At 68.8% G+C, this 55,326-nt stretch carries 56 protein-coding genes (2 of these 56 running past the window's edge); 36 read left to right on the top strand and 20 right to left on the bottom strand.

Annotated elements, in window-relative coordinates; genetic code table 11:
- From gspG to gspF, 12 genes are all read left to right on the top strand, one after another.
- Nucleotides 1–330: the 3' portion of a type II secretion system major pseudopilin GspG gene (gene gspG / locus ACVCL3_RS04405; protein ID WP_447100538.1), read on the top strand. It extends 105 nt beyond the left edge of the window; 330 of the gene's 435 nt are visible here — the last part of the coding sequence; its start codon lies beyond the left edge, outside the window; the stop codon is at nt 328–330.
- Nucleotides 331–344: 14 nt separating this feature from the next.
- Nucleotides 345–866, top strand: a complete 522-nt coding sequence (locus ACVCL3_RS04400; protein ID WP_447100537.1) for a GspH/FimT family pseudopilin — start codon at nt 345–347, stop codon at nt 864–866.
- A complete protein-coding gene (gene gspI / locus ACVCL3_RS04395; RefSeq protein WP_447100536.1) occupies nt 844–1,239 on the top strand; it encodes a type II secretion system minor pseudopilin GspI in 396 nt (131 codons plus the stop codon). The genes ACVCL3_RS04400 and gspI overlap by 23 nt, the downstream gene beginning before the upstream one ends.
- 35 nt (nt 1,240–1,274) lie before the next feature.
- Nucleotides 1,275–1,835: a type II secretion system protein GspJ gene (locus ACVCL3_RS04390; RefSeq protein WP_447099546.1), complete on the top strand. Its 561-nt coding sequence runs from the start codon at nt 1,275–1,277 to the stop codon at nt 1,833–1,835.
- Nucleotides 1,832–2,752, top strand: a complete 921-nt coding sequence (gene gspK, locus ACVCL3_RS04385; RefSeq protein WP_447100535.1) for a type II secretion system minor pseudopilin GspK — start codon at nt 1,832–1,834, stop codon at nt 2,750–2,752. Before ACVCL3_RS04390 ends, gspK begins: the two co-directional genes overlap by 4 nt.
- Nucleotides 2,749–3,960, top strand: a complete 1,212-nt coding sequence (gene gspL, locus ACVCL3_RS04380) for a type II secretion system protein GspL (protein WP_447100534.1) — start codon at nt 2,749–2,751, stop codon at nt 3,958–3,960. Before gspK ends, gspL begins: the two co-directional genes overlap by 4 nt.
- A gap of 62 nt (nt 3,961–4,022) precedes the next feature.
- The gene (gene gspM, locus ACVCL3_RS04375) at nt 4,023–4,445 is read left to right on the top strand and encodes a type II secretion system protein GspM (protein WP_447107245.1); all 423 of its coding nucleotides are present in this window, start codon (nt 4,023–4,025) and stop codon (nt 4,443–4,445) included.
- A 47-nt stretch (nt 4,446–4,492) separates the two neighbouring features.
- Nucleotides 4,493–5,242 carry a type II secretion system protein N gene (gene gspN, locus ACVCL3_RS04370; protein WP_447101564.1) on the top strand — a complete coding sequence of 250 codons (750 nt, stop codon included), beginning with the start codon at nt 4,493–4,495 and terminating at the stop codon, nt 5,240–5,242.
- Nucleotides 5,243–5,320: 78 nt separating this feature from the next.
- The gene (locus ACVCL3_RS04365; protein ID WP_395117919.1) at nt 5,321–5,788 is read left to right on the top strand and encodes a type II secretion system protein N; all 468 of its coding nucleotides are present in this window, start codon (nt 5,321–5,323) and stop codon (nt 5,786–5,788) included.
- A 34-nt stretch (nt 5,789–5,822) separates the two neighbouring features.
- Nucleotides 5,823–7,922 carry a type II secretion system secretin GspD gene (gspD, locus tag ACVCL3_RS04360; protein WP_447100532.1) on the top strand — a complete coding sequence of 700 codons (2,100 nt, stop codon included), beginning with the start codon at nt 5,823–5,825 and terminating at the stop codon, nt 7,920–7,922.
- A 7-nt stretch (nt 7,923–7,929) separates the two neighbouring features.
- Nucleotides 7,930–9,405 (top strand): type II secretion system ATPase GspE, encoded by a 1,476-nt coding sequence (gspE, locus tag ACVCL3_RS04355; RefSeq protein ID WP_447100531.1) that lies wholly within the window; start codon nt 7,930–7,932, stop codon nt 9,403–9,405.
- Between the two features lie 4 nt (nt 9,406–9,409).
- Nucleotides 9,410–10,615, top strand: a complete 1,206-nt coding sequence (gene gspF, locus ACVCL3_RS04350) for a type II secretion system inner membrane protein GspF (RefSeq protein WP_447100530.1) — start codon at nt 9,410–9,412, stop codon at nt 10,613–10,615.
- A 66-nt stretch (nt 10,616–10,681) separates the two neighbouring features.
- On the opposite strand, the gene ACVCL3_RS04345 is transcribed toward gspF, so the two are convergent.
- The 3 genes from ACVCL3_RS04345 to ACVCL3_RS04335 all read right to left on the bottom strand — a co-directional run bounded on the left by ACVCL3_RS04345 (nt 10,682) and on the right by ACVCL3_RS04335 (nt 14,204).
- Entirely contained in the window at nt 10,682–11,089 is a 408-nt protein-coding gene (locus ACVCL3_RS04345) for a DUF3293 domain-containing protein (protein WP_447099127.1), read from the bottom strand.
- Nucleotides 11,082–12,485, bottom strand: a complete 1,404-nt coding sequence (locus ACVCL3_RS04340; protein WP_447100529.1) for an FAD-dependent oxidoreductase — start codon at nt 12,483–12,485, stop codon at nt 11,082–11,084. The genes ACVCL3_RS04345 and ACVCL3_RS04340 overlap by 8 nt, the downstream gene beginning before the upstream one ends.
- A gap of 165 nt (nt 12,486–12,650) precedes the next feature.
- Nucleotides 12,651–14,204 (bottom strand): M4 family metallopeptidase, encoded by a 1,554-nt coding sequence (locus ACVCL3_RS04335; RefSeq protein ID WP_447100528.1) that lies wholly within the window; start codon nt 14,202–14,204, stop codon nt 12,651–12,653.
- A gap of 343 nt (nt 14,205–14,547) precedes the next feature.
- Here ACVCL3_RS04335 and ACVCL3_RS04330 point away from each other — a divergent pair, with 343 nt between their 5' ends.
- Entirely contained in the window at nt 14,548–16,515 is a 1,968-nt protein-coding gene (locus tag ACVCL3_RS04330; RefSeq protein WP_447100527.1) for a cytochrome c/FTR1 family iron permease, read from the top strand.
- 10 nt (nt 16,516–16,525) lie between these two features.
- Here ACVCL3_RS04330 and phbB read toward each other — a convergent pair whose 3' ends face one another.
- From phbB to ACVCL3_RS04295, 7 genes are all read right to left on the bottom strand, one after another.
- On the bottom strand, nt 16,526–17,287 hold the full coding sequence (phbB, locus tag ACVCL3_RS04325; protein ID WP_447099123.1) for an acetoacetyl-CoA reductase: 762 nt from the start codon (nt 17,285–17,287) through the stop codon (nt 16,526–16,528).
- Between the two features lie 112 nt (nt 17,288–17,399).
- The gene (gene phaR / locus ACVCL3_RS04320) at nt 17,400–17,900 is read right to left on the bottom strand and encodes a polyhydroxyalkanoate synthesis repressor PhaR (protein ID WP_395117937.1); all 501 of its coding nucleotides are present in this window, start codon (nt 17,898–17,900) and stop codon (nt 17,400–17,402) included.
- A gap of 89 nt (nt 17,901–17,989) precedes the next feature.
- Nucleotides 17,990–19,543 carry a DHA2 family efflux MFS transporter permease subunit gene (locus ACVCL3_RS04315; protein WP_447099122.1) on the bottom strand — a complete coding sequence of 518 codons (1,554 nt, stop codon included), beginning with the start codon at nt 19,541–19,543 and terminating at the stop codon, nt 17,990–17,992.
- A gap of 9 nt (nt 19,544–19,552) precedes the next feature.
- Nucleotides 19,553–20,755: an HlyD family secretion protein gene (locus tag ACVCL3_RS04310; protein WP_447100526.1), complete on the bottom strand. Its 1,203-nt coding sequence runs from the start codon at nt 20,753–20,755 to the stop codon at nt 19,553–19,555.
- Nucleotides 20,752–22,224 (bottom strand): efflux transporter outer membrane subunit, encoded by a 1,473-nt coding sequence (locus ACVCL3_RS04305; protein ID WP_447100525.1) that lies wholly within the window; start codon nt 22,222–22,224, stop codon nt 20,752–20,754. Before ACVCL3_RS04305 ends, ACVCL3_RS04310 begins: the two co-directional genes overlap by 4 nt.
- Before the next feature lie 11 nt (nt 22,225–22,235).
- Nucleotides 22,236–22,760, bottom strand: coding sequence for a MarR family winged helix-turn-helix transcriptional regulator (locus tag ACVCL3_RS04300; RefSeq protein ID WP_447099119.1), 525 nt, complete (start codon nt 22,758–22,760; stop codon nt 22,236–22,238).
- 69 nt (nt 22,761–22,829) lie between these two features.
- Entirely contained in the window at nt 22,830–23,606 is a 777-nt protein-coding gene (locus ACVCL3_RS04295) for a TatD family hydrolase (RefSeq protein ID WP_447099118.1), read from the bottom strand.
- A gap of 172 nt (nt 23,607–23,778) precedes the next feature.
- Between ACVCL3_RS04295 and ACVCL3_RS04290 the strand changes: the two genes are divergently transcribed.
- Both ACVCL3_RS04290 and ACVCL3_RS04285 read left to right on the top strand, forming a co-directional pair.
- On the top strand, nt 23,779–24,357 hold the full coding sequence (locus ACVCL3_RS04290; RefSeq protein WP_395117948.1) for a glycine zipper 2TM domain-containing protein: 579 nt from the start codon (nt 23,779–23,781) through the stop codon (nt 24,355–24,357).
- A gap of 26 nt (nt 24,358–24,383) precedes the next feature.
- The gene (locus tag ACVCL3_RS04285) at nt 24,384–24,872 is read left to right on the top strand and encodes a glycine zipper 2TM domain-containing protein (protein ID WP_447100524.1); all 489 of its coding nucleotides are present in this window, start codon (nt 24,384–24,386) and stop codon (nt 24,870–24,872) included.
- An 84-nt stretch (nt 24,873–24,956) separates the two neighbouring features.
- On the opposite strand, the gene ACVCL3_RS04280 is transcribed toward ACVCL3_RS04285, so the two are convergent.
- Entirely contained in the window at nt 24,957–25,391 is a 435-nt protein-coding gene (locus ACVCL3_RS04280) for a cell wall hydrolase (RefSeq protein WP_395117952.1), read from the bottom strand.
- A gap of 475 nt (nt 25,392–25,866) precedes the next feature.
- Nucleotides 25,867–26,670: a CAF17-like 4Fe-4S cluster assembly/insertion protein YgfZ gene (gene ygfZ, locus ACVCL3_RS04275; protein ID WP_447100523.1), complete on the bottom strand. Its 804-nt coding sequence runs from the start codon at nt 26,668–26,670 to the stop codon at nt 25,867–25,869.
- A gap of 131 nt (nt 26,671–26,801) precedes the next feature.
- Between ygfZ and ACVCL3_RS04270 the strand changes: the two genes are divergently transcribed.
- From ACVCL3_RS04270 to lpxK, 14 genes are all read left to right on the top strand, one after another.
- Entirely contained in the window at nt 26,802–26,969 is a 168-nt protein-coding gene (locus tag ACVCL3_RS04270) for a DUF1674 domain-containing protein (protein WP_395117956.1), read from the top strand.
- Between the two features lie 79 nt (nt 26,970–27,048).
- Nucleotides 27,049–27,444, top strand: a complete 396-nt coding sequence (sdhC, locus tag ACVCL3_RS04265) for a succinate dehydrogenase, cytochrome b556 subunit (RefSeq protein WP_447100522.1) — start codon at nt 27,049–27,051, stop codon at nt 27,442–27,444.
- The gene (gene sdhD / locus ACVCL3_RS04260) at nt 27,441–27,854 is read left to right on the top strand and encodes a succinate dehydrogenase, hydrophobic membrane anchor protein (RefSeq protein WP_395117960.1); all 414 of its coding nucleotides are present in this window, start codon (nt 27,441–27,443) and stop codon (nt 27,852–27,854) included. The genes sdhC and sdhD overlap by 4 nt, the downstream gene beginning before the upstream one ends.
- Before the next feature lie 25 nt (nt 27,855–27,879).
- Nucleotides 27,880–29,667: a succinate dehydrogenase flavoprotein subunit gene (gene sdhA / locus ACVCL3_RS04255; protein WP_395117962.1), complete on the top strand. Its 1,788-nt coding sequence runs from the start codon at nt 27,880–27,882 to the stop codon at nt 29,665–29,667.
- Between the two features lie 53 nt (nt 29,668–29,720).
- The gene (locus ACVCL3_RS04250) at nt 29,721–30,503 is read left to right on the top strand and encodes a succinate dehydrogenase iron-sulfur subunit (RefSeq protein ID WP_395117964.1); all 783 of its coding nucleotides are present in this window, start codon (nt 29,721–29,723) and stop codon (nt 30,501–30,503) included.
- 63 nt (nt 30,504–30,566) lie between these two features.
- On the top strand, nt 30,567–30,749 hold the full coding sequence (locus ACVCL3_RS04245; RefSeq protein ID WP_395121375.1) for an FAD assembly factor SdhE: 183 nt from the start codon (nt 30,567–30,569) through the stop codon (nt 30,747–30,749).
- Nucleotides 30,721–31,158: a protein YgfX gene (locus tag ACVCL3_RS04240; RefSeq protein WP_447100521.1), complete on the top strand. Its 438-nt coding sequence runs from the start codon at nt 30,721–30,723 to the stop codon at nt 31,156–31,158. Before ACVCL3_RS04245 ends, ACVCL3_RS04240 begins: the two co-directional genes overlap by 29 nt.
- Nucleotides 31,159–31,251: 93 nt before the next feature.
- The gene (locus ACVCL3_RS04235) at nt 31,252–32,493 is read left to right on the top strand and encodes a lipoprotein-releasing ABC transporter permease subunit (RefSeq protein ID WP_395117968.1); all 1,242 of its coding nucleotides are present in this window, start codon (nt 31,252–31,254) and stop codon (nt 32,491–32,493) included.
- A 7-nt stretch (nt 32,494–32,500) separates the two neighbouring features.
- A complete protein-coding gene (gene lolD / locus ACVCL3_RS04230; protein ID WP_395117970.1) occupies nt 32,501–33,199 on the top strand; it encodes a lipoprotein-releasing ABC transporter ATP-binding protein LolD in 699 nt (232 codons plus the stop codon).
- 109 nt (nt 33,200–33,308) lie between these two features.
- A complete protein-coding gene (locus ACVCL3_RS04225; protein ID WP_447100520.1) occupies nt 33,309–35,609 on the top strand; it encodes a DNA internalization-related competence protein ComEC/Rec2 in 2,301 nt (766 codons plus the stop codon).
- A gap of 114 nt (nt 35,610–35,723) precedes the next feature.
- Nucleotides 35,724–36,368: a MotA/TolQ/ExbB proton channel family protein gene (locus ACVCL3_RS04220; RefSeq protein WP_447099465.1), complete on the top strand. Its 645-nt coding sequence runs from the start codon at nt 35,724–35,726 to the stop codon at nt 36,366–36,368.
- A 10-nt stretch (nt 36,369–36,378) separates the two neighbouring features.
- Nucleotides 36,379–36,810: an ExbD/TolR family protein gene (locus tag ACVCL3_RS04215; RefSeq protein ID WP_395117974.1), complete on the top strand. Its 432-nt coding sequence runs from the start codon at nt 36,379–36,381 to the stop codon at nt 36,808–36,810.
- Complete coding sequence (gene msbA, locus ACVCL3_RS04210; RefSeq protein ID WP_447099114.1) at nt 36,807–38,591, top strand: lipid A export permease/ATP-binding protein MsbA; 1,785 nt, start codon at nt 36,807–36,809, stop codon at nt 38,589–38,591. The genes ACVCL3_RS04215 and msbA overlap by 4 nt, the downstream gene beginning before the upstream one ends.
- Nucleotides 38,592–38,601: 10 nt before the next feature.
- Complete coding sequence (lpxK, locus tag ACVCL3_RS04205; protein WP_447100519.1) at nt 38,602–39,576, top strand: tetraacyldisaccharide 4'-kinase; 975 nt, start codon at nt 38,602–38,604, stop codon at nt 39,574–39,576.
- 27 nt (nt 39,577–39,603) lie between these two features.
- Here the strand turns inward: lpxK and hutI are convergent, their stop codons facing one another.
- From hutI to ACVCL3_RS04190, 3 genes are all read right to left on the bottom strand, one after another.
- Nucleotides 39,604–40,869: an imidazolonepropionase gene (gene hutI, locus ACVCL3_RS04200; RefSeq protein ID WP_447100518.1), complete on the bottom strand. Its 1,266-nt coding sequence runs from the start codon at nt 40,867–40,869 to the stop codon at nt 39,604–39,606.
- A 13-nt stretch (nt 40,870–40,882) separates the two neighbouring features.
- Nucleotides 40,883–42,340, bottom strand: a complete 1,458-nt coding sequence (locus ACVCL3_RS04195) for a chloride channel protein (RefSeq protein ID WP_395117982.1) — start codon at nt 42,338–42,340, stop codon at nt 40,883–40,885.
- Nucleotides 42,341–42,433: 93 nt separating this feature from the next.
- On the bottom strand, nt 42,434–43,993 hold the full coding sequence (locus ACVCL3_RS04190) for a carbon-nitrogen hydrolase family protein (protein WP_395117984.1): 1,560 nt from the start codon (nt 43,991–43,993) through the stop codon (nt 42,434–42,436).
- A 90-nt stretch (nt 43,994–44,083) separates the two neighbouring features.
- Here ACVCL3_RS04190 and ACVCL3_RS04185 point away from each other — a divergent pair, with 90 nt between their 5' ends.
- From ACVCL3_RS04185 to ACVCL3_RS04170, 4 genes are all read left to right on the top strand, one after another.
- Nucleotides 44,084–45,451, top strand: a complete 1,368-nt coding sequence (locus ACVCL3_RS04185) for a formimidoylglutamate deiminase (RefSeq protein WP_447100517.1) — start codon at nt 44,084–44,086, stop codon at nt 45,449–45,451.
- A gap of 104 nt (nt 45,452–45,555) precedes the next feature.
- On the top strand, nt 45,556–45,717 hold the full coding sequence (locus ACVCL3_RS04180; RefSeq protein WP_447099109.1) for a hypothetical protein: 162 nt from the start codon (nt 45,556–45,558) through the stop codon (nt 45,715–45,717).
- 101 nt (nt 45,718–45,818) lie between these two features.
- Nucleotides 45,819–46,265: a hypothetical protein gene (locus ACVCL3_RS04175; RefSeq protein ID WP_447100516.1), complete on the top strand. Its 447-nt coding sequence runs from the start codon at nt 45,819–45,821 to the stop codon at nt 46,263–46,265.
- A gap of 58 nt (nt 46,266–46,323) precedes the next feature.
- On the top strand, nt 46,324–47,592 hold the full coding sequence (locus ACVCL3_RS04170; protein ID WP_447101563.1) for an MFS transporter: 1,269 nt from the start codon (nt 46,324–46,326) through the stop codon (nt 47,590–47,592).
- Between the two features lie 106 nt (nt 47,593–47,698).
- Here the strand turns inward: ACVCL3_RS04170 and ACVCL3_RS04165 are convergent, their stop codons facing one another.
- Nucleotides 47,699–48,982 (bottom strand): alkaline phosphatase family protein, encoded by a 1,284-nt coding sequence (locus ACVCL3_RS04165; RefSeq protein ID WP_447100515.1) that lies wholly within the window; start codon nt 48,980–48,982, stop codon nt 47,699–47,701.
- Nucleotides 48,983–49,066: 84 nt separating this feature from the next.
- On the opposite strand from ACVCL3_RS04165, the gene ACVCL3_RS04160 reads away from it, so the two are divergent.
- Nucleotides 49,067–49,450 carry a hypothetical protein gene (locus ACVCL3_RS04160; protein ID WP_447100514.1) on the top strand — a complete coding sequence of 128 codons (384 nt, stop codon included), beginning with the start codon at nt 49,067–49,069 and terminating at the stop codon, nt 49,448–49,450.
- Here ACVCL3_RS04160 and ACVCL3_RS04155 read toward each other — a convergent pair whose 3' ends face one another.
- The 4 genes from ACVCL3_RS04155 to ACVCL3_RS04140 all read right to left on the bottom strand — a co-directional run bounded on the left by ACVCL3_RS04155 (nt 49,451) and on the right by ACVCL3_RS04140 (nt 52,725).
- The gene (locus ACVCL3_RS04155) at nt 49,451–49,984 is read right to left on the bottom strand and encodes a methylated-DNA--[protein]-cysteine S-methyltransferase (protein ID WP_395117998.1); all 534 of its coding nucleotides are present in this window, start codon (nt 49,982–49,984) and stop codon (nt 49,451–49,453) included.
- On the bottom strand, nt 49,981–51,477 hold the full coding sequence (locus ACVCL3_RS04150; RefSeq protein ID WP_447100513.1) for an AlkA N-terminal domain-containing protein: 1,497 nt from the start codon (nt 51,475–51,477) through the stop codon (nt 49,981–49,983). The genes ACVCL3_RS04155 and ACVCL3_RS04150 overlap by 4 nt, the downstream gene beginning before the upstream one ends.
- Nucleotides 51,478–51,526: 49 nt before the next feature.
- Complete coding sequence (locus ACVCL3_RS04145; RefSeq protein WP_447100512.1) at nt 51,527–52,084, bottom strand: YybH family protein; 558 nt, start codon at nt 52,082–52,084, stop codon at nt 51,527–51,529.
- 263 nt (nt 52,085–52,347) lie between these two features.
- Nucleotides 52,348–52,725, bottom strand: a complete 378-nt coding sequence (locus ACVCL3_RS04140) for a response regulator (RefSeq protein ID WP_395118004.1) — start codon at nt 52,723–52,725, stop codon at nt 52,348–52,350.
- 101 nt (nt 52,726–52,826) lie between these two features.
- Between ACVCL3_RS04140 and ACVCL3_RS04135 the strand changes: the two genes are divergently transcribed.
- Together ACVCL3_RS04135 and hutU are read left to right on the top strand one after the other, a co-directional pair.
- On the top strand, nt 52,827–54,134 hold the full coding sequence (locus ACVCL3_RS04135) for a two-component system sensor histidine kinase NtrB (RefSeq protein WP_447100511.1): 1,308 nt from the start codon (nt 52,827–52,829) through the stop codon (nt 54,132–54,134).
- 76 nt (nt 54,135–54,210) lie between these two features.
- Nucleotides 54,211–55,326, top strand: partial view of a urocanate hydratase gene (gene hutU / locus ACVCL3_RS04130; RefSeq protein WP_447100510.1) — the 5' portion only. 558 nt of this gene lie beyond the right edge of the window; only the first 1,116 of its 1,674 coding nucleotides appear in the window; its start codon is at nt 54,211–54,213; the stop codon falls past the right edge of the window.

Below are 55,326 nucleotides of genomic sequence, written 5' to 3'. Positions count from 1 at the left end.
AGCCGGCCGGACGAGGCGCGCGTGACCGCATCGCGGCAGGACATCGCCAGCCTGATGCAGGCCCTGCAGCTCTACCGTCTGGACAACCGGCGCTACCCGACCACCGAACAGGGACTGCAGGCGCTGGTGTCCCGGCCGGACTCCGGCCCGATCCCGTCGAACTGGAAGCCCGAGGGGTACGTCGGGCGTCTGCCGAAGGACCCCTGGGGCCATCCCTACCAGTACCTGAACCCGGGCCTGCACGGGGAGGTGGATGTCTACGGTTTGGGGGCCGACGGTGCACCCGGCGGCGAGGGCAACGATGCCGACATCGGTTCGTGGACGCTGTGACGGAAACCCGTGCCGTGCATGAAGCGATCGTCCGCCAGGGCAAACGCGGCTTCACGCTGCTGGAGATGCTGGTCGTGGTGCTGATCATGGGCATCCTGGCGGGAACCATCGGGGCACGGATGCAACCGGGCGATCGCGACCTGTTGCGGGTCGAGGCCGAGCGACTCGCGCAGCTGCTGGAGCTTGCCGCCCAGGAAGCGCGCATCTCCGGCGCCGCCATCGTGTGGACGTCCGACGGCAGCCACTACCGCTTCTGGCGCCAGGGTGGCGATGACGGGTGGTCCGAGATCCGTGACGACGATGTGTTGCGTGCGCGCAGCCTGCCGCACGGCATGCTGATATCGCAGCTGCGCAACGAAGCCGCCGCGGCGCAGGCGACCATGCGTCTGCAGTTTCCGTCCGACGGCTCGATGTCGGCGTTTTCGATGGACCTGGCGCTCGGTACCGACCATTACGGCATCGCGGCCTCTCCGGTCGGCGACTTGCGCATCGCACCCGGGCAGGGGAAGACCTATGGCGACATGGCAGCGCAATGACGCGCCGGGATTCACGCTGGTCGAAGTGCTGGTCGCCATGACGATCGTCGCGGTGTCGCTGCTTGCCGCGCTGCGCGTGGCCACGCAGGGCGTCAGCCATGCCGACGAACTGCGTGGGCGACTGCTGGCCGAGTGGGTCGCGGCCGATCGCCTCGCCGAGCATCGTGCACGCGGCGACTGGTTGCCGGTCGGCGTGCGAACCGGTGTGCGGCGCCAGGGCAATCTTGAACTCGGCTGGCGCGAGGAAGTATCCGCTACGCCGAATGCGGCATTCCATCGCGTCGACGTCTTCGTCTTCGTGCCGGCGCAGCCAGCGCACTTCCTTGCGCATTCCACGGGTTTTGTCGTGGATCCCTCGGAGAGCGGCCGATGAACGCCCACCGGTTTCGCGCTGCCCCCGGATTCACCTTGATCGAGCTGCTGTCGGCGCTGCTCGTTCTGTCGCTGCTCACGCTGATGGCCTATCGCGGACTTGGCGTGGTCATGGCGTCGCGCGACCGCATTCAGGCGGAATCCGCGCAATGGCGGCAGGCGGAGTCGTTCTTCGTCCGCTTTGCGCGCGATGTACGGCTGGCCGCGCCGCGCCCGGTGCGCAGCGATGCCGGCACCTCGCCAGCGTGGCTTGGTCGGCCCGATGCAGCACAGGCGCCACTGCTGGAGTTCACTCGGTTCGCCGGGACGGACGGCGTCGACGTACCGCGGCGCATCGGCTACGGAGTGAACGGCGCGCACCAGATCGAATTGTGGATCTGGCCGGGGCTCGACCTTGCCGCAACCACGCCGCCGACCCGCTACGTGGTACTCGATGACGTGACCCGCCTGAGCCTGCAATATCTCGGCCCCGCGTTGACCTGGAACAATACGTGGCCGACGACGCCGGCCGACCCCCCGCTGCCGCTGGCCGTACGCATGCAAGTGGTGCTCGGTTCGGGCGAAACCGTGGTGCGCGTGTTCGCGCTGCGCTCATGAACGCCGGGCAGCGCGGTGCGGCCTTGCTGATGGCGATGGCGATCATGGCCGTGGCTGCAGTGGCGGCAACGGCCATGCTGGTCGCGCTGAGCACGTGGTCGCGCCAGGCCGGGTTGGCCGCCGACCATGTCCAGGCCGAGGAACTGGTCACGGCGGGAGGCGACTGGGCTCGCGCAATGCTGTTCGACGACCGTCGAGCCAGCGGCGACGTCGACCACGCCGGAGAACCGTGGGCGCTGCGCCTGCCGCCGATCCCGTTCGAGAACGGCGAACTGGCCGGCCACATCGAGGACCAGCAAGGCCGGTTCAATCTCAACAACCTGGTCCGGAACGGCAAACTCGATGTCACGCAGTACGCGCGTTTCCAGCGCCTGCTGGCCATCCTCGGCTTGCCGGCGGAGCTGGCCGATGCACTCGCCGACTGGGTCGATGCCGACAGCGTGGCGCAGCCCGCCGGCGGGGCGGAGGATGCGTACTACCGCGGGCTCGGCCACCCTCGTCTCGCCGCCAACCGGCCGCTCGTCGATCTGGACGAACTGGGTTTTGTACGTGGCTTCGACGCCAGTGTCAGTGCGCGCCTCGCACCTTTCGTGACGGCGCTGCCGGCGGCGACCGCACTCAACGTGAACACGGCGTCCGCCGAGGTTCTCGCTGCCGTGGTCGACGGACTGGATCTGGATTCGGCACGGGCACTGGTCGCCCGCCGTAGCGGAACTTTCTATCGCAACAACGCCGATTTCCTTGGCCAGCTCGGCAAGGACGCCACGGTACCCGGGCAGGACATCCGCGTCGGCAGCGATTATTTCCTGGTCACGCTGCGGGTGACTTACGGCAAGACGCAGGCCCGCAGCCAGCTGCTGTTGGCGCGGACGGACGCGGCGCGCTGGCCCGGCGTCGTATGGCGGAAGCTCCGATGAGCCTGCTGCGCATATTCTGTCCGCTGTCGACGGCGCCCACGTCATGCCGATGGGTGCTGCTGGACGAGCACGCCGGTGTGCATTCCGGAAGTGGGGCACTGGCACAGTTGCCGAACACGGCATCGCGGGTCGAACTGGTGCTTGCCGCCAGCCAGGTCTTGATCACCCGAACGCGATTGCCTCGAGTGGGCAGGCGCAGGTCCGCGGCGTTGCTGGCCTATGCAGCCGAGGAACAACTGGCATCCGACCCGGACGCCAACCAGGTGAGCAGGCTGGGGCGGGTCGGGGACGACGACGTGCTCGCAGTGGTCGACCGGCAGCGGCTGCAAGGCTGGCGCGACGCGCTTGGCGCGGTGGGTGTCCACGTCGACGCCGTGTATTGCGAGACGCTGATGTTGCCGGTGCAGCAAGGGGAGTGGAGTCTTGCATGGAGCGGGCAGGAAGGCTATGTGCGCATCGGCGAACTCGAGGGCGCCGCCACCGATTGCGGCGATCGGCAGACGCCGCCACTGGTGCTGCAGTTGCTGCTTGAGCAGGCGCGGGCGCGCGATGCCGTACCCGCGTCGATCGCGCTGCATGTGACGACGCCGGCGGCGCGGCCCGATCCGGAGGCATGGCAGCAGGGCCTGGGCGTCAGCGTCCGGTTCGCATCGGAACCGGATTGGCGCATGGCGCCGGCGTTGGCCGGCATCCGGATCGATCAGGAACGCGGGCACTGGCGCCCGTCCGTCGCCATGCTCGCACGCTGGCGACACATCGGCTGGATTCTGCTCGCGGCGCTGCTGCTGCATTCGGCAGCCTTGCTGGTCGATCGCGTGCGGTTGGCGAGCGAACAGCATGAGCTTCGCCAGCAGATGGAGGCGCGCTTCCGCGCGCTGTTCCCCGACGCCGTCGCGGTGGCCGACCCGGCATTGCAGATGCGGCGGCAACTGGCCCAGGCACGGCGCGCCGCGAACCAGCCGGATGCCGGCGATTTCCCGGCCATGCTCGGCAAGGTGGCAGCAGCGTTGGCGGAGGTGCCGGCCGCGGAGCTGCGCGCGCTGTCGTATGAGGACGGACGCATGGTGCTGGAGTTCGCCGCTGCGGACGGCGCGCTCATGCGTCGCGTCGAGGCTCGCCTGGCGCAGGCCGGGTTGGATGTCGACGCGCCGCAGGGGGCGCGTCGTGCCGGGCGCGGCACCGTCACCTTGACCCTGAGGTCGCCATGAAGCATGCCTTGAACCGACTGTGGGCGGCCCGATCCCCGCGGGAACGTGGGCTGGTTGCCGTCGTGGCGATCTGCCTTGGGCTGGTGGCGTATGCGTGGCTGCTGCACGCGACGACACAGGCGCGCCTGCGGCTGCTGCCGGCGGTCGCCCAGCTGCGTGCAGACGCGATGCGTCAGAGCGGGCAGGCGGACGAGATCGTGCGCCTGCGCGCGATGCCACCGCTGCCTGCGTCGACGACGGACCTGCGCCAGCTGGTGCAACGCCAGGTCGACGCCAGCGGACTGACCCATTCGCTGGCGAGCATCGAGCTGCCGGATGCGCGCCACGTGAAGCTGGTATTCGCCAATGTGGCGTTCGCCGACTGGCTGGGCTGGGCGGACACCATGCGCGCGCAGCAGCTGCGCCCTGTCGCAGTGCGGATCGAATCCGGTTCCGCGCCCGGCCAGGTGGGCGTGACCGTCACCCTGGAGCGCCCCGGTCGATGACGCGCCGACCGACATGGCGAGACCCGATCGCCAGCGCCTGCGTGGCGATGTTGGCCTATGCGGCGTTTCTGGTCGTGCTGGCGCCAGCCACGCTGCTCGATGCGGGCCTGCGGCGCGCCAGCGCCGGGAAGCTGCGTCTTGCGCAGGCGCACGGCAGCCTGTGGTCCGGCAGCGGGCGGCTGGAGATCCGCGATGGTGCCGGGTCGGGCGGCGTCGGCAAGGATCTTTCCTGGACGCTGCAACCGCGGGCCCTGTGGCGCGGGCGCCTCGACTTCGAGGTCGCCATCGACCACGCCGACCGAGGCTTCCCCTTGCGCATCTCGGCGCACGGTATCGAGGTATCAAGCGTCGACTTCGCCTTGCCGGCCAGTGCGCTTGGCCTCGCCGTGCCTCGCATGGCACCGCTCGGCCCGCGCGGCGATCTCGCCCTCCATGTCACGCAGTTCTCGCGTTCGGGCGACACCGTCTCGGCCGATGCTGTCATTACGTGGAAGGATGCCGGTTCCGCCCTGACCCGGGTCGCACCGCTCGGCACCTACGAACTTCGTGTCCACGGCAACGCGGGATTGTTGAAGGCGACATTGCGTACCGGCAGCGGACCGCTCCATCTCGACGGCGGCGGGTCGTGGCGCGGCGGCGGCCCCGCGACGTTTTCCGCCACCGCGCGGGTCGATGCGCAGCAGCGCCCGCAACTGGCGCCGCTGTTGCGGCTGATTGCCGTCGAGCGCGACAACGGCGATTTCGACCTGCAACTCGGCCCGCCGCTCGGCGGCGCACCCGCCGGCGCGCGGCCATGAGTTTCCGGCGGGCCATCGACATGGGAACCCTGTTGTCCCCGCGACCATCCAACCCGTGCAGGCAGAGGGAACAAAGGCATGTTGTCCGGACGATCGAATCTTGCGCGAACGGCGCTCGGCGCTGCATCGAAAGCCGGCGCGCTGTCGTTGCTCGGTCTCGTGCTGGCGTACTGGACCTGGGCGTGGTGCGCGCCGGCACCGCTGCCGCGGGCCATGGAGATTTCCGGGCCGGCCGATCGCCTCGCTGCTGCCGGCAACCTGTTTGGCCGGCTGCCCGCCGATGCGCAGGCCGAGGTGCCGTCCGGGCTGGCGATCAGGCTGCTGGGCGTCATGGCTGCCGAGCCGCAGGGCGCCGGCTACGCGCTGCTGCAACTCGATGCGAAGAAAACCCGACTGGCCCGTGCCGGCGAGTATCTCGCGCCGGGCATCCGGCTCGAGAAGGTACTTCCCCAGCAGGTGATCCTGCAGCGCAACGGATCGCGCGAAACGCTGGCCTGGCCACACCCCTCCCAAGCCCCTGCCACCACCACGAGCACTTCCCGATGAAACGCCATGGGTCAACTTCCCCCTGCGGGCAGCCATGAACCAGCACACGCTGCAAGCGGCCATCGTGGCCGTGGCCTTGTCCTGCGCGTACGTTCCGGCGTCGCGCGCGATGGCACAGGCGGCGGAAAGTCCGGCGCCGGTCAAGACCGTCACGCTCAATTTCGTCGATGCGGACATCGAGGGTGTGGTGAAGGCGATGGCGGAAGTCACCGGCAAGAATTTCGTGCTTGATCCGCGCGTCAAGGGCACCGTCAACATCATCTCGGCGCGGCCGGTGGCACGGGATACCGTGTACGAGGTATTCCTGTCGGCCTTGCGCCTGCAAGGTTTCGCGGCGGTGGAGGACCACGGCCTGGTCAAGATCCTGCCGGAGGCGGACGCCAAGCAGCACAGCAACGTCCAGTCGAGCCGACACCCCGGCAGCGACGGACTGCAGACGCGGGTGTTTGCCCTGGCGCATCAGTCGGCGGTGCAACTGGTGCCTACGCTGCGTCCCCTGGTGGCGCCGAACAACACCATCACCGCGCTGCAGGACAGCAACTCGCTGGTCATCACCGACTACGCCGGCAACCTCGAACGGCTGGCGGGCATCATTGCCGCCGTCGACCAGCCGGACGAGGCCGGCGCGACGATGATTGTCCTGCAGCATGCTTCCGCGCTGGACGCAGCGCGGACCATCAACAATCTGTTTGCGGCAGCGCCGCAGGCGTTGCAGACGCTGCAGGGAACGGACCCGACCCAGCGCGTGGCAGTCATCGCCGATGCCCGCTCCAACAGCCTGCTGGTGCGCGCGGCCGATCCGGCGCGACTTGCCCAGGTCCGGAAATTCGCCGCACTGCTCGACTCGCCGACCAGCGCCGCCGGCAACGTTCACGTCGTCTACCTGAAGAACGCCGAGGCCGTGCAGCTCGCGGAGACCTTGCGCGGCATCTACTCCGGCAGCGCATCACCGCCGGGACAGGTATCCGGCGCGGCGGCGCCAGCCGAGGCGGCGCAGCCGAATGCGACTGCCGGTGTTGCCATCGGCGGCGGCGCGCAGGCGGCATCGGGCGGCGGCGGCATGCCGGCGACGGGAGACGCCATGCCGCAAGCTGCAACCGTGCCAGGCATCATCCAGGCGGACGCCGCCACCAACTCGATCATCATCACGGCGCCCGATGCGGTCTACAACAACCTGCGCGCGGTGGTGGAAAAACTCGATGCGCGGCGGCTGCAGGTCTATGTCGAGGCGCTCGTGGTCGAGCTTACGGCGAACAAGGCCGGCGAGTTCGGCATCCAGTGGCAGGACCTCGGCGGCATCGGCGAGTCGGGTACGCAAGTGTTTGGCGGCACCAACTTCGGCGGGGCGGGGCGGAACATCATCGGCATCGCGCAGAACCCGGCCAGCGCCGGCCCCGGGCTGAACATCGGCACGGTGCACGGCAGCGTGACGGTGGGTGGCGTTCAGGTCCTCAACCTCGGCCTGCTCGCGCGTGCACTGGAAACGGACAGCAACGCCAACATCCTGTCGACGCCGACCCTGCTCACCCTCGACAACGAGGAGGCGAAGATCGTGGTTGGCCAGAACGTCCCGTTCATCACCGGCCAGTACGCAGTTTCGGGTGCGGCAACCACGCCGTCGCCGTTCCAGACCATCGAGCGCAAGGATGTCGGGCTGACCCTGAGGATTCGCCCGCAGATATCCGAAGGCGGAGTCGTGCGCCTGCAGATCTACCAGGAGGTTTCGAGCATTGCCGACACCGCCAATCCCGCCGGGGTCATCACCAACACGCGCTCGATCGAGTCGACTGTTCTGGTCGACGACGGACAGATCATCGTGCTCGGCGGGCTGATGCAGGATTCCGTCAACGGCGGCGTAGCCAAGGTTCCGCTGCTGGGCAGTCTGCCGTTGCTCGGCGGCCTGTTCCGCTACAACAACCACTCGCGTACCAAGACCAATCTGATGGTATTCCTGCGCCCGACCGTCCTGCGTGATGCGCAGGGGGCGGGTGCCTTGACCGGCGAACGCTACGACTACATCCGTGGTCAGCAGATCCACGCCGAGCCGACTCGCGGCGCGGTGCGCGGCAACGATCCTTCGCCGCTGTTGCCACCCCTGCCGCCGGCATCGGCCGGCCAGGACGATCGGCGGTGATCGCGGGATGCTGACGAAGCCGCCCGTGCCGTATGCCTTCGCCAAGGCCAATGGCATCGCCGTCACCGGACTTGGCGACGGTGTCGCCGAAGTCGTCGTGCGCCATGGCGCGTCGGCTGGCGCGCTGGCCGAGCTGCGACGCGCACTCGGCGTGCCCATTCGCGCGCAGCGCGTCGGCACAGGCGAGTTCGACGAGCGCATCGCCACCTTGTACAACGGCGCCGACGAAGGCGCGGCTGCGCTGGCGGACGACCTCGCACAAGACATGGATCTGTCCCGGTTGCTGCAGGAAATACCGCGCGTCGAGGACCTGCTGGACAGCCAGAACGACGCGCCGCTGATCCGCCTGATCAACGCCTTGCTGACCCAGGCGTTGCGCGAAGGCGCTTCGGACATCCACATCGAACCGTTCGAGTCGCGCTCGGTGGTTCGGCTGCGCATCGACGGTACGTTGCGCGATCTGATCGAGCCCGCACGCGCGCTGCATACGGCCATCGTGTCGCGCGTGAAGATCATGGCGCAGCTGGATATCGCCGAGAAACGCCTGCCGCAGGACGGCCGCATCGCGCTGCGCGCCGCCGGCAAGCCGATCGACGTGCGGGTGTCGACGATCCCGACCGGCCACGGCGAGCGTGTCGTGCTGCGCCTGCTGGACAAGCAGGCCGGCCGGCTCGAACTGTCCCGGCTGGGCATGGACCCGCCCACCCTCGCGCAAGTGGACGCGCTGATCCGCGAGCCGCACGGCATCATCCTGGTGACCGGCCCCACGGGTTCCGGCAAGACCACCACGCTGTATGCCGCGCTGTCGCGGCTGGATCCCAAGGCGCTCAACATCATGACCGTCGAGGATCCGATCGAGTACGACCTCGACGGCATCAACCAGACGCAGACCAACAGCCGCGTCGACATGAGCTTCGCGCGTGCCCTGCGCACCATCCTTCGCCAGGACCCGGACGTGATCATGATCGGCGAAATCCGCGACCTGGAGAGTGCGCAGATCGCGATCCAGGCCAGCCTCACCGGGCATCTGGTGCTCACCACGCTGCATACGAACGACGCGGTGAGCGCCGTCACCAGGCTGGTCGACATGGGCGTCGAGCCCTTTCTGCTTGCGTCCAGCCTGATCGGCATCGGCGCCCAGCGCCTGGTGCGCAAGCTCTGCGTGGAATGTCGTGTGCCACTGGCAGCCGATGCCATGCAGTTGCGCAGCCTCGGTCTGGCGTCTGCACCGGGCAATTTCCATGCGGCGGTCGGTTGCCCTGCGTGCAACCGCTCCGGCTACAAGGGCCGTACCGGCATCTACGAATGGCTCACGGTCGATGACGAGCTCCGCAGGCTCATCCACGACCGGGTGGACGAGCAGACGCTGCGCGAACACGCCGGCGCGCATGGCATGGGTTCGCTGCGCGACGACGGCATGCGACTGGCCGCCGAAGGCACGGTGAGCCTGGAGGAAGTGCTGCGCGTCACCCGCGAGCGGTAGCGCCATGGAGGCATTCCGTTACCGGGCACTCGACGCCGCCGGTCATCCCAGGTCCGGCCTGGTGCAGGCGGATTCACCGCGTCAGGCCCGCACTCAGTTGCGCACCCGGGGCTTGTATCCGGAGCGCGTCGAGCGTGTTCGCAACCGGGAGCGCGCGGCGCCGCCGTGGTCACGCGGCATCCCTGCGGCCGAACTGAGCCTGCTCACCCGCCAACTGGCCACGCTGCTCGCTTCCGGCCTCACGATGGAGCATGCATTGGCTGCGCTGATCGAGGAGGTTCCGGCGCCGAAGACGCGGGAAGTACTTGGTGGCGTCAAGGCCGAGGTCACCGCTGGCCTGTCGCTCGCCGGCGCCATGGGCAGCTACGGGCGGGATTTCCCCGGTTATTACCGCGCGCTGGTGCGCGGTGGCGAGGAATCGGGCGCGTTGCCGGACGTGCTGCAACACCTTGCCGACTACCTGGAGGCGCGTCAGGCGCTGCGCCAGAAGACCAGTCTCGCCCTGCTGTATCCGGCGCTGGTCACCTTCGTGGCGATCTGCGTGGTTGCCGGATTGCTGGTCTACGTCGTGCCGCAGATCGTGCAGGTTTTCCAGCAGTCCCGACAAAGCCTGCCGTTGCTCACCCGGGGGCTGATTGCGGTCTCGGATTTCCTGCGCGGAGCGGGGCCTTGCCTCCTCGTCATCGGCCTCTGCGCCGCGGTCGGCGTGCGGGCCGTTCTCCAGCGCGAGCGCCACCGGCGCCGCTGGCATGCTCTGGCGTTGCGCTTGCCCTGGCTCGGATCGGTCATTCGGAGTCTGAATGCCTCGCGCTTCGCCAGTACGCTGGCCATCCTCGTCGGCGGTGGCGTGCCCTTGCTCGCGGCACTCGACTACGGTGCGCGCGCCATGTCCAACCTGGTCATGCAAGGCGGCATCAAGGCTGCAATTGAGCGCGTGCGCGAAGGCGATACGCTGACACGCGCGCTGGATGCCGCGCATGTCTTTCCGCCGCTGATGATCCACCTGGTCGGCAGCGGCGAAGCCAGCGGCAAACTGGAACACATGCTCGAACGCGCCGCACAGCTCGAAATGCAGGCTCTTGAACGACGTCTGGCGGTTCTGCTCACGTTGCTCGAACCGATGATGATCCTGGTCATGGGCGGCATCGTGCTGATGATCGTGCTGGCTATCCTGCTGCCGATCATGGAAATCAACCAGCTGGTGCGTTGAAATGCATGTGGTCCCTGATCCCGCCCACCTCTCCTGGTGTCGGGTCGACGGGCGCGTGCGGACGCGTCATTCCATTACGCGCAAGCGGGCCGTACCGTCGGCGCGGCCGTGAAGGTAGGCCAGTTGCTCGTGGCGACGGGCCAGCGCGTCCAGCGTCGCCCGGTCGGGTCCGGTCACGAACAGGCTGGGCTCATGCCAGCCGCTGGTGCCGATGCCGATCCCCGGACGGATCGCCGCCCCCGGCCATTCGCGCAATGCGGCGAACAGCTGCCCCTGCGCAGCGAGGTTGTCCGCCAGGTCGCGCGGTTCGCCGCGCGGGTTCCACGCCGTGATGAACCCCCAGGCCTGGGCACCGACCAGCGCGTGCAGCGCAACCGGCAACGGCTGGTCGATGCGGATATCGGCCCATTCCACAGGGTCGAGGCAGACCAGGTAACGAGTGGCGCGGAAGGCGGCAAGCAGCGATTCATCCATGGCGCAGTGGCGGCAGCGGCGGCAGGCGGGAGCGCAACAGACTCGCCGCGGCGTCCAGGTCGATGTCCGCAACCCGGGGCGTGTCGCGCAGCAATTGTTCCAGCAGTTCATCCTGTGCGCGGCCGCGTGCAAGCGCGTAGGCGTAGGGCACGTGGGTGAACGTCACCAGGCGATAGCGCGCCATGTAGTGGCCGGGAATGCGCTCGGCCAGCTTCGCGCCGAGTTCGCGCTTGGCCAGGTAGTGCGGATCGGCCACCGAGTCGCGCATCTCGATGTAGTTCTCCACCGCCATCGCGGCGATCGCGTCGGCGTTCGGCTGGCGCACGCGCTGGAATTCGGCGAACACGTCGGCGCTGTCGTCCGGCGCCCCGGCCAGCAGGTCCGCGAGCACCACGGTGTCCTCGAAGCCGCAGTTCATGCCCTGGCCGTGGAACGGCACGATCGCGTGCGCCGCGTCGCCGAGCAGCAGCGCGCGGCCGTCCAGGTGCCAGCGCTCGAGGTACAGCGTGGACAGCGTGCCGACCGGGTGGCTGTCGAAATCCTCTCCGAAGCGCGGGATCAGCGGCAGCAGGCCCGGGAACTGCTCGCGGAAGAATGCGCCCGCGGCCGTGGCGTCGGGCAGGGTGGCGAAGCTCGGCGCGGCGCCCTGCGCTGGCAGGAACAGGGTGACGGTGAAGCTGCCCTCGGTATTCGGCAGCGCGATGCACATGTAGCCGCCGCGCGGCCAGATGTGCAGCGCGTGCGGCTCCAGCGCGAACTGGTCGCGGCCGCCGCTGTGCTGCAGCATCGCGGCCGGCAACTCGCCGGCTGGCGGGATCTCCAGTTCCTTGTAGCCGTGGCCGAGCGATTCGATCCGCTCGCCCAGCGGCGCATGCGCGATCATCGCCGCGCGCACCGCGGAGCCGGCGCCGTCGGCGCCGACCAGCAGCCCGGCATCCAGTTCACGCTGCACGCCCGCCTCGTCGGCGAGCCGGATGCGCTGACGCCCGAAGTCGGCGCCGACCAGCGACTGGCCGAAATGAAAGCGCACGCCGGCCGCCTCGGCCGCATCCAGCAGCAGCATGTTCAGCGCGCCGCGCGAGACCGACCAGATCACCTCGCTGTCGTCCACGCCGTAGCGCTGCAGGCCGCTGTTGCCGTCGCGGTCGTGCACCATGCGCCCGCGCATCATCACTGCGCGCTGCAGCACGTCGTCGGCCAGGCCGGCCGTGCGCAGCGCCTGCAGGCCGCGCTCGGCCAGCGCCAGGTTGATCGAGCGACCACCCAGGAAACCGCTCAGTCGCGGATCGGGGCGCTTTTCGAAGACGTCGACGGCGAAACCGCGCCGGGCCAGCTGCTGCGCCAGCAAGGCGCCGACCAGGCCGCCGCCGATGAGGGTGATGGGTTGCTGCGCCATGCTGCGGTCCGGAGAAGGAATCCGCACACTGTTCCGCAAGCGCCGCGCGACTGCAATCCCGGATCGTCCGTTTCGTGCCGGCATGCCTCCGGCAGGCTGTCGCGGCAACGAGAAGGGCCGGCCCTTGCGGACCGGCCCTCGTTCAACGGCAGGCTTGCCGGTTGCCTACTGGCAGGTCACGCCGACGGCATTGAACGCCGCCACCACGTCGCTGCGCGAGTAGCCGTAGTCGTCCGCCGCGTTCTCCACGCCGCAGGCACCGGCGTTGAACGTGGAGGTGGCCGACCAGTACATCGCGTTGGCGTGCGCGAAGACTTCGAAGGCCTTCCTGGTGTTCCAGTTGGACGACTTGGCCAGCGTGCAGAACGCCTTGTTGTAGACACCGCTGGAATAGTGCACGTCCAGCGAGCTGGTGTAGTTCGCCGCGTTGTCGATCGAGGCGCCGTCCAGCTTCGGCGTGCACATCCAGCGCAGCGCGGTGCCGTTCTTGATGATCTCCGCGCCCACCAGCCAGTCGTTGTGGCCGCGGTCGAAGTACTCGGCCGCTTCGCCGGCCATGTCCGAGAACGCCTCGTTCATGCCGCCGGACTGGCCGGAATACTGCAGGCCGGAGTTCTGTTCGGTGAAGCCGTGGCTGATTTCGTGGCTGGTGACGTCCAGCGAGGTCAGCGGATAGAAGTAGCTGGCGCCGTCGCCGAAGTTCATCGACGAGCCGTTCCAGAACGCGTTCTCGTAGTTGCGGCCGTAGTGCACGTTCATCACCAGCGAGAAGCTCAGCGGCGGCGCGCCGAGCCAGTTGTTGTACATGTCGTGCACGACGCTGCCGAAATGGTGTGCGTCGTTGATCGGCGAATAGGCCCCGTTCACGGCATCGCCGCTGCTGTTCGGGCAGATGAAGCTCCACAGCGTGCCCGTGCGCGTGCTTTTCGCCATGTTGTTGGTCTTCACGTCCGGGTTCTGCATGTAGCAGGTGGAGCCGGACTGGGTGACGGCAAGCGCTGCATAGTCGGTGCCGTAGAAATACTGGCCGGTCTTCTGGTTGCCGCCGGCGCCGGTGGCCAGTGCCGGCGTGCCGGTGCTGCCGCCACCGCCGCCGCCCGGCTTGCCCTTGGTGGTGAGGCCGTCCCAGGACTCGATCACTTCCCCGGTGTTGGCGTCGATGATCGCCATCGGGCGCGTCGGCTGACCGCTGCGATCGACGAAGAACGAGGTGAGATAGGCGAGACGGGCGCGGTTGCCCTCGGCGTAGACGTACAGATCGATCTTCGCGTCCTGGATGTCGCTGTCGCGAATGCCGTTGACGCCGATGCCGAGCGGCAACAGGCCGGCGTGCGCGCGCAGCAGGCCGATGGCGCGATTGCCGTTGATGGCGGGGGCGACCGAGGCGATGTCGTGGCCGATGCCGCGGGAAATCTCGCCGCTGACGCCGAGCACGTTGCCGCTGCCGTCACGTTCCACCACGACCTGGCGACCGTATACCGGTATGCCGCGGAACGTCTGCTGTTCGCGGGTTTTCACGGTGCCGTGGGTGGTGCGTGCCTGCAGTCGCGGCGACAGCGCGGCGTCGGCATCCAGGCCGATGCGGTTGGCCAGGGCGGCGGGCGCGAGCTTGCCCATGGATGGCGCCTGCACGCGTGCGTGCGTTGCTGCGCCGGCATCGGACATGACGGCCAGGCCGATGGCGCCCAGCAGCGCCGCGGCAAGTGGTTTTTGCATCATCAGTGGTTCCCCTCCTCGTGATTCGAAAAGACGCCCGGCAGGTTTCCCTGCCGGGCGTCTTGCAGTCCGGTGCGCGAGGAGTCCCCCCCAGGACAGACGGCGACCGGATCGCAGGAAACTACGACTTCTTGCCATTTCCGGTCAATGACCGGGTTCCAGGGCCGCACGGACGCGGCGCCGCGACGCAGGAAGTTTCGGCCGGGTCAGCGCGGCCGCCGAGGTGCAAGGGATACGGCATCTGCGTGAATCATTCTCATTTGCAGTTGATGCGCTCATTCGCGACAATGGCGCCTTCCGTTTTTCCGTCGCCCCTGGTCGGGCGCTGCCTGGAATCCGCTTCGCCATGCATACGCATTGTCGTCGTCCATCTTCGTTCTGCCTTGCCTGGTTGCTGGGCCTGGGCATGCTCGTCGTCGCGGCCACGGCGACGGCAGCCGCACCCGCGCCTGCCGCGGACAAGGCGCAGACGATCGTGCACATGCTCGATTACATCAGCGTGGACTACCCCCAGTTCGTGCGCGACGGCAAGGTGCTCGACCAGAGCGAGTACGCCGAGCAGCTCGAATTCGCCACGCAGTCGCTGGCGTTGCTGCAGCAGTTGCCGGCACAGACGGGACAGGCGGAACTGGTGGGCAAGGCGCAGGCCCTGCGCGCGGCGATCGCGACGAAGACCGATGGCAAGGCGGTGGCCGCGGCGGCCAATGCGTTGCGTTGGGACATCATCCGCGTCTGGCAGCTGAGTGTGGCGCCGCGGCAGGCGCCGGACCTTGCCGCGGGTGCGCGCCTGTATGCCGCCGATTGCGCCGCCTGCCACGGCGTCAGCGGCCATGGCGACGGCGTGCTGGCAGCCGGGCTCGATCCGGTGCCCAGCAATTTCCACGATGCGGCAAGGATGGATGCGCGCAGCATCTACGGGCTGTACAACACCATCACGCTGGGCGTGGCCGGCACGCCGATGCGGCCGTTCCCGGAACTGTCCGAGACCGAGCGCTGGTCACTCGCGTTCTACGTCGCCGGCCTGCGCGCCACGCCCGCGCAGTTGCAGGCCGGGGCCACGGCTTGGCAGCAAGGCATCGGCAAGGCGCAGTTCAAGGACTTCGGCGACCTGGTGACGCGGGCGCCGAATGACGTGGCGCAGCGCGAAGGCGCGCAACTGGTGGCAGTGCAGGCTTACCTGGCCGCCCATCCGGCGTCGATCCAGGCCGCGGCACCCACGCCGATGGCAACCACCCGCGACAAGCTCGACGCCAGCCTCGACGCCTATCGCCGCGGCGATCGCGACATGGCGCGGCAACTGGCCATCGGTGCCTACCTGGAAGGTTTCGAACTGGTCGAGGCCAGCCTGGACAACGTCGACGCCCCGCTGCGGCGCGAGGTGGAGACCCGGATGATGGCCTTGCGCACGACCATCGCCCAGGGGCCGCCGGTGGCTGAGGTCGCCGCGCAGGTCAAGCGCATCGACGGCCTGCTCGACCGTGCCGAACAGGAGCTTGCGGCGGGCGAGCTGTCGCCGCTGACGGCCTTCCTCAGCGCGCTGCTGATCCTGCTGCGCGAGGGTCTGGAGGCCATCCTGGTGCTGGCGGCGATCATCGCGTTCGTGCACAAGACCGGGCGCCGCGATGCGATGCCGTACATCCACTTCGGCTGGATCGCGGCGGTGCTGCTGGGCACGGCGACGTGGGTGGTATCGAGCTATCTGCTGGCGATCTCCGGTGCCAATCGCGAGGTCACCGAGGGCGTCACCGCGCTGATCGCCGCGGCGATGCTGCTGTACGTCGGCTACTGGCTGCACAGCAAATCGTACGCGCAGGCATGGAGCGCGTTCATCCGCACGCGGGTGAATGCCGCGCTGGGCAAGGGCACCTTGTGGGCGATGGCCGGCGTGGCGTTCCTGGCCGTGTACCGCGAGCTGTTCGAGATCGTGCTGTTCTACCAGACCCTGTGGGTGCAGGTGGGCAGCGAGGGGCAGCACTACGTGATCGCCGGCATGCTCACGGCGGCGCTGCTGCTGGCGCTGGTGGCCTGGGCGATCCTGAAGTACAGCGTGCGCCTGCCGATCGGGCCGTTCTTCACCGCGACCTCGGCCTTGCTGGCGCTGCTGGCGGTGGTGTTTGCCGGCAACGGCATTGCCGCGCTGCAGGAGGCTGGCGTGGTCGGCGCCGACGCCGTGTCGTTCGTCTCGATCCCGTTGCTGGGCATTCACCCGACGCTGCAGGGCCTGCTGGCCCAGGCGTTGGCGCTGGCGCTGACCGCCGGCGGCGTGTGGCTGGCGCGGCGCCAGGCACTTGCTGCCGCCCGCAACGCGGGTTGAGCCGGGACGCTCAGAAGCTCATGAAGTAACCGCCGTTCACCGGCAGGTTGGCGCCGGTGATGTAGCCGGCGTCGTCGGCGGCGAGGAAAGCCACGGCGCGGGCGATGTCCGCCGGCGAGCCGAGCCGGCCGACCGGAATGCCGGCGATGATCTGGGCGCGAATGTCGTCGGGCACGGCCGCCACCATCGGCGTGTCGCAGTAGCCGGGCGAGACGGTGTTGACGGTGATGCCCTTGCGCGCGGTCTCGCGCGCCAGCGCCATGCTGAAGCCATGCACGCCGGCCTTGGCTGCCGAGTAGTTGGTCTGGCCGAACTGGCCGGTCTGTCCGTTGACCGAGCTGATGTTGACGATGCGACCGAAGCCGCGCGCGCTCATGCCGTCGACCACGTGGCGGCAGATGTTGAACACGCCGTCCAGGTTCACCTGCATCAGCTCGTGCCATTGCTGCGGGCTCATCTTGCGCAGGCTGGCGTCGCGGGTGATGCCGGCGGCGTTGACCACGATGTCGACGCTGCCGTGGCGGTTTTCGACCTGCGCGAGCGCCTGCCGGCAACTTTCGAAATCGCTGACGTCGAGCGGTGCGAAGTCGACCGCGCCGCCGAATTCGGAGAGTTCGTGGTGGAAGGCGGCGACCCGTTCGGTGCGCGCAGCCAGATCGAGCGCCACCACCTGGCGCCCGGCGCGGGCAAGGTGGCGGCAGATTTCGGTGCCCAATCCGCCGATGCCGCCGGTGACGATGGCAACGCGTCGTGGAGTGTCGGTCTGATTCATCGGGATCGCTTCGCTGGCCGGCTCACGCTGCGTGGCAGCACATGTTGTGCTGCAGCGTCCGGGAAAGGTTGGGGCGCCGGCGACGGAGCGGGGCCGTCGCGGCGCGGGGGATTCAGCCGGGCTTCTTGCCGCTGCGCGTGCCGGCCGGCGGCGGGGTCGGCATCACCTTGGCGGCGGTGTCCATCAGCCCGCGCTGCATTGCCTGGAACGCCGCCATGTTGCGCTCGGTCAGGTCGTTCAGCGTGTTCCAGGGGGTTTGCCCCATGAGGTTGTTGAGCTGGCTGCGGAACTGGGTCTGCTGGTCGAGGAACACCTGCAGGCTGCGCTCCAGATAGGGGCCCATGAAGCCCTGCAGCGAGTCGCCGTAGAAGCGGATGATCTGGCTGAGCAACTGCGGCGACAGCATCGGCTGCCCCTTGTCCTCGTGCTCGGAGATGATCTGCAGCAGCACCGAACGGGTCAGATCCTCGCCGCTCTTGGCGTCGCGGACCTCGAAATCCTCGTTGTCCAGCACCAGCTGGCGGACTTCCTCCAGCGTGATGTAGCTGGAGATCTCGGTGTCGTAGAGACGCCGGTTCGGGTACTTCTTGATGATGCGTTTGTTTTGTGCCATGCGCCACAAGCTAGCAGAAGATATTGCGGCGCACCAGTCGGCGCCGCCGTTTCATGCTGCGGCATCCGGGCGCAGCAAATCCGCCTGTTTCAGTGCCCCGGGGCACCGCCGGCATTGCCGAACGGCGGGCGCGCCAGCCACAGCAGCGGGATCATGGCGAGGAACAGCACGGCGCAAACGAGGTAGACGTCATTGACCGACAAGGTCAGCGCCTCGCGGGTGATCAATTGGTCGACCACATCCAGCCCCTGCCGCATGGAAAAGCCGCCGTGCTCCAGGCGCTGCAGGAAACTGGTCGCGGCGGGCGCCGCCGGCGTGATGTGTTCGGTCAGCACGGCATGGTGGTATTCGCCGCGATGCTGCCACAGCGTCACCGTGGCCGCGGTCGAGACGCTCGACGCCAGCGTGCGGCAGAAGTTGGCCAGGCCCGAGGCGCTGGCGACCTGGTCCGGGTTCAGGCCGGACAGGTACATCTGGTTGAGCGGGATGAAGAAGCAGGCGATGCCGATGCCCATCACGAAGCGCGGCAGCACCAGGGTGCCGAACGAGGCGGAGCTGTCGAAGCTGGCGAACCAGAACGAGGTCACCGCGAACACGATGAAGGCGAACGTCACCACCGCGCGCAGCTCCAGCCGCTGGATGTTGGCGCCGATCACCGGTGCCATCAGGAACGCCAGCACGCCCACCGGCGCGCTGGCCAGGCCGGCCCAGGTGGCGGTGTAGCCGAGGTCGATCTGCAGCCACAGCGGAAACACCACATTGATGCCGAAGAACGCCATCATGCCCAGCGACAGCGCCACCACGGCCACGGTGAAGTTGCGCCGCTTGAACAGCGCCAGTTCGACCACCGGATGTCTGGCGTGCAGCTCCCACACGATCAGGAAGGTGAGGCAGACCAGCGCGATGATGCCCAGGGTCAGGATCATCGGCGAGGCGAACCAGTCGTGGTCGTTGCCGTTGTCCAGCATGAACTGCAGCGCGCCCACGCCGACCACCAGCAGCACCAGCCCGATCACGTCGATCGGCATCTTGAAGGTTTTCGTCTCGCGTTTGTGCAGCAGCGCCCAGGTAATCAACGCGGCCAGCGCACCCACCGGCACGTTGATGTAGAAGATCCACGGCCACGAGAAATTGTCGGTCAGCCAGCCGCCGAGGATCGGGCCGAAGATCGGCGCCACCACTACCGTCATTGCCCACAGCGCCAGCGCCATGCCCTGTTTCGCCTTCGGGTAGCTCGACAGCAGCAGGGCCAGCGACAGCGCCACCATCGGGCCGGAGCCCGCGCCCTGCAGCAGGCGGCAGATCACCAGCATCGGCATGCTGGTAGCCATGCCGCAGAGCATCGAGAACAGCACGAACAGCGTCACCGAGCTGATGAAGGTGCGCACCTCGCCGAAGCGTCGCGCCAGCCACCCGGTCAGCGGTTGCATGATCGCGCTGGCCAGCGCGTAGGAGCTGATCGTCCAGGTGCCCTCGCTGGGACTCACGCCGAGGCTGCCGGCGATGTGCGGCACCGAGACGTTGACGATGGTCATGTCCAGCACTTCCATGAAGGTGCTGAAGGCGACCGCGATGGTCAGCAGGACCAGGGCGCCGCCTTGCAGCGGCTTCAGGGACGTGGTGTCGTCGGGCGTGGCGGCCATCGGCTCGACTCAGCGGGCGTTGCGCGGCAGGTTGGCGCGGATGACCTGCTCGGCCTCGGCGTCGGCCTTGGCGGCCATCTGGGTATAGACGTCGGTCTGCGCCACCGGCTGCTGCGCCGGGGTGGCGGCCAGCACGCTGCCCTTGTCGTCGGTGATGTCGATGGTGACCTCGCTGGACAGGCCCACCCGCAGCGGATGCTTGTCCAGCTCGGCGTTGTCCAGCGAGATGCGCACCGGCACGCGCTGCACCACCTTGATCCAGTTGCCGGTGGCGTTCTGCGCCGGCAGCAGCGAGAACACGCTGCCGGTGCCGGCGCCCAGGCCGATCACCTTGCCGTGGAACACCGCATCGTCGCCGTAGAGATCGGAGACGACCGTCGCCGGCTGGCCGATGCGGATGTGGCGCAACTGGCTTTCCTTGAAGTTGGCCTCCACCCACAGATCGTGCAGTGGCACCACCGTCATCAATTGCTGCCCGGGCTGCACGCTGTTGCCCAACTGCACGCTGCGCTGGGCCACGTAGCCGGAGACCGGTGCGTAGATCGCGTTGCGCTGGGCGGCGATCCACGCGGCGCTGAAATTCGCGCGGGCCTGCATGACGCCCGGGTTGCGCGCCACGTCGGTGCCTTCGATTGCCGCATGCGCCGCGGCTGCCTGGGCCTGCGCGCCGGCCAGCGCGGCGCGCGCCTGCGCCACGCCGTCGCGCAGGTGCTGCACGATTTCCGGCGATTCGGCGTGCGCTGCCAGCAGCGGCAGGTGGCGTTTGAGGTCGGCGTCGGCCTTCTGCAGCGCGAGCCTGGCTGCGTCGACCTGGGCGTCGGCACTGCTGGCCGAACTGGTTTGCTGGCGCACGCCGCGCACGGCCTGGGCCAGTGCGCTGCGTGCCTGTTCCAGGCGCACCTTGGCGTCGGTGGGGTCCAGCCGTACCAGCACCTGGCCGGCTTCGACGCGCTGGGTGTCGTCGGCGAGGATCGCCACCACCGTGCCGGGCACCTGGGCCGAAATGGCCACCTGGTTGCCGCCGACGTAGGCGTTGTCGGTCTTGACCCGGGTGGAGAACACGAAGAACCACAGCGCGAACCAGGCGAGCCCGGCGAGGATGAACGCGGCGGCCACGATCAGCAGCGCGCGCCGACGCTTGGCCGGGTCCTTCGCGGCCATGCCGCTGTCGTTGGCGTCGACAGACGACCGGTCGGTTTCAGTGGTGCTCATGGGCGGGCTCCAGCGGTAACGGAAGAGGTGGCATCGGCGTTGCGGTCGGCGGCGGAGGCGTCGCGATAGCCGCCACCCAGCGCCTTGACCAGCGCGAGGTCGGTCGCCACGGCTTGCGCCTGCAACTGCACGGCCGCGTCGCGCTGCTGCAGCCATTGCGCCTTGGCCACCAGGCTCTCGCGGGCGTCGCGCACGCCCTGGGCGGCGCGCGCCTGCGCGTTGGCCAGCAGTTGCCGCTGCGCATCCACGCGGGTGCGCTGGACCACGCGCCGCGCGGCGATCTGTTGTGCGCCGAGCGCCTGCGTGGCGACTTCACGGGCGGCACCCAGCACCGTGCTGTCGTACTGCGCGATTGCCGCGTCGAGCTGGGCCTTGCTCACACCGTAGTTCGCCTTCAGCGCGCCGCCATTGAAGATCGGCAAGTGCAGCGCCGGGGCCAGCGAGAACGTGCGGCTGCCGGCGGTGAACAGCTTGCCCAGGTCGATGCTCGACAACCCGGCCATCGCGCTGATGCTGAAATCCGGGAAGAACTCGGCGCGGGCGGCGTCGGTCTGGCGCAGCGCGGCTTCGACCTGCCAGCGGCTGGCGGCGATGTCCGGGCGGCGCGCGATCAGGTCCAGCGCGGCGTTGGCGGGAATTCCCTCGTCGACGCGCGGCAGCGGTCGCGGCTGCAGCTCGGGCAGCTGTTCCGGTGCCACGCCGAGCAGCGAGGCGAGCGACACGCGGCGGATCTTCGCCGAGCCTTCCAGCGCCACGCGCATTTCCTGCACGGCGGCCAGTTGCGCGCGCGCCTTCTGCGCTTCGTCCGGCAAGTCCACGCCCTGCTTGACGCGCAGATCGGCGATGCGGCTGAACTGCTGCTGCGTGGCGAGCGCTTGATCGGCCAACTGCAGGCGCGCCTGGTCGGCCTGCCAGCCGAAGTAGGTATCGGCCACGGCGTATTGCAGTGCCAGCGCCGCAGCGCTGCGCTGCGCTTCGGCCGCGTGCGCCTGGTCGAGCGCTGCTTCCAGCGTGGCGCGCTGCTTGCCCCACCAGTCGAAGTCGTATTTGAGCTGCGCACCGAGGTCGGCCTGGTTGTACCAGCTGAAGCCGAGGAACTGGCTCGGGATCAGCCCGTGGTCGCTCAGCCGTTGCCGCGCCACCTGCGCGCTGCCGTTCACCGACAGCCCCAACTGCGCCGCTGCCAGCCTCGCCGACTGCTCCGCCTGGGCTACCCGGCTCTGCGCCATGGCGAGGTCCGGCGACTGGCGGGTGGCGCTATCCATCAGATTGTCCAGCTGCGGATCGTGGTATTGCCGCCACCACTGCGCCGCGGGCCAGCCGGCGCGCTCGGGCGCCTGCAGCCCGGCCAGCGGCACGTCGCCGCGCAGGTCCGGTGCCAGCAGCCTGGCCGGTGCAGCGCAGGCGGCCAGGGTCAGGGCAATCAGGGCGGCGAGCATCGCGCGTCCGCCCGGCAAGGCGTGCTTCATGCGGGAATCCTTCATGGCAGGCGCTGTTCGCCCAACTGGTCGAGATTGGCGGCGAGCTTGCGCAGCAGCCGGTCGAACTGACGCATGTCGCCGGCGCTGAAGCCGCCGAACATGGCGCCCACCTGCGGGAACATCGGCGGCAGCATCTTCTGCACGAAGCGCCGGCCGGCAGGGGTGATGCGGATCAGCACGCGGCGGCGATCCTCCTTGCTGCTGCCGCGGGTTATCAGGGCGCGCTTGACCAGCGCATTGGCGATGCGCGTCATGTTGGTGGCGCCCTGGGTGGTGAACTCGCACAGCTCGCCCGGCGTGGAACTGCCGTCCGGCCGGCTGTACAGGATCATCAGGGTCAGGAACTCGCTGTGGTTGAGCTTGTTCGGCTTGAGCTTCGCCTCCAGCTCGCGGTCGATGGTGGCGCCGAGCATCAGCATGAGCCGGCACATCCGCGCTTCCGCCACGGGCATCTGCGGGACGAGCTGGCCGACCCGGTCGATGCCTTCGTCCATCATCGCGATGCAGTTTGCGAGAGTCGCCATTTCACTGATTTATAATTCACCAGTGAAGTAAATTAGCAGGCGCCGATGGCCCGGGGCAAGTGACAATTGTCACGGGTTCCGGTCGAGGCCGAACAGGCGGCGGGCATTGGCGGAGGTGGCTTGCGCCACGTGCTGCTCGCTCTCGCCGCGCAGCTCGGCCACGCAGCGCAGGATCTCGACCAGTCGCGCCGGTTCGTTGCGTTGGCCGCGGTGGCCGGCGTCGGGCTGGTCCGGCGCGTCGCTTTCCAGCAGCAGGAACTGGATCGGCATGGCGGCAACGATGCGCCGCAGGCGCTGCGCGCGTTCGTAGGTCACCGGGCCACCGATGCCCAGGTGGAAGCCGATGTCCCACAGCTTTGCTGCCTGTTGTTCGCTGCCGGAGAAGCTGTGCACCACGCCGCGCGCGCCGGGGCAGCGGCGCAGGCTCAGGCTCACCTCTTCCAGTGCCTGGCGTGCGTGCACGATGACCGGCAGATCCAGTTCGCGCGCCAGCCGCAGCTGGATTTCGAAGAAGCGTTGCTGCAGGTCGCGATCGGGCCCCGCGCCGTGGTAGTCCAGGCCGATCTCGCCCACGGCGACCGCGGGGTGATCGCCCAGCCAGTCGCCGAGGCGCTCCAGGTGCTCGGGCCGATGGCGGTCCATGAACAGCGGATGCAGGCCATAGGCGGGATGGATGCCGGGTCGGTCGTCGCACAGGGCATGGATGCGCGGCCAGCTTTCGGCGTCGGTGGCCGGGACCACCAGTTGGCCAACGCCGGCCGCTTCGGCCCGCGCGATGACCGCGGCGCGGTCGGCCTCGAACGCCTCCAGGTCGAGATGCACGTGGCTGTCGATGAGCAGTTGCATGGGGAAGATCCGTGAATGTGGGCGCGACTGCACGGCAAGTGCGTGAAAACCATGTCATAACTTCGAGCTAGCTGCGATTCAGTCTGGCATCGGTTCAATTGACTGCGCAGGTTGTTACGTCCGCTGCACATCCCGGGCGGTAGGCTGCGCTCAAACAGAGGAGTAGGAAGTGATGAACACGTTGATGGTCAATGTACTCAAGGCGGCGATCGCCGCGGCGCTGGTGACGGGAGTGTCTGCCTGCAACCGCAGTGCGGACGCCGGCTCGACCGGTGCGGACGGCATGGCCGCGAGCGCCGATGCCGGAGTGAAGTACGGCAAGGTCGTCTCCGTCGACCCGGTGCGCACGACGGTGAACAACCCCAAGCAGGTCTGCCATGACGAGACCGTCACGCACACCGCACCGCCGAAGGACCAGCATCGCATCGCTGGCACGGCGATCGGCGCGGTGGTCGGCGGCCTGGTCGGCAACCAGGTCGGCGGCGGCAAGGGCAAGACACTGGCCACCGTGGCCGGCGCGGTCGGCGGCGGCTACGCCGGCAACCGGATCGAGGCGGCGCACCAGAAGGGGCAGGTCACCACCAGCGTCGAACGCCGCTGCGACACGGTCAACAACACCAGCAGCAAGATCGTCGGCTACGACGTCCGCTACGTCTACGACGGCGTCACCCGTACGGTCCGCATGGATCACGACCCCGGTGATCGCGTTGAGGTGAAGGAAGGCGTGACCGTGGTATCCGACGCTCATTGAGCTCATTCACCCCACAGGAGCACCTGATGACTGCACGCATTGCAAAACTTGCACTGGCCGCATCGATGACGACGGGCCTCGCCCTCGCCGGTTGCGCGACCCAGCCTTACGGCAACAGCAACAACGGCTACTACGGAGGCCAGTCGTCGGCTTACGGCAACCAGCCGGTTCGCTGCAACACCTGCGGCGTGGTGCAGGAGGTTCAGCAGGTGTATCTGGAGAACAGCGGCAACGGTGGCACGCTGGGTGCGATCATCGGCGCGGTGGCCGGCGGCGTGCTCGGCAACCAGGTCGGCAAGGGCGATGGCCGCAAGGCCGCGACCGTGGCCGGCGCGGTGGCCGGCGGCGTGGTCGGCAACCAGGTCGGCAAGCGCAGCGGTGCCGACAAGGTGGCCTGGCGCATCGTTGTCCGTCTGGACGACGGACGCTACGCCACCGTGACCCAGCGCGAGAACCCCGGCCTACGCCAGGGCGACTACGTCGAGGTGCGCGGCGATCACGTCTACCCGCGCTGATCGTCCTTGACATACGGACGTCTGGACGTCCAAAAGAAAAGGCCACCGGAAGGTGGCCTTTTCTGTGTCTGCGATACCTTCCGCTCAGTTCACTGCGTAGAAGGCGTGGTCGCCGATCGTCACGCTGGGGCGGTTGTGCGACCACGAGGGGGAGATCGTGGTGGTCGCGAAGTGATCGGCGTGCGGCACCAGCATGCGACGCTGCGCCAGCGGCAGCTGCCAGTTGTGGATCGAGTTTCCGGCGACGTCCCACGCCTTCACGAAGGCAGGGAGGTTGCTGATCTCGAATGATCCGGACGTGGTGGTGGTGGCGAACTGGTGCGGTGCCGTGACCACCTTGCACACGGTATCGCCGTAATGCCCGCGATCGCGCCGGCGCAGCGCCACCTCGGCCACCGCCAGCTGGCCGTCGGTAGGCTGGCTGCGTGCTTCGAGATAGACGGTCGTGGCCAGGCAGGCCTGGTCAGCTACCGGCTGGGGCATCAGTGTCGTCAGCCACAACAGCAGGGAAAGTTTCATGTTCTGCCTCCAACGTGCTGTACGCGCGAAGCCGGTCTCGGCTTCTTGCGCCGTTGCGGTGGACGGGCGGGCAGGCCGTTCCACCTGGATCTGTCGCCCGGGCCGAAACTTGTGGCCAGGGCGCTGTGCCACGGGATTGTGGCGATTCGAGCGGCTCTGCGAAGCCGGCCGGAAGGGTTGTGCCGGGAACGGTGCCGTCATGCGGGCGTCGCGTTGCTTCCGGCGGCTTTGCCTCGAAGGATGGCAAGGCCTGTTCTCATCCGGCATTGCTGCTGCCGGGTCGCGCCGATACGGATTCATCCGGTTCGTCGCGTCAATCGACACCCCGTGTACCGGGTGCCGCGATATTCGATCGGCGGAGCCTAGTGGCGGGAAGCGCCGCTGGCAAGTGCCGCGATGGGCGGATTTAACTTGCACTCACGTGTCGTTGACAAGTGCCATCGCGAAAAAATCCCCGCGTGTCTGCACGTCATGTTCATGCGGACCATGACGTCTGCAGCGTCAATGCAAGTGCACGCTGGAATGACGGCGTAGCGCCTGCGCGAAGTTGTGCGGCAATGTCGTCGTCCAGCACCAGCAGCACGTCGGAGGCGCCGTCGCCGTCGACGACATCAAGCACGCAACCGACCTCGCGATCGTCGATGCGCAACGCGTCGCCGGCCTGCACCGGCTGCGACGTCGTGCCGCGGTGCAGGTGGCGCTTGTGGCCACCGCGAAAATGCAGTCGCGCCACGATTTCCTGGCCGGGATAACAGCCCTTGTCGACAGCCACCGCGTCGAGCCGCTGCAGCGACAGCGCAGCGGGCAACGACGTTCCGAGCATCGACGCCGGCAGCCACGGCCAACCGTCGCGCAACTGCAGCGCGCGCCATGCGTCGTCCGTGGAAGCGGTCGCGGAAACGAGCAGCGCATGCGAGCCGCAACCCAGCGAAACGGCGTCGCCTTCCATCGTCACCACATGCAACGGTTGCGCGGGGCCGGTACTCAAACCGCGCGCCGGCAGCGCGGTCAGCCGGACCCGGGAGCGGAACACGAATCGCTGCAGCGCCTCCACCATCGCCGCGGCTTCGCCGCCGCGCAACAGCAACAGGTAGCGTTGTTCTTCCAGCCGCGCCAGGTGGAACAGCGCACGCACGCGACCTTTCGCATCCAGCCAGGCGCTGAATTGCCAGCGGCCCACGGCGAGGCCATCCACCTTGCTGCTGAATTGCGCGTGCGCGAATGCGCCTGCATCGGGACCTTCGAGCAACAGTGTTTCGGCGATCGGGGATGCGTGCATGGTGTGGGAAGTTTGGGGCAGTCGCGCCGTTGCGCAAGTGAGCGGCATGGCCGCCATGCGGTGCGGCGCCCGCGGGCCGATGGTTGTGCTGTCCGGGGGCAAGTATTAATCTTCAGCGGCTGACAAACACCATGTCCAATACCTCAGTCCCCATCGAAACCACGCCTGCCCCCGTCAAGCCGGAGACGACCGCCAAGCCGGCCGATCCGCCGCCCGACAAGGCAGCCTTGGAGCGTCCGGCTCCGGACCCCACGCGCTACGGCGACTGGGAAAAGAACGGGCGCTGCATCGACTTCTGAGCGGGGCGCCCGGCACGGGGCGCGGCATCAAGGGGCGAATGCAGCAGGGATATCAGCGATTCCACAGAGGATAGCCGCCATGGCAGAGAAGCAACGACCGCTTTCCCCGCATCTGCAGATCTACCGCAAGCAGGTGCAGATGATGACCTCCATCACGCATCGCGCCACCGGCATCGCCCTCGCGGTCGGCGGCTTGCTGGTGGTCTGCGGCCTGCTGCAGCTTGCCGCCGGCGAAGATAGCTTCAACCGCTTCAAGGGCATCATCGGCAGCCCGGTCGGGATGGTGCTGCTGTTCGGCTGGAGCTGGGCGCTGTTCTATCACCTCTGCAACGGCATCCGGCACCTGATCCAGGATGCCGGACTCGGTTACGAGATTTCCCAGTTCGTGCGTTCGAGCTGGCTGTCGGTTGCCGGCAGCATCGTGCTGACCGCTGCGACCTGGGCCTGGGTAATGATGGCCGGAGGTGCGGCATGAACCTGCGTGTGGGAACCGACGACGTCCGCAGCCAGCTGCGCAATCCGATGAAACTCGCCCGCGGACTGGGTTCGGCGAAATCCGGCGTGGAGCACTGGTGGGTGCAGCGGTTGACTGCGGCCGCGCTGGTGGTGCTGGGCATCTGGTTCGTGATCACCGTGCTCGGCCTGCTGCACGCGGATTACGCGGCGGCGCGCGCGACGGTGGCCAAGCCGTGGAATGCGCTGCTGCTGATCGTGTTCGTGCTGACCATGTTCTGGCATGCCGTGCTGGGCTTGCAGGTGGTGGTCGAGGATTACGTGCACACCCGCTGGAAGGAGGTCGTGCTGCTCGTGGCGATCAAGTTCCTCGCGGTGCTGGGCGCACTGGCTGGCGTGCTGGCCGTGTTGCGCGTGGCGCTGACCCCCTGAGACGAAAACGCGAGGCCGGGATTCCATGGAAAGCTACAAGGTTCAGCAGCATCTTTATGACGTGATCGTGGTCGGCGCCGGCGGCGCCGGCTTGCGCGCCACCTTCGGTCTCGCCGAGAAGGGTCTCAAGGCGGCGTGCATCACCAAGGTCTTCCCGACGCGTTCGCACACCGTGGCGGCGCAGGGCGGCATCGCCGCCGCGCTCGGCAACATGAGCGAGGACAACTGGCGCTTCCACTTCTACGACACCGTGAAGGGCGGCGACTGGCTCGGCGACCAGGACGCGATCGAGTACATGTGCAAGCACGCGCCCGAAGCGGTGATCGAGCTCGAGCATTACGGCGTGCCGTTCTCGCGCACCGAGGACGGCCGGATCTACCAGCGTCCGTTCGGCGGCATGACCACGCACTACGGCAAGGGCACGGCGCAGCGCACCTGCGCGGCTGCCGACCGCACCGGTCACGCGATCCTGCACACCCTGTACCAGCAGGCGCTTGCGCACGATGCGACCTTCTTCGTGGAGTACTTCGCGATCGACCTGGTGTTCGACGCCGAGGGCGTGTGCCGCGGCGTGCTGGCGCTGGACATGAACGAAGGCACCATGCATTTCTTCCGTGGCCACGCGGTGGTGCTGGCCACCGGCGGTTACGGTCGGGCCTACCTGAGCGCCACCTCGGCCCACACCTGCACCGGAGACGGCGGCGGCATGGTGCTGCGCGCGGGCCTGGCGCTGCAGGACATGGAGTTCGTGCAATTCCATCCCACCGGCATCTACGGTGCCGGCTGCCTGATCACCGAGGGCGTGCGCGGTGAGGGCGGCTACCTCACCAACTCCGAGGGCGAGCGCTTCATGGAGCGCTACGCGCCGCATGCGAAGGATCTCGCCTCGCGCGACGTGGTCAGTCGCGCGATGACGGTCGAGATCAACGAAGGCCGCGGCGTCGGCGAGCACAAGGACCACATCTTCCTCAACCTGATGCATCTCGGCCCCGAGGTGATCCACGAGCGGCTGCCCGGCATCGCCGAGTCGGCGCGCATCTTCGCCGGAGTCGATGTCAGCAAGCAGCCGATCCCGGTGTTGCCGACCGTCCACTACAACATGGGCGGCATCCCCACCAACTACCACGGCGAAGTCGTGCAGAAGCGCGGAGACGACGTGGATGCCGTGGTGCCCGGGCTGTTCGCGATCGGCGAAGCGGCGTGCGTGTCGGTGCACGGCGGCAACCGGCTGGGCTCCAACTCGCTGCTCGACCTGGTCGTGTTCGGTCGTGCCGTGGCGCATCGTTGCGCCGAGATCATCCAGCCCGGCACGCCGCACAAGGATCTGCCCGCCACCGCGCTGGACAAGGCGCTGGAGCGCTTCGACCGCCTGCGCAACGCCAACGGCAGCACGCCCACGGCGGCGATCAGGCTGAACATGCAGCGCACGATGCAGCGCTACGGTGCGGTGTTCCGCACGGGCGAGACGCTGGACGAAGGCAGCCAGAAGATCTCCGAGGTGTTCAAGACGTTCGAGGACGTCAAGGTCAGCGATCGTTCGCTGGTCTGGAACACCGATCTGATCGAGACGCTGGAACTCGCCAATCTGCTCGAGCAGGCGGTGGCGACCATGCACTCGGCCGCGCAGCGGCCGGAGAGCCGTGGCGCGCACGCCCGCGAGGATTTCCCGGAGCGCGATGACGAGCACTGGCTCAAGCACACGCTGGTGTGGGTCGACCGCGAAGGTGCCACCCGCTTCGACTATCGTCCGGTGCACCTGGACACCTTGACCGACGAGGTGGCTTCGGTCCCGTTGGCCAAGCGCGTCTACTGAGTCGTTGCGTTCGATGTCACGTCCCGTTTTCGAGAATATGGAAGGGCAATGCCATGGGTGAATTCACGCTGCCACGGAACTCCAAGATCCAGCCCGGCAAGCATTACCCGGCCAAGGATGCGAAGAAGCCGCGCACCTTCCGCATCTATCGCTGGTCACCGGACGACGACAAGAATCCGCGCATCGATACCTACGAGATCGACCTGGCCGCATGCGGTCCGATGGTTCTCGACGCCCTGCTGAAGATCAAGAACGAGATCGACCCGACGCTATCGTTGCGCCGTTCCTGTCGCGAGGGCATCTGCGGCTCGTGCGCGATGAACATCGACGGCACCAACACGCTGGCGTGCATCTGCGCGATCGACAGCGTCGCCAGCGGCGACGTGAAGATCTACCCGCTGCCGCACATGCCCGTGGTCAAGGACATCATCCCGGACCTCACCCATTTCTACGCGCAGTACGCCTCGATCAAGCCGTGGATTCGCACGCAAAGCCCGGCGCCGGGCAAGGAGCGCCTGCAGTCGCCGGAAGATCGCAAGAAGCTCGATGGCCTGTACGAGTGCATCCTGTGCGCCTGCTGCTCCACCAGCTGCCCCAGCTACTGGTGGAATGGCGACAAGTACCTCGGTCCGGCAATCCTGCTGCAGGCCTACCGCTGGATCGTCGACTCGCGCGATGAAACCACCGGCGAGCGCCTGGACGACCTGGAAGACCCGTTCAAGCTGTACCGCTGCCACACCATCATGAACTGCACCCGCACCTGCCCCAAGGGGCTGAACCCGGCCAAGGCGATCGCCGAGATCAAGAAGCTGATGGTGGAGCGGCGCAGCGCATGATGCGTCGTGGATAAGGGCCGCCTGCGCTGGCGTGCCCGCCGCGGCACGCGCGAACTGGATGCCATGCTGGGCGGCTGGCTCGACGAGCGTTTCGAGCAGGCCGACGAGGCACAGCGGCAGGCGTTCGACGAATTGCTCGACACGCAGGACCCGGAGCTGTGGGACTGGATGATGGGCCACGCCCGTCCCGACCGAGCCGACTGGCAGATCATCATCGATGACATCCGCGCCCGCCATCGGCTTTGATTATTCCCCGTCGCGGCTGCTGCCGCGCTACCTGCTGCTGGTGGCGACACTCGCCGCGATCGCCGTGCTGGCCAGCGCCTTGCCGCCCTGGCTGCGCGCGGTGACGGTGGTTGCGCTGGCACTGGCGGCCTGGCAGGCGTGTCGCCGATTGGCGATGACTGTCGTGGTTGCCGCCGGCTGGAGCGCAGAGTCGGGCTGGACCCTGCATACCGTGGACGGCGAGGATCATCCCGCCAGCCTGGCTTCGTTCCGCGTGCTGGGCGATCTGGTGTGGCTGCGCATGCAATCGGCGCAGCACGGCATCTGCGTGCTGCTGCTGGCGCCGGACAACAGCGACGCCGACATCCGCCGTCGCCTGCGCATGCGCCTGGCGACGATGCAGCCGGGTGAGGCGCTGCCGCGCTGGTGAGGCAACTTCGTCGAATCGGCGCGGTCTTGTCGAATGACCGATAATGCCGGTCCGGGCGGCCCGCCCCGTGCCATCACCACAAGCGAATCGCCCATGTTCCGACCGCTCGAACTCTTCATCGGCCTGCGCTACACGCGCGCCAAACGTCGCAACCAGTTCATCTCCTTCATCTCCACCGTGTCGATCGTGTGCATTGCGATCAGCGTGATCGCGTTGATCACGGTGATGTCGGTGATGAACGGCTTCGACTACCAGATGCGCTCGCGCATCCTGGGTGCGGTGTCGCAGGCGACGATCACCAGCGTCGACGGCCCGATCAAGGACGTGCCGCGCGCGCTGCAGGTCGCCCAGGCCAATCCGCACGTGCTGGGCGCGGCGCCGTTCGTCGAATCCGAGGCCATGCTGATCGGCCAGCGCTCGGCCGGCGTGCGGGTGCGCGGCATCGACCCGGCGCAGGAGCCGAAGGTTGTCGACATCGGCCAGCACATGATCGAAGGCTCGCTCGACGACCTGCGTTCCGGCGACTGGAACATCGTGCTGGGCCGCGATCTGGCGATGCAGCTCGGGGTGGGGGTGGGCGACCGCGTGACCATGGCGGTGCAGGAGTTGCGCGCCACGCCGATGGGCGGCATCCCGCGCATGCGCAGCTTCCACGTCACCGGCACGTTCCAGCTCGGCATGGAGCAGTTCGATTCCGGCCTGGCCCTGGTCAACATGCGCGATGCCGAGAAACTCAATGATCTCACTGGTCCGACCGGCATCCGGCTGCGCCTGGACGATCTGTTCAGCGCGCGCCCGGTGGCGCGCGAACTGGCCAGTCAGTTGGGGCAGTACTACGGCGTGCGCACCTGGATGGACGAGAACGCCAACCTGTTCCATGCGCTGTCGATGGAAAAGCTGGTGATGTTCATCATCCTGTCGCTGATCGTGCTGGTGGCGGTGATCAACCTGATCTCGATGCTGATGATGCTGGTCACCGACAAGCAGGCGGACATCGCGATCTTGCGCACGCTCGGCGCCACGCCGCGCAGCATCATGGGCACCTTCATGGTGCAGGGCCTGCTGGTGGGCTTCGTCGGCATCGGCTTCGGCGTGGGCTTCGGCGCGCTGTTGTCGTGGAAACTGCCGGGCATCGTCAAGTGGATCGAGCACACCTTCCACGTCACCTTCCTGTCGCCGGACGTCTATTACATCAGCGAGGTGCCGAGCCGGCTGGACTGGCAGGACGTGGGCTGGACCGCGCTGCTGACCTTCGTGTTCGCGCTGCTGGCCACCCTCTATCCCGCCTGGCGCGCCTCGCGCACGCAGCCGGCGCAGGCCTTGCGTTATGAGTGAGAAATCCATGTCTCCCACCCGCGAAAACGTGCTGCGCGCCAGCCATGTGGCCAAGACCTACGCCGAAGGCGGCCTGCGCACCGACGTGCTGAGCGACGTCAGTTTCACCCTGAAACGCGGCGAGACGATGGCGATCGTCGGCGCCTCCGGCTCCGGCAAGAGCACCCTGCTGCACATCATCGGCGGATTGGACACGCTGACCGCCGGCGAAGTGGAGGTGGATGGCCGCGTACTGTCGAAGCTCTCCGACGCCGAGCGCGGCCGCGTGCGCAACCGGTCGCTCGGCTTCATCTACCAGTTCCACCACCTGCTGCCCGAGTTCACCGCGCTGGAGAACGTGTGCATGCCGTTGCTGATCCGCGGCACCGCGATCGCCGAGGCGCAGCGGCAGGCGGTCGGCTTGCTGGAGCGGGTCGGCCTGGGCGCGCGCACCCACCACAAGCCATCGGAACTCTCCGGTGGCGAGCGCCAGCGCTGTGCGGTGGCGCGTGCGCTGGTGACGCGGCCGGCCTGCGTGCTCGGCGACGAGCCCACCGGCAACCTCGACGAGGCGAACGCGGCGCAGGTCTACGAGCTGATGCTGGAACTCAACCGCGAAATCGGCACCAGCTTCATCCTGGTCACGCATGACCCGCACCTGGCCGCGAAGATGGATCGCACCCTGGTGCTGCACAACGGCGTGCTGCGGGAAGGTCCGGGCGCCTGACGTCAACGGCAGGAGCGCACCCCGGCGCACGCCTACAGCACTTTCAGCATCAGCGTCGCCGCTTGCACGCTAGGCTCGACGGTCTCCAGGACGGAACGGGCGATGCGGCATGGCGCGACACGGGGCGATCACGGTGGCGCTGGCCTTGCTGGCAGGCGTCTTGCTGGTGCAGGCGTGGCCGCGCCTGCCGTCGGTGTGGATCTGCCTGCCGCTCATCGTGCTGGCGTTGGCCTGGGCGTGGCGTTGTCCGCGCTGGCGCTGGCTGTGCGCCCTGCCTCTGGGTGTCGCCTGGGCGCTGTGGTGCGGCACGCAGGCGATGCAGGCCCGGCTGCCGCGCGCGCTGGAAGGCCGCGACGTGCTCGTCGTCGGCAGTCTCGACGGATTGCCGCTGGCGCGTACCGATGCCAGCCGCTTCACCCTGCGGGTCGAAAGCGCCCAACTGGACGGCCGGCCGCTGGCCTTGCACGGCCTGCTCACCGTGTCGTGGTACGAGGGCGCGCCGCCGCTCGCGCCGTGCACGCGTTGGCGCCTGCTGCTGCGCCTGAAGCGCCCGCGCGCGCTGCTCGACCCCGGCAGCACCGACAGCGAGCGCTCGGCGCTGGAGCGCGGCATCGTCGCCACCGGCTACGTGCGCGAGGATGAAGGCAATCGCCGCCTCCCGGGTCCGCGCTGGTGCGTGGACGGCACGCGCGCGGCGATCGCCCGCGGCATCGCCGCGCGCGTGCATGACCCGCACGATGCCGCGCTGTTGTGCGCCTTCGCGGTCGGCGACACGCGTGGCCTCGGCCAGCAGGACTGGGCGGTGGCACGGGCGAACGGCGTCTCGCACCTGATCGCGATCTCCGGCTTTCACGTCGGCGTGGCGGCGGTGTTCGGCGTGTGGCTGGCCTGGCTGGTCTACGCGTGGTGGCCGCCAGCGGCGCTGCGTCTGCCGCGGCCGCAGGCGCAGGCTGCCGCGGCGCTGCTGTTCGCCGTGGTCTACAGCGCGCTGGCCGGCTTCGGCCTGCCTACCGTGCGCACGCTGTTGATGATCGCGGTGGTGGCGCTGGCGCGTTGCAGCCGGCGCGGCAGCAGCGGGGCGCAATCGCTGGCGCTGGCGATGATCGCGATCCTGCTGGCCGATCCGTTGGCGGTGCTGGCGCCGGGGTTCTGGTTGTCCTTCGTCGGCGTGGCGTTCCTGATTCTCTGCCTGCAGGCGCAAGGCCGCGGTTGGCGTGCCTTCCTGCACGAACTCTCCGCCGGCCAGTTGCTGATGACCGTGGCGCTGCTGCCGCTGACCCTGTGGTTCTTCGGCCAGGCGTCGCTGGTCGGTGCGCTGTCCAACCTGGTCGCGGTGCCGGTGGTGAGTTTCGTGATCGTGCCGTGCGCGCTGTTCGGGATGCTGCTGTTGCTGCTGTGCCCGCCGCTGGCCGCGCCGGTGCTGTGGCTGGCCGCGCGGATCGTCCACGCGCAATGGTGGCTGTTCGAGCGCATGGCCACCTGGCCGGGGGCGCACTGGTATCTGCCGGCGGTGCAGCTCCACGCGCTGCTGCTGGCGGTGGTCGGTGCGCTGTGGATGTTCATGCCGCGCGGGGTGCCGCTGCGCTGGCTCGGGGCGGTGCTGTTCCTGCCGCTGCTGTTGCCGCCGCGCAGTACGCCGGCCGACGGAGCGTTCCGGTTGTGGGTGCTCGACGTGGGGCAGGGGCTGGCGGTGCTGGTGCGCACGCACGATCACCTGCTGGTCTATGACACCGGTGCGCGCTATCCCTCCGGTTTCGACCTCGGCGAGGCCGTGGTGTTGCCGGCCATCCACGCGCTGGGCGTGCCGCGGGTGGATACCCTGATGATCAGCCACGGCGACAACGACCACGCCGGCGGTGCGCAGACCGTTGCCGAAGCGTTCCCGCGTGCGCGCCGGCTGGCCGGCGAACCCGCCCGCATGCGCGTGCCCATGCAGCAGTGCGCGGCCGGACAGGCGTGGCAGTGGGATGGCGTGCGCTTCCGCGTGCTGAGCCCGGCGCCCGGCGGCGGCGACCGCGACAACGACAGCTCCTGCGTGCTGCTGGTGGAGGGACGCGGCGGGCGGGTGCTGCTGCCCGGCGACATCAGTTCGAAGGTGGAACCGGCGGTGGCTGCGGCGGTGGGGGCGGGCCTGCCGCCGGTGCTGGTGGTGCCGCATCATGGCAGCAAGACTTCCTCCGGTGCGGCCTTCATCGCGGCGTTGAGGCCGTCGCTGGCGCTGGTTTCCGCCGGTTGGCGCAATCGCTTCGGGCACCCGCGTGCGGAGGTCCTGGCGCGCTATGCCGAGGCGGGCGTGCCGTTGTTCAACACCGCCGTGGAGGGGGCCGTGGAGGTGGAGTTTCCCGCCGACGGGACGCCGCGACGGCAGCCGGGCTGGCGCCGGCAGCAGCCCCGCTACTGGCGCGAGTAGCATGGTGCGACGCCGGGATTGCCACGCCTGCCGCAGTACGCGCGAACGACGCTGCTATCATGCGCGCTTCCCCGGAGCGTGGTGCGGCGAGGACTGAAGGTGCTTGATATCCTGATGGCGGGCGGCTGGGCGATGGTGCCCATCCTGATCTGTTCGGCGGTCGCCCTGGCGATCGTGCTGGAGCGTTGCTGGACGCTGCGCCGCAGCTCGGTGCTGCCGCCCGGGCTGGGCGACGAGGTACGCCAGTGGGCGCGCTCGGGCCAGCTCGATCCCGGTCATCTGGAAGCCCTTGCCAACGGCTCGCCGCTGGGCGAGCTGCTGGCAGCCGCGCTCGCGGTGCGGCGGCAGCCGCGCGAGATCATCAAGGAGCGCATCGAGGACACCGGTCGCCACGTGGTGCACCGGATGGAGCGCTATCTCAACACGCTGGGCACGATCGCCCTGATCGGCCCGCTGCTGGGCCTGTTCGGCACCGTGATCGGCCTGATCCGCATGTTCATGGAGGTGATGGGCGGCGGCATCGGCGATCCCGCGCGGATGGCCGGCGGCATCGGCGAGGCGCTGATCTGCACCGCGTCCGGCCTGACCGTGGCGATCCCCGCCTACGTGCTGCACCGCTACTTCCGCTCGCGCGTGGCCGGTTACTGCGTGCTGATGGAAAAGCAGGCCACCGCCTTGCTGGACGACCTGACCCTGGCCGCGCCGGCACCCGCGCGTACCCGTCGCGCGGCGGCACCCGTCGCGCCGAGCGCGGGCTGAGGCACCGGCGATGCGCATCGGCAACGACCGCCGCGGAGACGATTTCGAGATCAACGTGATCCCGTTGATCGACGTGCTGCTGACCCTGCTGATGTTCTTCGTGCTCACCAGCACCTTCGTGCAGCATTCGCGGCTGAAGGTGACGCTGCCGCAGGCGAGCGTGCAGGAGCGCGACATGAACGCGCCGGCGCTGACCATCATGATCGACCGCGATGGCCGCTTCTTCGTCGGCAGCGACGAGGTGATGGGCGAGGGCATCGAGGCGCTCAAGCAGAGCCTCGCGCGCCATGCCGGCGACAGCCGCGACCAGGCGGTGACGATTCGTGCCGATGCCATGACGCCGAACCAGAACGTGGTGACCGCGATGGATGCACTGGGCCAGCTTGGCTTCACCCGCCTGTCGATCGCCACGACACCGAGCAAACCGGGCGCCGCGCAATGAACGCGGACCAGGCGACCGCGGCAGACGCGGGCAGCTGGCCGACCTACAAACGCCTGCTCGGCTACACGCGACGCTACTGGGCGATCGGCCTGGTGGCCTTCGTCGGCATGCTGGCCGACGGCGGCGGGCTGGCGCTGTTCACCGGGCTGATCAAGCCGATGATCGACAACCTGTTCGCGCAGAAGGACCCGTACCTGATCTTCTGGATGCCGATCTGGATCATCGCGATCTTCCTGGTGCGCTCGCTGGGCACCTTCGTCAGCGATTACGGCATCTCCTACATCGGACGGCACGTGGTGCAGGCGCTGCAGCTGGAAGTGTTCGCCGCGTACCTGAAACTGCCGGCGCCGTATTTCGGCAGCGAGCCGTCGGGCCAGCAGATCTCGCGCATCACCTACACCAGCGAACAGGTCGCCGCGGCGTCCAGCAGTGCGGCGAAGATCGCCATCACCGACGGCTTCACCGTGATCGCGATGCTGTTCGTGATGCTCTATTACAGCCCCTACCTGACGCTTTCGCTGCTGGTGATGGTGCCGGCGATCGCGCTGGTGGCCACGGTGGTGGCGCGCCGCTACCGGCAGATCAGCCGGCGCATCCAGGGCAGCATGGGTTCGGTCACGGGCACGGTGGAGGAATCCGTGGGCGCGCATCGCGAGGTGCGCGTGTACGGCGGCCAGGCGCACGAGGCCGAGCGTTTCGACCAGATCACCCGGCATACGCGGCGGCTCAACCTGAAGATCGCCGCCACCAACGCGGCGTCGAGCTCCACCGTGCAACTGGTGGCGGCCAGCGCGCTGGCGGCACTGGTGTTTCTCGGCACGCGGCCGCAGGTATTGGTCAACATGACGCCCGGCGTGTTCTTCGCCGTGCTCACCGCGATGGGCACCATGCTGCCGTCACTGAAGCGCCTCACCAACGTGCAGGCGAACATCCAGCGCGGACTGTCGGCGGCCGAGGACATCTTCGACGTGATCGACCTGCCGCCGGAGCGCGATGCCGGCACGCTGGAGCTCGAGCGCAGCCGCGGCGAGCTGCATTTCGTCGACGTCGGCCTGACGTATCCGCGCAGCCATGTTCCCGCCCTGCAGGAAGTCAATCTCGATTGCGCGCCCGGCACGGTCACCGCCCTGGTCGGACGCTCGGGCAGCGGCAAGAGCAGCCTGGTCAGCCTGCTGCCGCGCTTCAACGTGCCCGGCGCCGGGCGCATCGTGCTCGATGGCGAGGATTGCCGCAGCTACACGCTGGCGTCGCTGCGCAGGCAGATTGCCTGGGTCGGCCAGAGCGTGGTGCTGTTCAACGACACCGTGGCCAACAACATCGCCTACGGCGAGCTGGCCGGCGCCAGCGAGGCGGAAATCGTCGCCGCGGCCGAGGCGGCCAATGCGATGGAGTTCATCTCGCGCATGCCGCTCGGCATCCACACGCCGATCGGGCAGAGCGGCAACCTGCTCTCCGGCGGCCAGCGCCAGCGCATCGCGATCGCCCGGGCGATCCTCAAGAACGCGCCGATCCTGGTGCTGGACGAGGCCACCAGCGCACTGGATACCGAGTCCGAACGGCTGATCCAGCAGGCGCTGACACGGCTGATGAAGGATCGCACCACGCTGGTGATCGCCCATCGCCTGTCCACCGTGGAAGGCGCCGACCAGATCGCGGTGATGGATCAGGGCCGCATCGTCGAGCGCGGCACCCACGCCGAACTGCTCGCGCTGAAAGGGCAGTACGCCGCGCTGCACCGCATGCAGTTCCACGACGCCGCGGCCGTAACGGCCGGCGGCTGAGACGCCCGTCATGGCGCTGCCGGACACGCTCGCATCGGCCTGGTACGGCGGCGGTCGCGCGCCGTGGTGGACGTGGCCGCTGGCTGCACTCTACGGCGGCGTGATCCGGCTTCGTCGCGCGTTGTACCGCATCGGCTGGCTGCGCCGCGAGCGCCTGCCGGTGCCGGTGGTGGTCATCGGCAACCTCACCGCCGGCGGCACCGGCAAGACGCCGCTGACGATCGCGGTGGCCGCCAGCCTGCGCGAGCACGGGTTCCGGCCCGGCGTCGTGAGTCGCGGTCACGGCGGCACGCAACGCGAGCCGCTGCTGCTCGGCGGCTCGCCGGACCCGCGACAGGTCGGCGACGAACCTTGTCTGATCCGCGCCAGCGGCGTGCCGGTCGCGGTCGGGCGCGATCGTCCCGCGGCGGCAAGGCTGCTGCTCGACGCCGGCTGCGACGTGGTGGTGGCCGATGACGGCCTGCAGCATTACGCGCTGGCGCGCGACGTGGAGATCTGCGTGATCGACGGCGTCCGTCGCTTCGGCAACGGCAAGCTGCTGCCGCTCGGCCCGCTGCGCGAGCCGCTGGGCCGGCTGCGCAGCGTGGACCTGCGCGTATGCAACGGCGGCACCGCCGAGGCCGGCGAATATCCGATGCAGTTGCGCGGCGACGAGGCGGTGGCGCTGGAAGGCGGCGAGCGTCGCCCGCTGGCCAGCTTCGCCACCGGGCCGGCACATGCGGTGGCGGCCATCGGCAACCCGCAGCGATTCTTCGACAGCCTGCGCGCCGCCGGCATCGAGGTGATCGGGCACGCCTTTGCCGACCACCATGCGTTCAGCGCGGACGAGCTGGATTTCGCGGACGGCCTGCCGCTGTTGATGACCGACAAGGATGCGGTCAAGTGCCGGTCGTTCGCACGGCCGCACTGGTGGCGCGTGCCGGTGCGGGCGGAATTGCCGCCGGCCTTCCATGCCGCCTTGCGCGAACGCCTCGCGCGGTGGTGATCCGAAGAGTCCTGGCGCGGCGACTCCCTACGGCTGGGTGCCCGCCGCGCGCTGCGCAGGCTTGCGCCGCGATACTGCCTCGCCGGCCACGTAGACCCGCCGCGCCAGGTTGCCGCCGATCCAGTAGCACAGTTCCGCCGGCTGGCGCGCATTCCAGATCACCACGTCGGCGCGCTGGCCAGCCGCCAGCGTGCCGCGATCGGACAGACCCAGCGCGCGCGCGGCGTTGACGGTCACGCCGCGCAGCGCTTCTTCCGGGGTCAGCCGGAACAGCGTGCAGGCCATGCCCGCCGCCATGCGCAGCGACAGCAGCGGCGAGGTGCCGGGGTTGCAATCGGTGGCCACCGCCAGCGGCACGCGTTGTTCGCGCAGCAGGCCGATCGGCGGCAAGCGGGTTTCGCGCAACGCGTAGAACGCCCCCGGCAGCAGCACCGCGACGGTGCCCGCGGCGGCCATGGCGCGCACGCCTGCCTCGCCCAGATGCTCCAGGTGATCGGCCGACAGCCCGCCGAACTCGGCCACCAGGGCGGCGCCGTGCTGGTCGGACAACTGCTCGGCGTGCAGCTTCACCGGCAAGTCGAGTTCGCGTGCCCGCTCGAACAGACGACGAACTTCCGCGACGCTGAAGCCGATGCTCTCGCAGAAGCCGTCGACCGCATCGACCAGGCCTTCGCGCGCCAGCGCCGGCAGCATCTCGTCGCAGACCAGCGTCAGGTAGTCGGCCCGGCGATCCTTGAACTCCGCCGGCAGTGCGTGCAGGCCAAGGAAACTGGTGCGTACGCTGATGCCCAGCTCGCGGCCGAGCCGGCGCGCCACGCGCAGCATGCGGCGTTCGCTGTCCAGTTCCAGGCCGTAGCCGGATTTGATCTCCAGCGTGGTCACGCCGTCGGTCAGCAGCGCGCGGGCGCGCGGCAGCGCCTGCGCGTAGAGAAACTCTTCGCTGGCCGCACGGGTGGCCTTGACGGTGGAGGCGATGCCCCCGCCGGCGCGGGCGATCTCCTCGTAGCTGGCGCCATTCAGGCGCAGGTCGAACTCGTCGGCGCGCTCGCCGCCGAACACCAGATGGGTGTGGCAATCGATCAGCCCGGGGGTGACCAGGGCGCCGTCCAGCGATTCCACTTCGTCGGCCAGCGCCACCGGCGCGTCCGGCAGTTCGTTCATCCGCCCCAGCCAGGCAATGCGCCCGTGCTGCATGGCGATGGCCGCGTGCTCGACCAGGCCATACGGCGTTTCGCCGGCGAACGTCGCCAGGGTGGCGTTCAACAGCAGGCGGTCCCAGCGTGGTTGGGTCATCGGTATCGCTCCGTCATGGTTTGCCGGGATGCTGCGGTTGGCCGGACTCGGCGGAGTCGGGGTAAGCCGTGGTCTCGGCGGCTGCGGGCAACGGTCTGGCGGGCTGGTGGTGGGCCCGCTCGGCCTGCTGCTGTCGCTCGGCGTCGCGCACCATGCGTTCGGCGAAGTCCCGATATACCGGGGTCGGGCAGAACAGCGATGCGGCCGCGCGAGCAAGCAGACAGGCTGCCATGATCGGAATCACCATGTCCTGGTTGTCGGTCAGCTCCATCGCGATCACCGCCGAGGTCAGCGGCGAACCGGTGACACCGGCGAGGTAGGCGCTCATGCCCAGCAGCACCACCGCACCGGCGGGCGCGCCCGGCAGCAGATGCGCGATGTTCTGGCCCAGGCCGGCGCCTACCGCCAGCGCCGGCGAAAAGATGCCACCGGGGATGCCGGCCCAGTACGAGACCACATTGGCCAGCAGCTTGGCGATGCCGAAGTCCTGTCCCGGCATGGCGGCCGTGCCCTGCACGATCGCGCGGGCCTGGTCGTAGCCGGTGCCGTAGATGCTGTTGTGCGTACACACGCCGAGCACCGCCAGTGCCAGGCCGCAGCCGGCGGCGAACAACACCGGCCAGCGCGCGCGAAGGCGACCGACCTGCGCCAGCGGGCCGCGTCGACTGAGCAGGATCAGGCGCGCAAACAGGCCGCCGAGCAGGCCGCAACCGACCCCGGTCAACAGCACGGCCAACCAGGCGCTGCCCAGCGGCAGGCTGGCGTCCACTTCGCCGAAGTATGAGTAGTTGCCCATGACGCCCAGCGACACCACGCCGCCGATGATCACCGCGGTCAGCAGCAGGCCGCTGAAGCGGTGCTCGAACGTCCCGGCCAGCTCCTCGATTGCGAATACCACGCCGGCCAACGGCGTGTTGAACGCCGCCGCGATGCCGGCTGCGCCGCCGGCGAGGATGAAGCGCGATGCAGCCTTGGGATCGCTGAAGCCGAAACGCCTGCCGATGGAGTAGAACAGCGCTGCGCCGACATGCACGGTCGGGCCTTCGCGCCCGATCGAGGCGCCCACCGCCAGCGACGCCAGGGTCAGCACCATCTTGCCGGCGGCGACCGGCAGCGACAGCATGCGCGTGCGAAAGCCGCCGTCCTCGATGTGCAGCGAGGCGATCACCTGCGGAATGCCGCTGCCGCGGGTCGCGCGCAGGCGCCCCTCCGTTGCCTGAGCGAGCAGCCCGAACACCAGCGGAGTGAGGATGAGCGGTATCCAGATGCCGTGATCCAGGATGCGCAGGAACAACTGGTAGGACCAGACGCTGGCCTTGGCGAACAGGATCGCGGCCAGCGCCACCAGCACGGCGCCCGCCCACAGCACCAACCGGCGTTTCCAGTGGTGCGGCGCAAAGAACTCATGCCCGAGCAGCGCCTGCAGGCGGGGATTGGAGGATGCTGGAGCGGACTTGGGCGGTTCTGGCATGGCGCGATTATCGCAGACGGCCGCGGCAGGATTGATGCCGCCAGCCCTGGCCGTCCGATACCGGTGCGAACGCTGTCGCACCGCGAGTCGCCATCAGCGTGGCCGCCAGCGGGTTTCGTAGAGATCGAAACGGCGGTCCTTGAGGTTGGTCACCGCGCCGGCGTTGCGCGCGCGGGCCAGGGTTGCCAGGTGCAGGTCGGCGAACAGCACGGTCTCGATGTTCGGCGTGGAGTCGGCGGCGATGCCGTCGCGGGCGAAGCCGAAGTCGCTGGGCGTGAGGATGCAGCTTTGCCCGTACTGGATGTCGAAGTTGTTGACCCCGGGCAGGTTGCCCACGTTGCCGGACAGCACCACGTAGCACTGGTTCTCGATCGCCCGCGCCTGCGCGCAGTAGCGCACGCGCAGGTAGCCCTCGCGCACGTCGGTGCAGAACGGCACGAACAGGATCAGCGCACCCTGGTCGACGAGGTGGCGCGCCACCTCGGGAAACTCCGAGTCGTAGCAGATCATCACCCCGATCGGGCCGCAGTCGGTGAGCACGGTGGCCGCGCTGTCGCCGCCGGCGATGTTCCACACGTTGCGCTCACTGGGCGTGGGGTGCAGCTTCTCGCGCTCGTGCAGCGAGCCGTCGCGCAGGCACACGTAGCAGACGTTGTGGATGTCGCCGTTGGCCTGCTCGGTGGGATGCGTGCCGGCGATGATGTTGATGTTGTAATGGACGGCCAGACGGCTGAACAGCTCCTTCACCTGCGGCGTGTAGTGGCTGAGCTTGCGGATCGAATCCACCGGCGACAGCTCGGTGTTCTCGATCGACAGCAACTGCAGCGTGATCAGTTCGGGGAAGGTGACGAAGTCGGCGTTGTAGTCGGCGGCGATGTCGGTGAAATACTCGACCTGGGTGGCGAACTCCTCGAACGAGGCGATGCGCCGCTGCTGGTACTGCACTGACGCCACCCGCACCGCGTCGGGCAGGCGTTGCGGCGAGGGGATCGAGGGCGTGTCGGGCTGGTCGAGCAGTTGCGGGTTGCGCCAGACCAGGTGCACGGCGTAGCCCAGCGACTCGTGGTCGGAGGGCACGTAGCCGCGCAGCAGGCCGATCACCTCGAAATCGTTGGACAGCTGGAAGCTCAGCGTGAGGTCGCGCCGCCGGCCTTCGGTCACCGCCTGCACGTAGGACTCGGCACTGCCGTAGCGCGCGATGTTCTTCGCCAGCCCCGGAATGCGCCCGCCGAACACGATGCCGCGCAGCTTGAGATTCATGCACAACCGCTTGCGCGCGCGATACAGCCGCTGGCCGATGCGCATGCCGCGGTAGTCGGGGTGCACCACGACTTCCATGCCGTACAGCCAGTTGCCGTCCGGCTTGTGGCGCGAGGCCATGCCGCCGCCGGTGATCTCCATCCAGGTGTGCGGCGCCAGCGCGGTGGCTTCGTCGATGCGGAAGGTGGCGCAGTAGCCGACGATGCGATCGTCGTACTCGACCACGAACTGGCCTTCCGGGAAGTGCGTCTGCTGTGAGCGCAGCATCTCGGCCGAATGGCCCCATTCCGGACCGTAGACCCGCCCGGTGAGTTCCACCAACTGCGGCACGTCGACCGGCCGCGCCTGGCGCAACAACAACCGCGGGGTGTTTTCACTGGATTTGCCTGCCATGCGGGCCATTATGCATGGGCGTGTCGAGGCTCGGGTGAAGGCGCGGCGGAGGCACGGTTACACTGGCGACCATCGCAACGGAGACCATCGATGAACGAAACCAGCCGCAGCACCAGCTACCGGGCCGGACGGTTGTGGCGAGACGGCGAATGGCAGCGCGATGCCAGCTTCGCGGTGGACGCCGGTGGTGCGCTGGTCGACGCGAGCGACGGCATCGAGACGATCGGCCAGTGGGTGCTGCCCGGCATGCCGAACCTCCATTCCCATGCGTTCCAGCGCGCGATGGCGGGCCTGGCCGAACGCCGGGGAAGGGCGGACGACAGCTTCTGGAGCTGGCGCGAGGCGATGTACGGCTTTGCCGCGGTGATCGACCCGGAGTCGCTGCAGGCGATCGCCGCGCAGCTCTACGTCGAGATGCTCAAGGCCGGCTACACCCGCGTGTGCGAATTCCACTACCTGCACCACCGGCCCGACGGCACGCCGTACGCGCAGGCCGAGGCCATGTCGCTGGCGCTGGTCGAGGCCGCGCGCGAGGCCGGCATCGGCCTGACCCTGCTGCCGGTGCTGTACATGAGCGGCGGTTTCGACGGCCGCGCGCTGGGCGAACGGCAGCGGCGCTTCGGCCACGACGTGGATGGCTACCTGCGCCTGCTCGACACGCTGCAGGCGCACGCCGATCGCGACCTGCGCGTCGGCACCGCGCTGCATTCGCTGCGCGCCGTGCCGGAGGCGGCGTTGCGCGAAGTGCTTGCCGACTCGCGGGTGCGTCGCGGGCCGATCCACATCCACATCGCCGAGCAGATCGGCGAGGTGCAGGATTGCCTGGCCATCCGCGGCGCCCGCCCGGTCGAGTGGCTGTTCGACCACGCCGAGGTCGATGCCCGCTGGTGCCTGGTACACGCCACGCACCTGACCGAGGCGGAGACCGCACGGATCGCCGCCAGCGGCGCGGTGGCCGGGTTGTGTCCGACCACCGAGGCGAATCTCGGCGACGGCCTGTTTCCGCTGGCGGCCTACCTCGATGCCGGGGGCACGTTCGGCATCGGCTCGGATTCGCACATTTCCATTTCGCCGGTGGAAGAACTGCGCTGGCTCGAATACGGCCAGCGACTGCTCACCCGTCGCCGCAACATCGCCGCCCGCCAGCCCGGGGCCAGCGTGGGCGAGACGCTGTGGCGCGGCGCTCTGGCCGGCGGCGCGCGCGCCAGCGGCCTGCCGGGCGGCGAGTTGCATGCCGGCGCGCCCGCCGACCTGATCGTGCTGGACGAAAACTCGCCGCTGCTCGCCGCGCGCGATGAGACCTCCGTGCTCGACAGCTGGCTGTTCGCCGGCAACACGCCGCTGGTGCGCGACGTGATGCGGGCCGGTCGCTGGGTGGTGCGCGATTTCCGCCACCATGACGAGGAACGCATTGCAGCGCGGTATCGCACCGCCGTGCAGCGGATCGCCGCCGGCTGAGTCGACGGCGGCCGGCTGAACGGTTGCCATCGTGCGCCACACCCTTGTCATCGCCCGCGCGCGAATGCCGTTGATGGGGGCACTTCCCTCATCTGGAGCGTGCCATGCGTCGATTCCTGCATCGTGTTTCCGCCGCCGCCCTGCTGTTGCTGTTTGGCGCGACGCTGGCCGGCTGCGTGGTGGTGCCCGCGCGCGGGCGCGCGTGGGTGCCGGGCCACTGGGCGGCACCGCATGTCTGGGTGGGCGGGCACTGGCGTTATCGCTGAGCGTGCCAGCCGGCGGCGTGACCATCGGCAGGGGTGACGGCGCCGGCGCGGGAGTATGTTGCCCGCTCGCATGCGGCATGCCGCCGCAGTCGGGAACGCGCATGAATCGGGCACGCCGCTCGGCGGGCGCCGCCATCCTGCGGGGTGGCCTGGTGGCCGGCACCATCGACATCGGCGCGGCGTCGCTGATCAACATGGTCGACCCGCTGATCATCCTGCGCGCGATCGCCAGCGGCCTGCTCGGCCGTGCGGCGTTCGCCGGCGGGTTGCCGGTGTCGCTGCTGGGCCTGGTGCTGCAATGGGCGATGTCATTGCTGATCGCGGCGATCTTCGTGCTGGCCGCGCAGCGCCTGGCGTGGATGGGGCGCCGCTGGATCACTGCGGGACTTGCCTACGGCGTGGTGGTCTTCGTGGTGATGGAGTTCGTGGTGGTGCCGCTGTCGGCCGCGAAGAATCCGCACTTCACGGTGCTGTCGCTGCTGGAGAACGTGCTGGCAATGCTGCTGTACGGCCTGATCATCGCGTTCTTCGCGCGGCGGGTGCGCTAAGCTTTCCGGTCTTTCCGGTTCGCGCGCAGCGCAGGCATTGGACGTGACGACAGCTTCGATGCCCGCGGCGGTGCCCTCATTCCCGGACGCCGCCGCGCGCTACATCCATCACGGCACGCCAGACTTCCGCCGCACCAATCTCGCCCTGTTCGCCGCCGGCTTCGCCACGTTCGGCCTGCTGTACTGCGTGCAGCCGCTGATGCCGGAGTTCAGCCGCCACTACGGGGTGAGCGAGGCGGGCGCGGCGCTGTCCTTGTCGCTGACCACCGGGGTGCTGGCGTTCGCGATGCTGTTTGCCGGCGCGCTGTCGGACGCGTGGGGACGCAAGTCGCTGATGGTCGCTTCGCTGCTCAGCTCCGCGGTGCTGGTGCTGGTGACTGCGATGATGCCGGACTGGTACGCACTGCTGGTGGTGCGCACGCTGCTGGGGCTGACCCTGAGCGGGCTGCCCGCGGTGGCGATGACCTACCTCAGCGAGGAGATGCACGTCGAGTCGATCGGGCTGGGCATGGGCCTGTACATCAGCGGCAGTGCCGTGGGCGGCATGGGCGGGCGGCTGATCACCGGCGTGCTGGCGGACTTCTTCGGCTGGCGCATCGGCGTGGCCGTGGTCGCGCTGATCGGCATCGTGGCCGCGCTGGTCTTCTGGCGCATGCTGCCTGCCTCGCGGCATTTCACGGCGCAGCCGCTGCGCTGGCGCACGGTCGCGGGTCGCTTCAACGGCATCTTCCACGACCGTGGCCTGCCGTGGCTGTTCATCGAGGGCTTCCTGCTGCTGGGCGCGTTCGTCACGGTCTACAACTACCTCGGCTACCGCCTGCTGGCGCCGCCGTACAACCTCAGCCAGGCGGTGGTAGGCCTGATCTTCGGCATCTATCTGGTGGGCACCTTCAGCTCGGCGTGGATGGGCCACCTGGCCGGCAAGCTGGGCCGGCGCAAGGTGCTGTGGACGGCGCTCGCGCTGATGCTGGCCGGAGTGGCGCTGACCGTGGCGCAACCGCTGTGGCTGGTGATGGCCGGCCTCGTGGCGGTGACGTTCGGTTTCTTCGGAGGCCACTCGATCGTCAGCAGCTGGGTCGGCCGCCGCGCCGGCGCGGCGAAGGCGCAGGCCGCGTCGGTGTACCTGTTCTGCTATTACATGGGCTCCAGCATCGCCGGCGCCAGCGGCGGCCTGTTCTACGCCGCGCACGGCTGGGCCGGGGTGGCGCTGTTCGTCGGCGCGCTGGTGCTGCTCGGACTGCTGGTCGCGCTGCGGCTGTTCCGGCTGCCGCCGCTGGTCAATGTGGCGACCGCGCCGACGCCGATGAGCAAGGGCGCGATGGGGTGAGAGCCGGGAATGGGGAATGGGGAGTCGGGAATCGGAGGAGCGGAAGTGTGTGCTTTTGGTTCTCCCATTCCCCATTCTCGATTCCCTATTCCCTATTCCCTATTCCCTATTCCCTGCCCTGGCGCAGCATCCCCTTCACCGCGTCGTAATCGCCGTCGTTCGCGGCGGCGGGCAGTCCGAGCAGGTGGGTCATCAGCGGATAGACGTCCACATTCGGGAAGGCGGGGATCTTCGCGCCGACGCGAAACGCCGGGCCGTGCGCGATGAAGATCGCCTGCATGGCGGGCTCGGCGTTGTCGTAGCCGTGGTTGCCCAGGCTGGGCGGGTCCTTCTTCGCGGCCAGCTTGGCGCGGCTGGCGATGCGCCAGTGCACGTTGGCCAGGCAGATCAGCTGCGGCACCCGCGGGTTGCTTCCGTAGTCGAAGCGCGCCGGTATGCGGCGCTTGTCCCAGCAGCGCATGTGTCGTTGCGGCCGTTCCAGCTTGCGTTCGATCGTCGCGAACCGGGCGCGGTCTTCCGCGCTGTCGGAGCGCGGATTGAAGCCGGCGACGATGCCCTCGCTCACCAGTTGCACCTGGTCCAGCGGCAGCAGGTCGTCCAGCAGTACGGTATTGCCGGCCGGCACCGCGGCCATGCCGTGGTCAGACAGCACGATAAGGTTGATCCGCTGGAACAGCCCGCGCTGCTTCAGGCCCTGCAGCAGTCGGCCCAGCGCGGCATCCGTGGCGCGCAGCGCGGCGTCGACCTGCGGCGAGTCCGGGCCGTGCTCGTGGCCGGCGTGATCGACGGCATCGAAATACAAGGTGAGAAAGCGAGGCCGCAAGGCGGGCGGCAAGTCGAGCCAGGCCAGCACCTGGTCGACCCGCGCATCGGCGCCGACGCTGCCGTCGAACGGGTGCCAGTAGTCGGGATGGCGGCCGTGGATCGCCGCTTCCGAACCCGGCCAGAACATCGTCGCGGTGCGCATGCCGTGTTCGTCGGCGGTCACCCAGATCGGCGTGGCCTCGTCCCACCAGCGGCCGTCACTGACCGCTTTGCGGTTGCCCAGCGAGAACTTGCCCAGCTGCGGGTCGAACATGGTGTTGTCGACGACGCCGTGATGGTCCGGGCGCAGTCCGGTGACCAGGGTGTAGTGGTTCGGAAACGTCAGCGAGGGAAACGAGGGTTGCATCGAGGCAGCCTGCACGCCGTGCCTGGCCAGCTTTTCCAGGTTGGGGCTGAGGCCGCGATCGATGTAGTCGTGGCGATAGCCGTCGATCGAGATCAGCAGCAACGGTGAGGGTTCGCTTGTCGCGGCGCGGACGAGCGCGCGATCGGTGCCGGAAAGATGCGCGCAACCGGCGCACGCGGCGATGGCTGCGCAAAGCAGCAGGCGGAACACTGTGTTCATGCGGGTCGTTGCACACTCTGGCCAAACCAACGCCCATGGTCGCGCAGAGTCATGACGATTGCAGCCCACGCATCTCCAACCCGCATGCTCGCCTGTACGGCGATGCTGCTGGCGCTCGGCTCTTCCGCCGTCGCGGGCGCCGGGCAGGTCACGCCGCCGACACCGGTGCGCGCGTACGCGCCGGTGCAGGGCGACGCGTCCCGCCATGCCGTGCGCCAGCAGCAGCTGCGCGATCAGGTGCGCCAGAGCGAACTGCAGCAGCAACTGCAACAGAACGTGTCCGACAACGCGAAGCGTCCGGGCGCGAAGAACAAGCTGCTGCAACGCCAGCTCGAGCAGGCCGACCAGGCGCGGCACGAGCGCGACCGCGCTGCGCTCAGGGACCTGCTCGACCGGCAGCAGGCCCACTCCGTGCTGCCGCGGGTGATCCCGCCGGATGCGCCGGCGCCGGCGCGCAGCGGCGGTTGATCAGCGCGCCGCGCGGCGCCCGTCGTCAGCGCCGAACAGGTCGCCGTGCGCGATGCGGCGTTCCCACCCCAGCAGGAATCGCTTCGCCGGCAGGCCGCCGCCGAAGCCGGTGAGGCTGCCGTTGCTGCCGATCACGCGATGGCAGGGCACCACGATCGGCAGCGGGTTGCGCCCGTTCGCCGCGCCGACCGCGCGCATCGCCTGCGGCTGGCCGATACGGCGCGCCAGCTCGCCGTAGCTGATGGTCTCGGCGTAGGGGATGCGCGCCAGTTCCTCCCACACCGTCAGCTGGAACGCCGTGCCTTGCGGATGCAGCGGCAGGTCGAACCCGGTTCGCGTGCCCGCGAAGTATTCCTCCAGTTGCTCGCGCGCGAATGCGAGCGCCGACGACGAGCGCACCCAGTGCGGCGAAACCGGCCGCGGGTGCCGCTCGGTCTCGAAGCGGATCTCGCGCAGCCCCTGCGCGTCGGCCAGCAACAGCAGGCGGCCGACCGGGCTCGGCATCCCGTCGACGTGGATCGTTTCGGCGTTCATGGTTTGCTCCGTTGGGCGGTCGCGGCGTCGCCGACGCTGCGCCACAAATGCATCACCGCGTAGGCGCGCCACGGTCGCCATGCCTCGGCCAGCGCGGCGAGCGCCTTCGTGCCCAGTTCGGCGCCGTCGCCGGCCGCCGCTCGGCGCAGGATCAGGTCGGCGGCGGGGAATGCATCGGGGTGGCTCAGCGCGCGCATCGCCATGTAATGCGCGGTCCACTCGCCGATGCCGGGCAACGCCACCCAGCGCGCGACGAATTCGTGCAGCGGTTGCTCCACGCGAAAATCCACGCGGCCGTCGAGCAGCGCCTGGGCGATGCCGCGGATCGCGGCGGCGCGCGCGGTGGTGACGCCGAGTTCGCGCAGGTCCGCGTCGGCCAGTTGCGCCGGGGTCGGAAACAGCCGTTCCAGGCCGTCCGGCAGCGGCAGCGCGAGCACCGAGCCGTGGCGCTGCACGATGCGCGAGGCCAGCGTACGTGCGGCCGCCACGCTGACTTGCTGGCCGAGCACCGCGCGCACCGCGATCTCGAAACCGTCCCAGCCGCCCGGCAGGCGCTGGCCCGGGTGCCGGCGCAGCATCGGTTTCAGCACCGCGCTGGCGCCCAGCGTCGCCGCGATCACGCGCGGGTCCGCGTCGAGGTCGAACATCCGCCGCGCTCGCGTGACCAGCGGCAGCAGTTGCGCGGGCCGTGCGCCGTGCAGTTCGAGTTGCAGCGCGTGGTCACCGCCCGGCGCCGCGGACAGACGCAGCCAGCCGGCATCATCCGCGTCGCCGAACACGCGCGCGTAGGCGTGCTCGTCCACCCGTTCCACGCCGGGCAGCGCGCGCGTGCGCAGGAATGCCAGCAAGGCCGGGAAGTCGTATGGCGGGCGATAACCCAGGCGCAGCACCAGCGTGGCGCCGGCCGCAGCGCGCGGTTGCCGGCGCAGCTCGCGCGGCGGCATCCGGTTCGCCGCCGCAAACGCGGCATTGAAACGGCGCAGGCTGCCGAACCCCGACGCCAGCGCCACCTCGGTCACGGGCAGCGCAGTCTCGGTCAGCAGTTGCTTGGCGAACAGCAGGCGGCGGGTGGTGTGCACGTCGATCGGCGGTGCGCCCAGATGCGCCACGAACAGGCGGCGCAGTTGCCGCGCGCCGACGCCCACGCGCGTGGCCAGCTCCGCCAGCGGACGCTCGCTCAGCGCGCCGGCATCGATCAGTTTCAGCGCACGCGCCACCACGTGCTCGCCGCGATGCCAGCTCGCATTGCCCGGCGCCAGTTCCGGCCGGCAGCGCAGGCAGGGCCGGAACCCGGCCGCTTCCGCGGCCGCGGCGCTGGCGTAGTAGCGGATGTTTGCCGGTTTCGGCGGCGGCGCCGGGCAGACCGGGCGGCAATAGATCCGCGTGCTGGTGACGGCGGTGAAGAACAATCCGTCGAAGCGGGCGTCGCGGCTCAGCCGCGCCTGTTCGCAGACGGCCAGCGCGGGCAGGATGGCGGCGGGTGATTCGGACATGGGCGCAGGCTAGCACCGCGGCGGCCGCGGAACTGGCCGTTTTCGGACATCAATGCCGGATCGTCGGCAGCACCACCGCGGTGGGTCGCTGGCAGGCGCGCTGGCGGCTGCGGCGGAAGTCCCCCGCCTCCTTGTCGCTGGCGGGGCGGCCGCTGTCGCCACCATCGAACGCGACCCGCCACGAACCGTCCGGCGCGCGCCGCCATGTCGTCGAGAAATGTCCGATCGCGTAACGCGATGCCGCGTTCGCGCCCATGTTCTCGAACAGGTACGGGCCGCTGGACGTCGCCAGCGTGCCGTCCGCGCTCGCGACCACGTGCTGCGGATACCAGTCCAGCCGCACGGACTTGCCGGCAAGGATCGCCGCCCAGTGCCGCACGATTGCCTGCGGTCCGCGCACGGGCGTGTCCGCATTTGCGTCGAACACGCTGTCGTCGGCGAGGAACGCGGCGAATGCCGCGGCATCGTGCCGCTGCACGCTGCGGGCAAACGCCAGTTCGCGTTGCCATACCTCGCAGGCGGCGCGATCGGCCGCAGCCATCGCGGCGGACGCCGGCGCGCCGGGCAGGGCGGCAAGCAGCAGGATCAACCCCATCGAACGTGACATCGGCGACTCCGGCGGTCGGGTTGCCGCGCAGCTTCCATCCGCCCCAGGCGTGGCGCCAGTGCCGGAACGCACGGGCCACCGACGCAGCGCTGCGGGCATGGCCAGGGTCAGCCTGGAGGCCTGCGCGAGCGTGGCGCTGCGCAAGCACACCGGCATCGACGCCGCCCGCAGCCCGCCCTCAGCCATGCCGACGGCCGCTCAGCGCCTGCGTTCGACGGGCACCCCGCGAAACGCGCGCTCCACGCCCTTCGCCCACCGGACGTTCAGGCGGAGGTGATGCCGAGCAGCCCGCCCACTGCGCCGAGCAGGGCGCGGCGATCGTAGGGCTTGGCCAGGAAGGTCGTGTTTTCGGGAAAACAGGTGAAGCTGTTGCGTGGATCCGCCGAGATCAGCATGACCTGGATGGATCGATGCCGTCGGGCGCGCAGCGCCAGTTCGATACCGTCGATGCCGCCGGGCATGTGGATGTCGCTCACCAGCAGGTCGATGGTGGAATCCTGCATCAGCATGTTCAGCGCGCTGGTGCCGTTGCCGGCGGTCACGACGTGATAGCCCTCGGCCTCCAGCACCATCGCGGTGGCGTCGCGGGCGCTGCGGTCATCCTCTGCCAGCAGGATGGTGTAGTTCTGCGCATGGGTCATGGCGATCTTCCGCAGACGGGGACCGACCATGATCTGTCCGGTGTAAAAGCCCGGTGAGGGTGGAATCTGTGTAGGCTGTAGCTCCCCGGGGGCGGCGACGCATGAACCGACTTGAGCGCTATCGACAGCTGGTCGGGTTCTTCCCCGATGGCATACATGAGCTCGACGTGTCCGGTCACATCGTCGGCATGAACGACAGCGGCCGCGCCGCGCTGTGCATTGCCGACCCGGTCAGCGCGATCGGGCAGCCGCTGGCCGCGTTCTGGCCCGAGGGAGCGCGTGCCGCGATCGATGCAGCGCTGGCGAGCGCGCGCCAGGGGCGCTCGGTCGAGTTCACCCAGGTGCTGCCGTCGGCCGACGGCGAAGATGGCTGGTGGGAGATCAGCGTGCATCCGTATCTGGATGCGCGACAGCGGGTGGACGGCATCGTCGTGATCAGCCATGACGTCACCGAGCCGGTGCAGGCAACGCTGGCCCTGGACACGGTGATCCACGGCCTGCACCGGCGGCTCAGCCTCAGCGAACTGGCCGGCGAAAGCGATGCCGCCCGCTATGAGGCGCTGGCCCGGCAGCTGGCGCGCGCACGGGTGTTCCAGCGGGAGGGAGCCGGCCGGGAGGCGTCGCTGAAGCTGCAACTGGGCCTGGCAAGCGCCGCCCAGGCGGTGGCCGAGCACGCCTCGCAGCAGGCGCAGAAAAACGAGGCGATTGGCCAACTGGTGGCGGGCCTCTCGCACGACTTCGCCAACATGCTGCAGATCGCCATGGTGGCGCTCAGCAGCATCGAGGACGATCCGGCCAACCTCGACGAGCGGCAGCGTCGCATGCTTGGCTACAGCATGGAGGGTGTACAGCACGCCGCGCTGCTCGCCAAGCGGCTTCTTGCGTTTGCCCGTGTGCACCGCTATGCGGCAGCGCCGGTGGAACTGACCGCGATCGTTCGCGACATCGAGGGTTTCGCCAGGCAGAGCCTGGGCGCCGGCATGGATTTCCAGGTCGGGCCCGTCGCTGACGAGCTGCCTACCCTGGGCGACTGCCATTCCATCGAACAGGCCTTCATCAACCTGTGCATCAATGCACGCGACGCATGTCGCGGGCAGGGCAGCATCCGGGTCGACCTGGGCGAGCTGATCGTGGGCGAGGCCGAGAGCAGCACGCTGCGCCAGGCGGGTGACTACGTCACATTGGCCGTCACCGACAATGGCAGCGGCATGGAGGAAGCCGTGCGCGAGCGCCTGTTCGAGCCGTACTTCACCACCAAGCCCGAAGGCAGCGGCACCGGCCTGGGTCTGGCCCAGGTGTACGGCGTGATGCGGCAGGCCGGCGGTTTTGTCGACGTGGAATCCGCACCGGGCCAGGGCACCACGATGACCCTGGCGTTCCCGCGCCTGCGCCTGCCCGCAGCGGGCTGACCCAGCAGACCACCGCATTCGGGCCGTGTGGCCGCTGACCTATACTCGGCGGTCTGACTCACCGGAGCGCATCGCCATGAACGCACCCACCCGCATCGACACCACCCGCACCATCCGCGCGCCCCGCGGCAGCGAGCTTTCCTGCAAGAGCTGGCTCAGCGAGGCGCCGTTCCGCATGATCCAGAACAACCTCGACCCCGAGGTGGCGGAGAATCCGGCGGAGCTGGTGGTGTACGGCGGCATCGGCCGCGCCGCGCGCAACTGGGAGTGCTTCGACGCGATCTTGCGCAGCCTGCGCGAGTTGAACGACGACGAGACCCTGCTGGTGCAGTCCGGCAAGCCGGTTGGCGTGTTCCGCACGCATGCCGACGCGCCGCGCGTACTGATCGCGAACTCCAACCTGGTGCCGCACTGGGCCACCTGGGAGCACTTCAACGAGCTCGATAAAAAGGGCCTGATGATGTACGGCCAGATGACCGCAGGCAGCTGGATCTACATCGGCTCGCAGGGCATCATCCAGGGCACCTACGAAACCTTCGTCGAGATGGGCCGCCAGCATCACGGCGGCAACCTCAAGGGCAAGTGGCTGCTCACCGCCGGCCTCGGCGGCATGGGCGCGGCGCAGCCGCTGGCCGCCTCGCTGGCCGGCATGTGCAGCCTCAACATCGAATGCCAGCAGAGCCGCATCGACTTCCGCCTGAAGACCCGCTACGTCGACGAGCAGGCCAGCAGCCTCGACGACGCGCTGGCGCGCATAGAGAAGTACACGAAAGCCGGCGAGGCGAAATCCGTCGCGCTGCTCGGCAACGCCGCCGACATCCTGCCTGAACTCGTGAAGCGAGGCGTGCGCCCCGACGCCGTCACCGACCAGACCAGCGCGCACGACCCGGTCAACGGCTACCTGCCGCAGGGCTGGACGCTGGAGCAGTGGTTCGAGCGTCGCAAGGCCGACCCGGTCGGCACCGCGCGCGCCGCCAAGCTGTCGATGAAGACCCACGTGGAGGCGATGCTCGCGTTCCACGCGCAGGGCATCCCCACCTTCGACTACGGCAACAACATCCGGCAGATGGCGCAAGACGTCGGCTGCGACAACGCGTTCGCGTTCCCCGGCTTCGTGCCCGCCTACGTGCGCCCGCTGTTCTGTCGCGGCATCGGGCCGTTCCGCTGGGTGGCGCTTTCCGGCGACCCGGAA

This window comes from Rhodanobacter sp. UC4437_H4, assembly GCF_052978425.1.
This window is presented reverse-complemented; position numbering and strand designations above follow the sequence as displayed.

Coding starts and splice junctions, on each gene's coding strand:
- gspI (WP_447100536.1), top strand. CDS start 844: ATGGCGACATGGCAGCGCAATGACGCGCCGGGATTCACGCTGGTCGAA.
- gspK (WP_447100535.1), top strand. CDS start 1,832: ATGAACGCCGGGCAGCGCGGTGCGGCCTTGCTGATGGCGATGGCGATC.
- gspL (WP_447100534.1), top strand. CDS start 2,749: ATGAGCCTGCTGCGCATATTCTGTCCGCTGTCGACGGCGCCCACGTCA.
- gspN (WP_447101564.1), top strand. CDS start 4,493: ATGTTGGCCTATGCGGCGTTTCTGGTCGTGCTGGCGCCAGCCACGCTG.
- ACVCL3_RS04365 (WP_395117919.1), top strand. CDS start 5,321: ATGTTGTCCGGACGATCGAATCTTGCGCGAACGGCGCTCGGCGCTGCA.
- gspD (WP_447100532.1), top strand. CDS start 5,823: ATGAACCAGCACACGCTGCAAGCGGCCATCGTGGCCGTGGCCTTGTCC.
- gspE (WP_447100531.1), top strand. CDS start 7,930: ATGCTGACGAAGCCGCCCGTGCCGTATGCCTTCGCCAAGGCCAATGGC.
- gspF (WP_447100530.1), top strand. CDS start 9,410: ATGGAGGCATTCCGTTACCGGGCACTCGACGCCGCCGGTCATCCCAGG.
- ACVCL3_RS04345 (WP_447099127.1), bottom strand. CDS start 11,089: ATGGATGAATCGCTGCTTGCCGCCTTCCGCGCCACTCGTTACCTGGTC.
- ACVCL3_RS04340 (WP_447100529.1), bottom strand. CDS start 12,485: ATGGCGCAGCAACCCATCACCCTCATCGGCGGCGGCCTGGTCGGCGCC.
- ACVCL3_RS04335 (WP_447100528.1), bottom strand. CDS start 14,204: ATGATGCAAAAACCACTTGCCGCGGCGCTGCTGGGCGCCATCGGCCTG.
- ACVCL3_RS04330 (WP_447100527.1), top strand. CDS start 14,548: ATGCATACGCATTGTCGTCGTCCATCTTCGTTCTGCCTTGCCTGGTTG.
- phbB (WP_447099123.1), bottom strand. CDS start 17,287: ATGAATCAGACCGACACTCCACGACGCGTTGCCATCGTCACCGGCGGC.
- phaR (WP_395117937.1), bottom strand. CDS start 17,900: ATGGCACAAAACAAACGCATCATCAAGAAGTACCCGAACCGGCGTCTC.
- ACVCL3_RS04315 (WP_447099122.1), bottom strand. CDS start 19,543: ATGGCCGCCACGCCCGACGACACCACGTCCCTGAAGCCGCTGCAAGGC.
- ACVCL3_RS04310 (WP_447100526.1), bottom strand. CDS start 20,755: ATGAGCACCACTGAAACCGACCGGTCGTCTGTCGACGCCAACGACAGC.
- ACVCL3_RS04305 (WP_447100525.1), bottom strand. CDS start 22,224: ATGAAGCACGCCTTGCCGGGCGGACGCGCGATGCTCGCCGCCCTGATT.
- ACVCL3_RS04300 (WP_447099119.1), bottom strand. CDS start 22,760: ATGGCGACTCTCGCAAACTGCATCGCGATGATGGACGAAGGCATCGAC.
- ACVCL3_RS04295 (WP_447099118.1), bottom strand. CDS start 23,606: ATGCAACTGCTCATCGACAGCCACGTGCATCTCGACCTGGAGGCGTTC.
- ACVCL3_RS04290 (WP_395117948.1), top strand. CDS start 23,779: ATGAACACGTTGATGGTCAATGTACTCAAGGCGGCGATCGCCGCGGCG.
- ACVCL3_RS04285 (WP_447100524.1), top strand. CDS start 24,384: ATGACTGCACGCATTGCAAAACTTGCACTGGCCGCATCGATGACGACG.
- ACVCL3_RS04280 (WP_395117952.1), bottom strand. CDS start 25,391: ATGAAACTTTCCCTGCTGTTGTGGCTGACGACACTGATGCCCCAGCCG.
- ygfZ (WP_447100523.1), bottom strand. CDS start 26,670: ATGCACGCATCCCCGATCGCCGAAACACTGTTGCTCGAAGGTCCCGAT.
- ACVCL3_RS04270 (WP_395117956.1), top strand. CDS start 26,802: ATGTCCAATACCTCAGTCCCCATCGAAACCACGCCTGCCCCCGTCAAG.
- sdhC (WP_447100522.1), top strand. CDS start 27,049: ATGGCAGAGAAGCAACGACCGCTTTCCCCGCATCTGCAGATCTACCGC.
- sdhD (WP_395117960.1), top strand. CDS start 27,441: ATGAACCTGCGTGTGGGAACCGACGACGTCCGCAGCCAGCTGCGCAAT.
- sdhA (WP_395117962.1), top strand. CDS start 27,880: ATGGAAAGCTACAAGGTTCAGCAGCATCTTTATGACGTGATCGTGGTC.
- ACVCL3_RS04250 (WP_395117964.1), top strand. CDS start 29,721: ATGGGTGAATTCACGCTGCCACGGAACTCCAAGATCCAGCCCGGCAAG.
- ACVCL3_RS04245 (WP_395121375.1), top strand. CDS start 30,567: ATGCTGGGCGGCTGGCTCGACGAGCGTTTCGAGCAGGCCGACGAGGCA.
- ACVCL3_RS04240 (WP_447100521.1), top strand. CDS start 30,721: ATGACATCCGCGCCCGCCATCGGCTTTGATTATTCCCCGTCGCGGCTG.
- ACVCL3_RS04235 (WP_395117968.1), top strand. CDS start 31,252: ATGTTCCGACCGCTCGAACTCTTCATCGGCCTGCGCTACACGCGCGCC.
- lolD (WP_395117970.1), top strand. CDS start 32,501: ATGTCTCCCACCCGCGAAAACGTGCTGCGCGCCAGCCATGTGGCCAAG.
- ACVCL3_RS04225 (WP_447100520.1), top strand. CDS start 33,309: ATGGCGCGACACGGGGCGATCACGGTGGCGCTGGCCTTGCTGGCAGGC.
- ACVCL3_RS04220 (WP_447099465.1), top strand. CDS start 35,724: ATGGCGGGCGGCTGGGCGATGGTGCCCATCCTGATCTGTTCGGCGGTC.
- ACVCL3_RS04215 (WP_395117974.1), top strand. CDS start 36,379: ATGCGCATCGGCAACGACCGCCGCGGAGACGATTTCGAGATCAACGTG.
- msbA (WP_447099114.1), top strand. CDS start 36,807: ATGAACGCGGACCAGGCGACCGCGGCAGACGCGGGCAGCTGGCCGACC.
- lpxK (WP_447100519.1), top strand. CDS start 38,602: ATGGCGCTGCCGGACACGCTCGCATCGGCCTGGTACGGCGGCGGTCGC.
- hutI (WP_447100518.1), bottom strand. CDS start 40,869: ATGACCCAACCACGCTGGGACCGCCTGCTGTTGAACGCCACCCTGGCG.
- ACVCL3_RS04195 (WP_395117982.1), bottom strand. CDS start 42,340: ATGCCAGAACCGCCCAAGTCCGCTCCAGCATCCTCCAATCCCCGCCTG.
- ACVCL3_RS04190 (WP_395117984.1), bottom strand. CDS start 43,993: ATGGCAGGCAAATCCAGTGAAAACACCCCGCGGTTGTTGTTGCGCCAG.
- ACVCL3_RS04185 (WP_447100517.1), top strand. CDS start 44,084: ATGAACGAAACCAGCCGCAGCACCAGCTACCGGGCCGGACGGTTGTGG.
- ACVCL3_RS04180 (WP_447099109.1), top strand. CDS start 45,556: ATGCGTCGATTCCTGCATCGTGTTTCCGCCGCCGCCCTGCTGTTGCTG.
- ACVCL3_RS04175 (WP_447100516.1), top strand. CDS start 45,819: ATGAATCGGGCACGCCGCTCGGCGGGCGCCGCCATCCTGCGGGGTGGC.
- ACVCL3_RS04170 (WP_447101563.1), top strand. CDS start 46,324: ATGCCCGCGGCGGTGCCCTCATTCCCGGACGCCGCCGCGCGCTACATC.
- ACVCL3_RS04165 (WP_447100515.1), bottom strand. CDS start 48,982: ATGAACACAGTGTTCCGCCTGCTGCTTTGCGCAGCCATCGCCGCGTGC.
- ACVCL3_RS04160 (WP_447100514.1), top strand. CDS start 49,067: ATGCTCGCCTGTACGGCGATGCTGCTGGCGCTCGGCTCTTCCGCCGTC.
- ACVCL3_RS04155 (WP_395117998.1), bottom strand. CDS start 49,984: ATGAACGCCGAAACGATCCACGTCGACGGGATGCCGAGCCCGGTCGGC.
- ACVCL3_RS04150 (WP_447100513.1), bottom strand. CDS start 51,477: ATGTCCGAATCACCCGCCGCCATCCTGCCCGCGCTGGCCGTCTGCGAA.
- ACVCL3_RS04145 (WP_447100512.1), bottom strand. CDS start 52,084: ATGTCACGTTCGATGGGGTTGATCCTGCTGCTTGCCGCCCTGCCCGGC.
- ACVCL3_RS04140 (WP_395118004.1), bottom strand. CDS start 52,725: ATGACCCATGCGCAGAACTACACCATCCTGCTGGCAGAGGATGACCGC.
- ACVCL3_RS04135 (WP_447100511.1), top strand. CDS start 52,827: ATGAACCGACTTGAGCGCTATCGACAGCTGGTCGGGTTCTTCCCCGAT.